Below are 57,671 nucleotides of genomic sequence, written 5' to 3'. Positions count from 1 at the left end.
GGCCCGCTGCGGGTGCCGCTGGCCCGGCTCGCGGCCGTCGAACCGGTGCACGCCATGACCGTGCACCGCAGCCAGGGGTCGCAGTTCGAGACCGTCACGGTCCTCGCCGCGCCCGAGCGCTCCCCGCTGGCGACGCGGGAGATGTTCTACACGGCGCTGACCCGGGCCCGGAGCCGTGTGCGGGTCGTCGGGTCGGCGCAGGCCGTGGCGGCCGCGGTGCAGCGGCCGCTGGCCCGGGCGAGCGGGCTGGCCGAGCGGCTCAGGGGATGAGCACCGCGGCCCGCAGCGCCCGCAGCTCCGGCGGCGGCTCGCTGGCCAGGGCCGCCGTGGCGGCGCGCGCGTAGGCGACGGCGTCCTTCGTCAGCCCACCGGGCAGGGCCGCGAGGAAGGCGGGCCACCGGGCCAGGCACGACTCCAGGTCGCCGGGGAGCACGTGCACGGGCACCCCGGGCAGCGCGTCCCGGACCCGGCGGGAGTCCTCGCGGGCGCGGTGACCGGCGCCCTCGCCGTCGTCGCCGTCCAGCACGACGTCGACCGCCGCGCCGTGGGCCCCGGCCAGGGCCGCCGCCAGCGGGAGGAGGTGCTTGCCGCCCACGGCGAGCACGGGCAGCCGTCCGCCCAGGAGGACGTCCAGCACCGCGGCGTCCGTCGCCCCCTCGACGAGGACGACGTGCCGGTGGCGCGCCACCTGCAGCACGAAGCCCGCCGGCAGCGCGGTTCGCGCCAGCCGGCGGGCTCGGTTCGTGCTGGTCCCGAGGGTGGCGGCGACGCGCGCCACCACCTCCTCGGAGACCACGGGGAGGGTCAGCCGACCTTCGGCTTCTCCTCCGCCTTCGGGTAGATGTCCGTGTTCTGCGCCGGCGTGATGAGCGCGTCCTCCGGACGGGTCTGGTTCAGCGCGACGGCCTGCGGGGGCAGGACGGCGTGCAGGGCCCAGTCGGTGAGCACGCGGATGCGGTTGCTCATCGCCGGGAGGGCGTACAGGTGGTACCCGCGGGCGACGATCTTGGCCGGCAGACCGGTCATCTCGATGCCGAGCGGCTTGGCGACGGCGGTGCCGCCCCCGAGGTCGGCCACGAGGCCGAGGTCCTTGTGGACGTAGTCGGCGGCCTGACCGATCCCGAAGGCCGCGGCGATGTTCTTGCCGACCGCGGTGCCCTGGCGCTGCGCGTGCTGCGCGGTGGGCGGGGTGATCGGCTGGGGGCCGTCGGCCGGCTTCGGCTTGGCCAGGTCCGGCACGGCGGCGGCGTCCCCGGCGGCCCACACGTCGTCGGCGCCGGCGACCTTCATCTTGGCGTCCACGACGAGGCGACCGCGGTCCAGCGGCAGGCCCAGGGTGCCCATGAGCGGGTTCGCCATGATCCCCGCGCCCCAGATGAGGGTGCGCGAGGGGATCGGGGTGCCGTCGGTGAGGTTGATGACGTTGCCCTCGACGCTGGCCACGGAGACCCCGAGGCGCACGTCGATGCCGCGGCCCTTGAGCGCGGACAGCGCGTACTGGCCCAGGCGCGGCCCGAGCTCGGGCAGGACGGCCGGGGCCACGTCGATGAGCAGCCACTTGACGTCGCGCACGTCGATCGAGGACCAGCGGTCGGCCACGCGGGACAGCCAGCGGTGGGTCTGGGCCACGATCTCGGTGCCGGTGTAGCCGGCGCCGACCGCCACGACGGTCATGCGCTCGGCGCGCTCGGCGTCGAAGCGCGGGTCGTCGGGGAGGCTGTCGGCCGCGTCGAGCTGGGACAGCAGGTGGTCGCGGACGAAGGCGGCCTCGGTGATCGTCTTGACGCCGCGGGCGTTCTCGGAGACCCCGGGGATCGGGAAGCGGCGGGTGACCGCGCCGGGGGCGAGGAGCAGCTTGTCGTAGGACAGGACCTGGGTCTCGTCGCTGACGACGCCGCGCTCGGTCTTGGAGATCGTGAGGGTCTTCGCCTCGGGGTCGACCGAGGTGGTGTGGCCCACGACGAGCTTGTGGCGCGGCAGCGTCTGCCGCAGCGACACCGCGACGTGGCGCGGCTCGATGACGGACGCGGTGACGTCCGGCAGCAGGGGGCTGTAGGTGAGGTGGTCAGTCGGGCTGACGATCACCAGCTCTGCCGCGGAGGCCGGGAGGAGCTTCTCGAGCTTCTTGCCGGCGTACAGGCCGGTGAAGCCACCTCCGACGATGACGACTCGCTGTCGATCGACCATGTGTGGCACCTCTTGTCTGTGGCTCGCCGGGACGGGGCTCCCGCTTCTCCACGATTCTGTCACTCGTGGGCGGGACCGTTCACGCGCCCCCGTCGGCCGCGGCCTCCAGCTCGGCCACCACGAGGCGGCCCATGCCGAGCATCGCGCTCAGGGCCCGTTGCGCCCGTTCGGGATCGGGGTCGGACAGCAGTTCCGGCAGGCGGGTGGGGACGATCTGCCACGACACGCCCCAGCGGTCCTTCAGCCAGCCGCACCGACCCTCCGAGCCCCCGTCCGCGACGAGCCCGTCCCAGTACCGGTCGACCTCGGCCTGGTCGGCGCAGGAGACCTGCACGGAGAACGCCTCGGTCTGGGGGAAGTGCGGACCGCCGTTGATGATCGTCCAGTCGCGGCCGTCGAGGACGAAGGAGACCGTCATGGGCGCCCCGTCGGGCCCGCCCGGGGAGGTCGAGACGATGCGCGAGTCGGGGAACAGCGAGACGTAGAGCTCGGCGGCCGCCAGCCCCTCGCGGTCGAACCACAGGCACGGGACGGTGGTGCTCACGGGTGGACCCCTTCGCCGACGGCGCGGGCGCGCTCCACGGCCGCCCGTGCCGGGCACTCTCGCAGGTGGTCGTCGACCACGCCACAGGCCTGCAGGGCCGCGTACGCCGTCGTCGGACCGACGAACCGGAAGCCGTGCGCCTTGAGCGCCTTCGCGAGCGCCACCGACTCCGGGGTCGTCGCGGGCACGTCGCCGGGCCCCTCCGGCGCCGGCGGGGCCGGGTCGGGCGCCGCGGACCAGAAGAGCTCGGTGAGGCTGCCGCCCGCAGCCTGCAGGGCCAGCAGCGCGCGGGCGTTGGCGATCGTCGCCTCGACCTTGGCGCGGTTGCGGATGATCCCGGGGTCGGCCATGAGCCGTTCCACGTCCGCCGCGCCGTAGCCCGCCACGACGGCGGGGTCGAACCCGTCGAAGGCCGCCCGGAACGTCTCGCGGCGGCGCAGGACCGTGATCCAGCTCAGCCCGGACTGGAAGGCCTCGAGGCTGATCCGTTCGAAGAGCCCGCGGTCGTCGCGGACCGGGTGGCCCCACTCGGTGTCGTGGTAGGCCTCGTAGAGCGGGTCACCGGTGCCGAAGCAGCGGAAGACCTCGGGGCCGGGCGGGGACGGCGGGGTCGGCGGGGGCACGACGGCACTGTGGCACCGACCCCCGACACGCGGTCGGGACCGTCCACAGGTCGGTACTGTCCGCGGGTGAGCGAGCACCCTCCGACGATCCTCGTCCTCAACGGCCCCAACCTCGGCCGCCTGGGCAAGCGGCAGCCCGAGGTCTACGGCTCCACCACCCTGGCCGACGTCGAGGCGCGCTTGCAGCGCCTGGCGGCCGAGCTGGGCGTGCGGGTGGAGCTGCGCCAGACCGACGCCGAGCACGAGATGATCGGCTGGGTCCACGGGGCCGCCGACGCGCGGCAGCCGGTCGTCCTGAACCCCGGTGGGTGGACCCACACCTCCGTCGCCCTGCGCGACGCGTGCGTCGAGCTGAGCGCCGGGCTCGTCGAGCTGCACGTCTCCAACGTCCACGCGCGCGAGGACTTCCGCCGGCACTCGTTCATCACGCCCGTCGCCACGGGCGTCGTGGCCGGTCTGGGCGTGGCGGGCTACGAACTCGCCGTGCGCTTCCTCGCCGGCCGCACCGGCGGTGTCGGCACCGACGCGTAGGCTCGCGCCGAGCACCGCAGGTCGAGGGTTGGGAGTTCTGGTGGTCGAGCACATGAAGTGGTGGGGTTGGGGCCAGGAGGGCGTCGCCTTCCACCACGAGGACAAGCCGAACCTGGCGCCGTTCGTCAAGCGCGTCTCGGGCATCGACTTCGACGCCGCGCCCGCACGGGTGCCGGAGCTGTCCGAGCTCACCGTGCCCCCGTCGCAGGCCCCGGAGGAGCTGCGCCGGGCCTTCGTCGAGGCGGTCGGCGCGGAGCACGTCCACGACGACGACCTCGACCGCGTGGTGCACGCCTACGGCAAGTCGATGCGAGACCTCGTCCGCATCCGGCGCGGCGACTTCGGCCGCCTGCCCGACCTCGTCGTCTACCCCGGCACGGAAGCGGAGACGGAGGCCGCCCTGCGCGCCGCCCTCGACGCCGACGCCGTCCTCATCCCCTTCGGCGGCGGTTCCAACATCGTGGGGTCCCTCGAGGCCCCCCGCGACGAGACCCGCCCCGTCGTCTCCCTCGACATGGGCCGGATGCGGCTGCTCCTGTCCCTGGACGAGACGTCGCAGACGGCGCGCATCCAGGCCGGTGCCCTCGGCCCGGACCTGGAGGAGCAGCTCAACGCCCGCGGCTGGACGATCGGGCACTTCCCCGACAGCTTCAAGCACTCCACCCTCGGCGGCTGGATCGCGACCCGGTCCTCGGGCATGCAGTCCGACCGGTTCGGCGACATCGCCGACATCACCCGGGCGGTGCGCGTCGTGACGCCGCACGGCATCGTGGCCACCGCCGAAGTGCCCGTGCAGTCCGCCGGGCCCAGCGTGCGCGAGATGGTCCTCGGCAGCGAGGGCCGGCTGGGGATCATCACCGAGGCGACCGTGCAGGTGCACCGCCAGGCCGAGGAGCGCGTCATCCAGGCGTACTTCTTCCCGGACTACGCCAGCGGTCTGAAGGCCATGCACGACATCGCGGCCTCCGACGCCTCCCCGAGCATCACGCGCGTCTCGGACGCGAACGAGACCCAGTTCACCCTGGCGACCTCGAAGAAGGGCAGCACCCTCGGGCAGGTGCTCAACAAGGGTGTTCAGCTGTACGCCAGCAAGCGCAAGGGCATCGACCTGTCGCAGATGTGCCTGTCGTTCATCGGGTTCGAGGGGTCGGCCCTGCACGTGCGGCGCAACAAGGCGCTCGTGGGCGAGATCGTCAAGAAGCACGGTGGCTTCGGGGTCGGCGCCGGTCCGGGCAAGCTGTACGACCAGAAGAAGTTCGACACCCCCTACATCCGCGACTTCATCCTCGACCGCGGCGCCTACGGCGACGTGTCCGAGACCTCCTCGTCGTGGGCGACGCTGAAGTCGGTGCACGACAACGTGGTGGCGGCCGCGAACAAGGCCTTCGCCGAGGTCGGCATCAAGGGTTTCGTGTTCTGCCACCTCTCGCACAGCTACCACTCCGGTGCGTGCCAGTACTTCACCTTCGCCTTCCAGCCGCCGACCGACCGTGACGGCCTCGAGGCGTACGACATCGTCAAGGGCGCCATCCAGCAGGCGTTCCTCGACAACGGCGGGACGCTCTCGCACCACCACGCCGTGGGGCGCGAGCACAAGCGCTGGGTCGAGGAGGACCTGTCGCCCGCGGGTGCCAAGATCGTCGGCTCCCTCTTCGCCGGCGTCGACCCGGGCCGCAACCTCAACCCGGGTGCCGTCGTCGACTGACGCGGCAGGGGCAGGGGGCGCCGTGCCCGGACCGTTCGACCGCGAGGACCGTTCGCTGCGTGCGCAGCGGGTCCTCGCGGTCCTGCGCGACCTGTGGGGGGACGAACGTCCCCCGGGGCAGGACCCGGAGCTCGCGTGGATCGTCGACGCCCTGGCCGTCGACGACGCCCACGGCCGCGAGGACGGGTTCGTCGTCCACAGCGACGGTCTCGCGCTGACCTCCCTGGCCGACTGGCTGGGGGCGCCGCTGTCCGCCGACGAGCAGACGGGCGCGTGGCAGCTGGACACCGCGACCGGTCGCGTTGTCGTCGACGAGCTGGGCAGCGCGGTCCTCGGGGTGGGACGGCAGTCGGTCGGCGTCGAACGCCTCATGCTCGACGTCCACCCGGCCGACCGGGCGCAGGTGCAGCGGGCCTTCGACCGCGCGGTGGCGGACGGGACACCGTTCCGGGTGACCTACCGCGGCCGCTCACCGCTGGGGGAGTGGCTGTGGCGCACCAGCACCGGCCGCAGGCTCACCTCGGGCCCGGCGGGGGCCGTGCTCGTCGGCTTCACCACCGTGCACCCCCCGGCACCCTGACCGCGGACCCGCGCCCTCACGCCACGAGCAGGTCCGCCCACACCGTCTTGCCGTCCCCGCGCGGGGCGACCCACCACCGCTGCGCGAGCAGCTGGACGATGTGCATCCCGCGCCCGCCGGTGGCGTCGTCGTCGCTCGTGCGGGGCTGCGGGTGCTGCGTCGAGCCGTCCTCCACCCCCACGCACAGCAGGCGGTCGGCGATCTCGTGCCGCAGCGTCACGGCCGTGGGGGCACCGGTGTGCAGCAGGGCGTTCGTCACGAGCTCGCTCACGACGAGCTCGGCCTCGTCGGCGGTGGCGCTCAGCTGCCACGCGTCCAGCGTCGAGCGCAGCCAGTCGCGGGCGGCCCCCACGGCGCGGGTGTCGGTCGGCAGCAGCAGTCGGTTCTCCCGCGTCCCTGGGGCCGGGCCGTCGTAGTCGACGAGGAGGAGCGCGGCGTCGTCGCGACCGCCGCCGCGCACGGGGGCCAGGAGGCGGTCGGCGAGCGCCCCGGCCTCCAGCGCGGCCCCGTCGGACAGGGCCCGCAGCAGCGCCTCCTCGCCCGTCGACGTGGCGGTGTGCGTGCCCGAGCCGCCGTCCCCTGGCCACTCCACGACGCCGTCGGTGTGCAGCAGCACCCGGCTGGGCCCGTCCAGCCGGTGCCGGCTCTCGGGGTAGATCGCCTCGGCCTGCACGCCGAGCGGGGGACCGGGGTCGACGTCCAGGCTGCGCACCGTCCCGGGGGCGAACAGGACGGGGGCCGGGTGCCCGGCGCTGGCCACCGTCACGTCCCCGGTCCGCTCGTCGAGGGACAGCAGGCAGCAGGTGGCGAACAGGTCCCCTTCGAAGGACTGCATGAGCCGGTTGGTGCGTTCCAGGACGGCCGACGGCTCGTGCCCCTCGCTGACGTAGGCCCGCACGGCCGTCCGCACCCGCCCCATGAGCGCGGCGGCCGCGGAGTTGTGCCCCTGGACGTCCCCCATGACGAGCACGAAGGCGCCGTCGGTGCGGATGGCGTCGTAGAAGTCGCCGCCGACCTCGGCGCCGTCGGTGCCTGGCAGGTAGCGGGAGGTGACGCGGACGCGGTCGCCGGCGGGGAGCCGGTGCGGCAGCAGGGCGTCCTGCAGGGCCCGTGCGGTCTCGGCGGCGGCCCGTGTCCGGCGCAGCTCCTCGGCGTGCTGGGTCACGAGGCGGGCGCGGCGCTCGCGGTCGAAGAGGGACACCACGAGGGTCGCGAGCTCGACGAGGTCGGCCGTCTGGGTCGCGGTGAGCTGCCGTGGCTGCTCCTCGTCGAACACGCACAGCGTGCCGAGGGCCTGCTGGTCGGGGGTGAGCAGCGGGGCGGCGGCGTAGCTGCGGACGTGTCCCAGGGTCCCGTCGACCCACGGGTGCGCCGCCCAGCGGACGTCGCGGCGGGCGTCGGCGGCGTGCACCAGCCCGCCCATCCCGAGCGAGTAGTAGCACATCGACTCCCCGCGGTCGCTCACCCCGGGGGCGAACCCCTCGGCCGCGAGCTGGCGCTGGTGGCGGTCGTCGACGATGTTGACGACGGCGTTCGGCAACCCCGTGAGCCGGGTCGCGAGCCGGACGACGGCCTGCAGTTCGGCGGGTGGGGCGGCGGCGACGTCGACGTACTCGCGGAGCGCGGCCAGACGCGCGGTCTCGTCGCCGAGGACGTCGTGGGTCTCCGCGGGGTCCGAGGCGGGGACGGCTGCGTTCACAGCTCTACGTTACGCCTCGACTACGCTGGGTGTTCGACTTCTAGAAGTGTCAGCGCTCCGGCGTAGGGTGCCGACGCTTCGCGCCGGAGGGCATCCGGTTCCACACCGAGCTCACGACACGACGGGGGACGACGTCCAGGACGGCCGAGACGGCCTTCCAGCGCCGCGTCGGCACGCTCACCGGCCGCCCGGCGAACAGGTCGTCCAGGGAGGCGTCGACGACGTCGTCGATGTCGAGCCAGATGCGGCTCGACAGGGCGGACGTCCCACCGGACCCCATGCCCGACCGGGCGTGGAACTCCGTGCGGACGTACCCCGGCTCGACGACCGTGGCGCTCACACCGGTGCCGCGCAGCTCCCCGGCCATCGACTCGGTGAGGACGATGACGTAGGCCTTGGCGGCCGAGTAGTGCCCGCCCCCGGGGACGAGGCCCGCGACGGAGCCGACGTTGAGGACGCGACCCCTCCCGCGGGGCAGCATCGCCCCCGTCGCGGCCCGGGACAGGACCATGACGGCCCGGCACAGGACGTCGAACATGCGCTCGTGGTCGGCCGGGTCCCCGTCGACGAAGCGCTGCCGCAGCCCGAAGCCCGCGTTGTTGACGAGCACGTCGACGGGGTGCTCGGTGCTGCCCACCCGGGCCGCGACCCGGTCGAGGGCGGCGCGGTCGGACAGGTCGGCGGGCAGGACCTCGACCTCGACCCCGAAGTCGGCGCGCAGCGTCGCCGCCGTCCGCTCCAGCCGCTCCACATCGCGCGCCACGACGACGAGGTCGTGCCCGCGCCGGGCCAGCGACCGCGCGTAGGCGGCCCCCAGACCGGCGGTGGCCCCCGTGACGAGGGCGGTGGGACGGGGGGACGGGCTGCTGCTCACGGGGGGCGAGCCTAGTGAACGGCCACGGGCTCGCGGTGCCGGGCGGCCCAGGAACGCTGCGCCAGCAGGCACACGGCGGCGGCGACGACGACAGCCGTCGCGGCGACGCCGAGCGCCGTGCGGGCCCCCGCGACGTCCAGCAGGACCCCGGCGACGGCGTTCCCGACGGCGGCGCCGGCCGTGATGGCCGTCGACAGCCACGCCTGCGCCTCCCCGAGCCGGTGCCCCGGGGCGAGCAGGTCGACGAGCCCCTGCGCGGCGATGAGGTTGGGGGAGATGAACAGCCCCGTGAAGAACAGGACGACGAGCAGCACCACGAGCGGGATCCCCTCGCCCGCGGCGAAGGCCACCGTGAACAGCAGACTGCCGAACAGCGTCAGCGTCACGAGCAGCCGGCGGCGGTCGGGGCTGCGCCAGTCCCGGCTGCCGTACAGCAGGCCGCCGATCGCCGACCCGCCCGCGATGGGGGCGAACAGGACGCCCAGCCGGTCGGCCGAACCGAGCAGGTGCTCGGCCAGGCCGGCCATCGAGACGTCGAGGATGCCGAACCCGATGCTCATGACCGCCATCACGGCCAGCAGCAGCACGAACCCGGGACTGTGCAGCAGGGCCGCCCCCACCCCGTGCCCCCCGGCGCCGACCGGCTGCGGCCGGACGCGACGGGCCCCGGGGGAGCGGACGTACACGAGGGTGCCGCCCACGAGCAGGACGACGGTGACGACGAGCGGCAACGGCGCGATCCCGAGCAGGAGCAGCACGCTCAGCAGCAGCGGCCCCCCGACGAAGATCGTCTCCACGGCCGCGGCGTCCAGCGCGTAGCCGCGGCGCCGGGCCCGCTCCTCGGTGACCACGACGCGCCAGGTCGAGCGCATCGCCGGGCTCAGCGGGGGGAACGCGGCCCCGGCCAGCAGCGCCAGGACGGGCAGGACCACGGCGGGCACGGCCGTCCAGACGGTCGCCGCGGTGAGCAGCAGGAGCAGCAGGCCGGACACGCTCGCGGCGGGGACGAGGACCCGCGGCTGGCCGTGCCGGTCCATCGCCCGGCCCCACAGGGGCGAGCCGACGGCCAGACCGACGGCGAACAGCCCGGTGACGATCCCGGCGAGCGTGTAGTTGTCGCGGGCCGCCCGCACGAGCAGGACGAGCCCCAGCGGGGCGGTCGCGATCGGGATGCGCGCCACCACCGACGCGACGAACGGACGAGCCACCACCGGATCGCGCAGCAGCGCGACGTACCCCGACATCCCGGACTTCCCCACAACTCCTCGTGCAGCGGCCGCGACGTCGCGGCCCTCGGGTCGGTGCGACCCCGTGCGGGACGAGCTTGTCAGACGGGCCAGATGCGCGCGCAGCCGCCACCGGCACCACGTGCCGATTCCAGGGCCGCGTCGGCCTGGCGGTGGGCCTCGGCCGCCGTCACCGCGCGGACGGGGGCCAGGCTGGCCCCGATGCTCACCGACATCGTCGGGTGGTCGTCGACGGCCAGTTCGACCGCCATCAGCAGCGCGTCGGCCACCCGCTCCACGACCCCCTCGCTGCCTGCACGGGGCAGCCCCGTGAGCAGGACCGCGAAGAGGTCCGGGCCCAGCGGGATCCAGCGGTCCACCGACCGCACGGCGCGGCGCATCCGGCGCACGACGGCCTCGCGGCCCCCGCGCCGGCAGGTCCCGTCGACGCCCACGAGCAGCAGCCCGGTCCCGGTCCCCGTCACGCGGTCGGCCTCCAGGGCGTCCGCCACGACGTCGGTGAGCGTGGTGTGGCGGGGGGCCGGTGCGGGCGCCTCGCGGCCCGGTGCCCGCTCGGTGACCAGGACGTCGGCGACGAGGCCGGCGACCACGGCGGGGTCGTGGCTGACGAGCAGGTCCCGGTCGGCGGGGGTGCGCCCGGGCCGGACGAGGACGACGCACGCCGCGTCCGGGCCCAGGACGGCCAGGCCGTGGCCGTCGAGCTCGGCGTGCCCGCGGACGGCGACGCGCCCGAGGTCGGCGGCCGCGCGGCGGGCGGCCGTCCCACCGAGCGAGACCAGGACCACGGGCTCCTGCCGGCGCCGCGTGCGCAAGCGCAGGTGCAGGAGGACCTCCTCGGCGACCTCGGCGGGGACGGGGCGGGTGCGGACCGACGTCCAGGACGTCGGCGGCCCGGGGGCGGGCGGGGGGAGGGCGGGTCCGGGGTCGGCGGGGGTGTCGAGGTCCTGCGGGCGCACCGTGTGCGCCACACCCCAGCCCTGGACGAGGTCGGCCCCCAGGGTCAGTGCGGTCCGGTGGTCGTCGGCGTCCTCGACGGACTCCGCCAGCACCAGCGCCCCCGTGCGCGCCGCGTGCGCGCCGACGGCCCCCGCGAGCGCGGCGACCTCCTCGGCGGGACGCCGGGCCAGCAGCCGCAGGTCGAGCTTGACGACCTCGGGCCGCACGACGGGCAGCAGGGCGGCCACGTCGACGTCGGCCCCCACGTCGTCGAGCGCCACCTTCAGTCCGAGGGCCCGGACGCGCTGCAGCAGGCGCAGCGTCGCCCCCGGGGCGCGCAGCAGGGTCCGGGCTGAGACGTCGACCACGACGTCCCACTCCGCCGGCAGGTCCAGCGGGTCGGCGAAGCCGTCGAGGGAGGTGTTGAGGAAGACCGTGCGCCGGACGCCGGCGGTCCCGAGCGCCGCGACGTGGGCGGCGAGGGCGGCCCGGTCCAGCTCGCCCGTCCGCCCGGCGGCGGCCGCGGCGCGGAAGAGCAGGGCGGGAGTGGCCAGGGCGCTGTCGGCGGGTCCGCGCAGGAGCGCCTCGACCGCCGCCGGGCGGCCCGTGCGGACGTCGTGGACCGGCTGGACGACCGTGCGCAGCAGACCGGGGCGCAGGACCTCCTCGAGGGGGTCCGCGCGCAGGTCCGGCCGGGAGTCCAGCGTCGTCATGGTCGCGTCATCGGCACGTCGGGCGCCGCCCTTGAGCCGTTCGGGTGACCTGTCACCGACAGTCACCACCCGCCGCGTCCGGAGCCGACGAAATCGTTCGACATCGTCGAACTCACGGCGTTGACGCCGTCCGGAGGCCTGCCTACCTTCACGACCACGGCAAGGAAGCAGAACGACAGCCGCACCACTCGACTCAACGTGGAGTTCACATGTCCCACAGCAGTTCCTCCGGGGCGGCGCCCGCCCGCGCCGTGCCCCGCACCCCCACCCTCACCGGCGAGATGCTCGCCGAGTTCGCCGGCACCGCGATCCTCATCCTCTTCGGCGTCGGCGTCGTCGCGCAGGTCGTGGCGGGCAAGAACGGCGGCGACGACTCGATCCACTGGGCCTGGGGCCTGGGGGTCACCTTCGGCATCTACGTCGCCGGCCGCACCACCGGCGCCCACCTGAACCCCGCCGTCACCGTGGCGCTCGCGGTCTTCCAGGGCTTCTCCTGGAAGAAGGTGCTGCCCTACGTCGTCGCCCAGTTCGCGGGCGCCTTCGTCGCGGCCCTGCTGATCCGCTGGGTGTACGCCGACGCGATCGACGCGCTGGACCCCGGCCACACGTACACGAGCCAGGGGATCTTCTCGACGCTGCCCGGGGCGAACGTCAGCATCGGCACGGCCTTCCTCGACCAGGTCGTGGGCACCGCGATCCTCGTGTTCCTCATCTTCGCCATCAGTCAGACCAAGGCCATGCCGCCGGGGGCGAACCTGGCCCCGTTCATCGTCGGCCTCGTCGTCGTCGGCATCGGCATGGCGTGGGGTTCCAACGCCGGCTACGCCATCAACCCGGCCCGCGACTTCGGCCCGCGCCTGGCCTCGTTCGTCACCGGGTACTCCACGGCGATGCGCGAACCGGGCGGCGCCTTCTACTTCTGGGTGCCGATCGTGGCGCCGATGCTCGGCGGTCTCGTCGGCGGCGGCCTCTACAAGGTCCTCGTCGAGCGGCACCTGCCGGACGAGGCCGCGGCCGAACCCGAGGGTCGCGTCCGCACCGACGACTGATCCACCCCTCCCCACCGTCAGACCCGTAGCACTCGACGCAGAGCCACTCGACGCAGAGAACGGAACACGACATGGCAGACACCGGCAGCGGCCCCCAGTACGTCGGAGCGGTCGACCAGGGCACCACCTCCAGCCGTTTCATGGTCTTCGACCACAGCGGCAACGAGATCGCCAAGTACCAGCTCGAGCACACCCAGATCATGCCCAAGCCCGGCTGGGTCGAGCACGACCCGATCGAGATCTGGGAGCGCACCAGCTCGGTCATCCAGTCCGGTCTGCGCCAGGCCAACCTGACGTGCAAGGACCTCGCCGCCCTGGGCATCACCAACCAGCGCGAGACCGCCGTCGTGTGGAACAAGAACACCGGTCGCCCGTACTACAACGCGATCGTCTGGCAGGACACCCGCACCGACCGGATCGCCTCGGCCCTGGACCGCGACGAACGCGGCCAGAAGATCCGACAGAAGACCGGTCTGCCCCCCGCCACCTACTTCTCCGGCGGCAAGATCCAGTGGATCCTGGAGAACGTCGACGGGGTGCGCGAGGCCGCGGAGAAGGGTGACGCCGTCTTCGGCAACACCGACTCCTGGCTGATCTGGAACCTCACCGGCGGCCCCCGCGGCGGTGCCCACGTCACCGACGTCACCAACGCCAGCCGCACGATGCTGATGGACCTCGAGACCCTCGACTGGGACGACGAGCTGCTCGCGATCTTCGGCATCCCCCGCCAGATGCTGCCGACGATCAAGCCGTCCTCCTACACCGAGGGCTACGGCGAGACCCTGGAGACCGGCCCCCTGGGCGGCAAGGTCAAGCTGACCGGCATCCTCGGCGACCAGCAGGCCGCCATGGTCGGGCAGGTCTGCTTCGACCCCGGCATGGCCAAGAACACCTACGGCACCGGCAACTTCATGCTGCTGAACACCGGTGAGGAGCTCGTGCGCTCCAAGGCCGGGCTGCTGACCACGGTCTGCTACCAGTTCAACGACGAGAAGCCGGTCTACGCCCTCGAGGGCTCGATCGCCGTCACCGGCTCGGCCATCCAGTGGCTGCGCGACCAGCTCGGCATCATCTCCGGCGCCGGGGAGTCGGAGTCGCTGGCCCGCCAGGTGGAGGACTCCGGCGGCTGCTACTTCGTGCCGGCCTTCTCCGGGTTGTTCGCGCCGTACTGGCGCTCCGACGCCCGCGGCGCCATCGTCGGGCTCTCGCGCTACAACACCAACGCGCACATCGCCCGGGCCGCGCTCGAGGCGATCTGCTACCAGAGCCGCGACGTCACCGAGGCCATGACCGCCGACTCCGGCGTCGAGGTCGAGGTGCTCAAGGTCGACGGCGGCATCACCGCCAACCAGCTCTGCATGCAGCTCCAGGCCGACATCCTCGGCGTCCCCGTCTCCAAGCCCGTCGTGGCCGAGACGACGGCGCTGGGCGCGGCCTACGCCGCCGGCCTGGCCGTCGGGTTCTGGAAGAACCTCGACGAGCTGCGCGAGAACTGGAACGAGGGCGCCCGCTGGGAGCCCACCTGGGACGAGCAGCAGCGCACCGACGGCTACGGCGGGTGGAAGAAAGCCGTCGAGCGGACGTTGAACTGGGTGGACGTCGACTGACGACACCCCCCAGGACGGCGCCGGGCGCGCGTCAGGCGCGCCCGGCGCCCACCATGGAGCAGAACCAGTCGAACCGGTACGGAAGAAGCTGAGGAGCAGGACGTGGAGATCAAGGCACTGTCACCGCAGGCACGGACGGACGCGCTGCGCGAGATGGCAGAAGGTGAGCTCGACGTCCTCGTCATCGGTGGCGGGGTCGTCGGGACGGGGGCCGCGCTGGACGCGGTGACGCGCGGTCTGCGGACCGCGATGGTCGAGGCCCGGGACTGGGCGTCGGGCACGTCGAGCCGGTCGAGCAAGCTCATCCACGGTGGCCTGCGCTACCTGGAGATGCTCGACTTCGCCCTCGTGCACGAGGCGCTGTCCGAACGCGGGCTGCTGCGCAACAAGCTCGCCCCGCACCTCGTCAAGCCCGTGCCGTTCCTGTACCCGCTGTCCAAGCGGTTCGCCGAGCGGCCCTACGTCGGGTCCGGCATCGCGCTGTACGACGGCATGGCCATCTCGAGCGGCAACAACAAGGGTTTCCCGCTGCACCGGCACCTCACCCGGCGCGGTGTCGCGAAGGAGGCCCCCGGCATCCGCAAGGACGCCATGGTGGGCGCCATCCAGTACTACGACGGCCAGGTCGACGACGCCCGGCACACCCTGACGATCGCCCGCACCGCGGCGACCTACGGCGCGCTCGTGGCCAACCGCACGCGCGTCAAGGAGTTCGTCCGCGAGGGCGAGCGCGTCGTCGGGGCGGTCCTCGTGGACCTGGAGTCCGGTGAGGAGATCCGCGTCCGCACCAAGCAGGTCATCAACGCGACCGGGGTCTGGACCGACGAGACCCAGGAACTCGTCAACGCCCGCGGGCAGTTCAAGGTGCGGGCCTCCAAGGGCATCCACCTCGTCGTGCCGCGGGACCGGATCCAGTCCAAGACCGGCCTGATCCTGCGCACCGAGAAGTCCGTCCTGTTCATCATCCCGTGGGGCCGGCACTGGATCATCGGGACGACGGACACCGACTGGACGATGGACAAGGCGCACCCCGCCGCGACCAGCGCGGACATCGACTACGTCCTCCAGCACGCCAACGCCGTCCTGAAGTCCCCGCTGACGCGCGAGGACGTCCAGGGCGTCTACGCGGGGCTGCGGCCGCTGCTGTCGGGGGAGTCGGAGTCGACCTCCAAGCTCTCCCGCGAACACGTCGTCGGGCACCCCGTGCCGGGTCTGGTCGTCGTCGCGGGTGGGAAGTACACGACGTACCGCGTCATGGCCAAGGACGCCGTCGACGTGGCCGTCGAGGGTCTGGACGGCAAGGTGCCCGCCTCGACCACCGAGGACGTCCCGATGGTCGGCGCCGAGGGGTACCACGCGATGTGGAACCAGCGGCACGGTCTCGCCGCGCGCGCCGGGATCCACGTCGACCACGTGGAGCACCTGCTCAACCGGTACGGCTCGGCCATCGACGAGGTGCTCGCGCTCATCGCGCAGGACCCGACGCTGGGCGAGGTGCTGCCGCACGCCGACGACTACCTGAAGGCCGAGGTCGTCTACGCCGTGACGCACGAGGGGGCCCGCCACCTCGACGACGTGCTCGCCCGTCGCACGCGCATCTCCATCGAGACCTACGACCGCGGGACGGAGTCGGCCGAACTGGCCGCCGACCTCATGGCCGGACCGCTCGGGTGGGACGACGAGGAGCGCGCAACGGAGGTGAAGACCTACCTCCAGCGGGTCGCCGCCGAGCGCGCCTCCCAGGAGCAGCCGGACGACGCGTCCGCGGACGCGGTGCGGCTGCAGGCCCCGGAGATCGTGCCCGTCTGAGGTTCCTCGCCGGATCTGTCGGAACTCACCCGTTCGGCCCAGTCGTGGGTCTACGGTGAGCCTCGCGCGACGGGGGGTCGCGCGGGGGACGACAGGTCCGGGGGGATCACGTGAGCTTTTCGAAGGCTGTCCGCGTTCTGGCGGCAGGTGTGGTCGTGGTGGGTTCGGTGGCCGGGGCGGGAGCCGTCAGCGCGGTTGCGCCGGCCCCCGACCTCGTGGTGACGTCGGTGGCTCTGCCGCCGGGAACGGTTGCGGGCCAGCAGGTCCGCTTCGCGGTGACGATCCAGAACCGGGGGAGCGCACCCACTCCCTCGGGGACGATCAGCGGGATCGGGTTCCAGGTGGACGGCCGGCTCGTCACGTGGTCGGACCAGTTCACGGACTCCCTGGCGCCGGGGAACGTCGTCACCCTCGGTGCGGTCGGGGGTCCCGGCGGCTCGGCGACGTGGACGGCGACGGCGGGAACGCACCGTCTGCGCGCGTTCGTCGACGACGCCGCGCGCATCCGGGAGTCGAACGAGGGCAACAACACGCTCGACACCACCTTCACGGTGGCGCCCGCCATCGCCCACCGGGTGCAGGGCGACACGGTCGTGTCGTCCTTCGCGGCCGTTCCCGGTCCCTCGATCACCGCCACCTCGGTGACGGGCAACGCCTTCGCGGGGTGCGTGACGGCCGACGGGGTCCTCGTGGACGGTTCGGAGCGGTTCGTGCAGACCCGTTCGGTGGGCAACGACACGTGGGCCTTCGGGTCGAAGTTCTCCGACGGCATGGGCCGGGTCGCCCCGGGTGCGACGCAGGTCCGGACCCACGTCAGCTTCACCCAGCTCCTCTACGGCTTCCAGTTCGGCCCGCCGGTGACGTGCGCGGCCGGCCAGACCCCGACGTTCACGCGCTTCCAGGCCACGTCCGTCCGCACCACCCGCTGGCTCGGGGACGTGGGCGACGGGGGCCCGCGGGTCGCGTCGGTCAGCACGCCCGTGGACGTCGACTTCGACGTCCAACCCTGAGCCGGGCGGCTCCACCCGCGCACCACCCACCCGCTGGTTAGGGTGCGCGGGTGAAGCCGTTCCTGCTGCTGGCCACCCGCGAGGACGACGCGGTGGCCGCGTCCGAGGTCGCCGCCTTCGCCCGGGAGGGCGGGCTGGGACCCGGTGGGCTGGAGGCGTTCCGGCTCGAGCGCGACCCGCTGCCCGACCTCGACCTCGACGACTGGTCCGGGATCGTCCTGGCGGGCAGCCCGTACTGCACGTCCGACCCGCAGGACGCCAAGTCCGCCGCCCAGCTGCGGGTGGAGGAGGAGCTGCACACCCTGCTCGACGAGGTCGTCGCCCGCGACGTCCCCTTCCTCGGCGCCTGCTACGGCATCGGGACGCTCGGGGTGCACCAGGGCGGGACGGTCGACCGCGAGCACGCCGAACCCGTCGGCACCGTCCCGGTCGAACTCACGGCCGACGGTCGGCGGGACCCGGTGTTCGGCGCCCTGCCGACCGTGTTCGACGCCTACGTCGGGCACAAGGAGGCGTTGCACGCGACCCCGCCCGGTGCGGTGCTGCTCGCGACGTCCGGCCCCTGCCCGGTGCAGGCGTTCCGGGTGGGCCGCAACGTCTACGCGACGCAGTTCCACCCCGAGCTGGACGCGGAGGGTTTCGTCGAGCGGTGCGGGGTGTACCGCGACGAGGGCTACTTCGCCCCCGAGGAGTTCGACGCCCTCGCCGCCCGGTTGCGGACGACGACGGCGCCGTTCGCCCCGCAGGTGTGGCGACGGTTCGTGACCCGTTACGCGCGGCCCTGACGGGGCGGTTCCCGGCGCGGTGGTTCCCGGCGCAGGGCGACGAAGAAGGGCCGCAGCACGTCGGCCGTCCCCGCCGCCCCGGGACCCAGGACGAGGTCGTCGAGGTCGTCGGCCACGGTCCGCCCTGGCACCCGGTCCCGCAGCCCGAGGTCCGGCAGGTCCCCGGCGAGGCGGTGGAACCGCGCCACGTGGACCGTGAGGTCCTCGACGGGGTCGGACGGTCCCGACGCCGCGTCGGTGATGCGGCGCACCAGGTCCGACAGCTCGACCCCGCGCAGGGTCAGCGTCGTGGCGGGGGCGGCGTCGAGCTCCTCGGCGAGCGCGTAGACGACGGCCGCCGCGTGCTTGCAGGGTTCGCCGTCGTCGGGGCAGCTGCAGTCGTAGGTGACCTCGGCGTCGGCCGGCAGCAGGTCGACGCCGATGCCGGCGAGCAGGTCGACCAGCCCCGGCGGGACGTCGCCCTCGAACAGCGGCGCGATGAGCAGCGGGTTCTCCACGACGGTCGCGACGACCGCGTCGACCTCGGCGGGCGTCCAGCGCCGCACCGTCAGCTCGACGAGGTACGGGCGGGGGCGCGACCCCTGGACCCGGGCGCCGACGGCTCCGGGGCGGGGGCGCAGTTCCACGACCTGACCGGCCCGGGCGTAGGTGCGCCCGCGCTGCAACCGGCCGCGGTCCCCACCGCGCTCCACGGCGTCGACGAACCGCTGGGACCACCAGTTCTGCGCGATCCGCCCGCGCTGGGAACGCAGCCGGGCCCCGCCACCGGGCCGCCGCCTGCCGTACTGGGAGAAGTCCATCAGTCGCCCACCGCGTCGTCACCGAGGCGCAGGAGTTCGCGCAGCGCGTCGGTGTCGAGGTCGGTGATCCAGCCCTCACCGCTGCCGACCACCCGGTCGGCGAGGTCGCGCTTGCGGCTGATGACGGCGTCCACGCGCTCCTCCACGGTCCCGACGCTGACGAGCTTGCGGACCTGCACCTGCCGGTGCTGCCCGATGCGGAACGCCCGGTCGGTCGCCTGGTCCTCGACGGCGGGGTTCCACCAGCGGTCGACGTGCACGACGTGGTTGGCGGCCACCAGGTTCAGCCCCGTCCCCCCGGCCTTGAGCGAGAGCAGCATGACGCCCGGACCGTCGGCCCGGCCGAACTCCTCGACCATCGCGTCGCGCCCCCGCCGGCTCACCCCGCCGTGCAGGAACGGCACGGGTTCACCCGTCAGACCCGCCAGGTGCGGGCCGAGCAGGTGGCCGAACTCCGCGAACTGCGTGAAGCACAGGACCTTCTCGCCCTCGGCGCGGGCTGCGGTGACGATGTCGTCGAGCAGTTGCAGCTTGCCCGAGCGGTGCCGGCCCCGGTGCAGCACGGGGGAGGAGTCCCCGAGGTAGTGCGCGGGGTGGTTGCAGATCTGCTTCAGGCGTGTGAGGGCGGCCAGGACCAGCCCGCGTCGCGACAACCCGCCCGGGTCGGAGTCCTTGTCCTGCAACCGTTCGGTGAGGTCGTCGACGGCCCGCCGGTACAACGCCGCCTGTTCGGGGGTGAGGTTGGCCCGCACCGTCATCTCGATCTTCTCGGGCAGGTCGCCGGCCACGGCCGGGTCCGTCTTGACCCGGCGCAGGACGAACGGCCGGGTGACGAGCGCGAGGCGCTGCGCCGGTTCGGCGTGGCCGAGCTTCTCGATGGGCACGGCGAACCGGTCGCGGAACGTCGCGGCGCTGCCGAGGAGCCCGGGGTTGGTGGCGTCCAGGACGGCGCGCAGGTCCTCGAGGCGGTTCTCCACCGGGGTTCCGGTGAGCGCGACGCGGTGCCGCGAGCCGACGGCCCGGACGGCGCGGGCCTGCCGGGTGTTGGCGTTCTTGACGTACTGGGCCTCGTCGAGGGCGAGGCGGTGCCAGTCCGCGGCGGCGAGGTCGGCGACGTCGCGCACGAGGAGCCCGTACGTCGTGACGACCAGGTCGCGCTCGGCGGCGAGCGCGGTGAACTCCGCCCCGCGGGGGCGGGCGGGGCCGTGGTGGACGTGCACGCGCAGGTCCGGGGTGAACCTCGCCGCCTCGGCGGCCCAGTTCCCCACGACGGACATCGGGCAGACGAGCAGCGTCGGCCCCGGGCCCTCGCCCCCGGCCCGTTCGTGCGCGAGCAGCGCGAGCAGCTGCAGCGTCTTGCCCAGCCCCATGTCGTCGGCCAGGACGGCGCCGAGCCCCAGCTGCGACATCGTCGCCAGCCAGGTCAGGCCGCGCCGCTGGTAGGGCCGCAGGACCGCCTGCAGCCCCGGCGGGTCGGGGAGTTCGGGCAGCCGCTCGGCGGCGTTCCCGGACAGCACGTCGCCGAGCACACCCCGCGCGTCCACCGACGTCACGGGGCCGGGCAGGTCCCGGCCCGTGCCGACGGCGGCCAGGACGTCGAGGAGCGTGGCGCGGCCGGTGCCGCGGGTGCGCAGGAACCGGGCGCTGCGGGCGAGGGCCTCGGCGTCGACCTGGACCCACTCCCCGCGGAACCGCACGAGGGACGCCTTCGAGGCGGCGAGCGCGAGCAGTTCGGCCTCGGTGACGGGGGAGTCGCCGAGCGCCGCCTGCCACCGGAAGTCGAGCAGGTCGTCCTTGCGCACCTGCGGGTCGGTGATGACCCCGGGCTGGGTGGCGGCCGCCGAGAGCGAGAACGTCAGCGCCTTGCGGGTCCAGTGCCGCGGCAGTTGCACGGCGATCCCGGCGGCGTCCAGGCGCGGGGCACCGTGCTCGACGAGGTCGAGGAGCTCGGCGATCGACAGTTCCACGCCGTCCTGCGCGGCCGCGTCGGTCCGGCCGCCCAGCAGGCGCTTCAGCGGCGGGTGCGCGGCCCCGGCCCGCGCGGCACCCGTCAGCAGGACGAGCAGCGGGTCCTCCCCACCGCCTCCCGGACCGGCCGTGCGCGACTCGGTCCGGGCCTCCTCCAGCGTCAGGACGAGGCTGGGGTCGTCGAGGGGCCGCAGCCGCACCTGCAGCCGCCAGGTCTGGTCGGGGGCGTCCGCGTCCTCGGTCTCCCCGCTCCCGTCGAGGTGCCCGTCCGCCAGGGCCTGCGGGACGTCCTCCCACGGGTCGGGTTCGACGACGCGCAGCAGGACGTCGTACCCGGCCTCCTCGCCGCTGCGCTGCCACTCCCGCACGCGGCGGGACAGGGCCGGCCAGCCCTCGCCGCGCAGGGTCCGGCCCGTGCGCAGGGCGTCCACCCACGCGCGGGGCCCGGCGCCCTCGGGCAGGTCGTGGGGGACGACCCCGGCGGTCCGGGCGGCGACGAGGACGTCGACGACGACCGCGCAGACGTCGTCGAGGAGGTCGAGCGCCGCGGGCGGTCCCTGGCGGGGCCCGCCGGGAGACCGTTCGGCGCGCAGCACGGGCGGGCACGCCTCGGCCACCGCCGCGCGCCACCGGCCGAGCGCGCGGTCGGGGGCGGGGACCCAGCGGGCCGTGAACCCCCCGTCACCGGTGGGGTGCAGGTCGGGCAGGACGTGCCCGGCGTCGACGGCCCGGCGGGCGGCGGCGGCCACGTGCACGAGCCAGCGCAGACCGTCGGACAGTGCGACCGCGCGCTCGTCGCGGGGTTCGCGGGCCAGTTCGGCGAAGAGCGCGACGGCCCGCTCCCCGCCGAGCTCGGCGACGTCGAGGTCGACGGGCAGCAGCCGCAGGTCGGCCCGGGGCCGGCCCGTCGAGGCGGCCGGTCGGCCGGACGGGGTGCACGGCAGCAGGAGGGAGAGGGTGCCCGTGGTGGGGGCGGCCAGCGCGCGGGCCAGGTCCGTCGACGTCCGGGCTCCGGAGGCGAGCTCGGCCAGGTCGCCGGGCCGGGCGGGACCCGGACGGCGGCGGGGGGCCTCCACCCACAGGGCCAGCCGGTGCTGCCGGGTCCAGAGACCGTGGACGACGAGCACCCGCGCAGCCTACGTGCTGGCGGTGCGCCCCCGCGGGTCCGCTGTCCGGGCGGCCCGACGGCCGCAGAACCAGCCCGTGGCGGCGGCGGCCGCGAGGAGCAGGACGTCCTCGGCCCGGTCCGGTCCGGCGCCGCGGGGGTCGAGGACGACCGTGTGCAGGGCGGCGACGACGAGCGCCGGGGCGGCCGTCGCCCACCCCGGGAGCCCCAGGGCGCCGACGAGGGTCGTGGCCACGAGGACGAGGACGGTCGCGGCGGGGGAGGCGTGGGCCAGGGTGGTGGCGGTGACGCCGAACGCGAGGGTGCCCAGGGCGAGCGCGGCGCCGCGTCCGGTGCGCGTCACCGGCGCACTCCGGCCCGGCGGACGCGGTCGGCCGCGCCCGTCAGCAGGGCCGCCGCCGCGAACAGCAGCAGTTCCTGCCAGCGTCCGTCGCCGAAGCGCAGGACTCCGTCGTGGCCGGTGACGAAACCCGTGAGCACGGCCCACGCGGCGAACGCCGTGAGCAGGGCGAACGCGGGCCGGGTGTCCAGCGAACCGGCCAGGACCGCACCGAGGAACAGGACGGTGGCGGCCGGCCCGCGCAGCCCGGCCGCGTCGCACACGACGGCGAGGACGACGAGTGCCAGCCCGACGGCGAGCAGCAGGACCGGGGGCGGCAGGCGCAGGTCCGGTCCCAGTGCGGGGGGTCTCGCGGGCGGTCTCGCGGGCTGTCTGGCGGGGGGTGAGGAGGGGACGGTGCTCATGCCTCCCAGCGTCGGCCGGTGCCCCGCGCGGGGGGAGGGGAGGAGGCGTCAAACCCGCGTCAACGAGCGTCAGGAACGCGTCAGGGGACCGTCCCGGGGTCCCGACGCGCGCCGGTGGCTTTGCGGTGCTTGGGTCGGGAACGTGGACCGATCACGTGGCGCAGCTCACACGTCCGACGCGACGCGGGGAGGGGAGCTGACCGGTGCGGTCGTCGTCGTGGCCCTCGTCTCCGCCGTCTCGGGCCTCCTCTACGGCTACGACACCGGGATCATCTCCGGCGCGCTGCTGCAGATCGGCGACGAGTTCAGCATCGGCAACGGCTGGGAGCAGGTCATCGCGGCCTCGATCCTCGCCGGCGCCGTCGTGGGCGCCCTGACGTGCAGCCGCCTCAGCGAACGCCGGGGCCGGCGCGGGACGCTGCTCGTCGTCGCCGTCGTGTTCGTCGTCGGCACGGTCGGCGCCGCCCTGGCCCCGAACCCCGAACTGCTGTCCCTCGCCCGGCTCGTGCTGGGCTTCGCCGTCGGCGGGGCCACGCAGACCGCCCCCACGTACGTCGCGGAACTGTCGCCCACGGCGTACCGGGGACGGCTCGTGCTCTGCTTCCAGATCGCGATCGGCGCCGGCATCCTGATCGCGACGGTCGTGGGCGCCAGCGAGGCCGTCGACTGGCGGGTCTCGATCGGCGCGGCCGCCGTGCCGGCCGCGGTGATGCTCGTCCTCATGCTGCGGTTGCCCGAGAGCCCGCGCTGGCTCCTCGGGGCCGACCGGCAGGACGACGCGCGCACCTCGCTGGAGCGGGTGCGGCCCGACTCCGCGGACGTGGACGCGGAACTTCGCGAGATCGGCGAGCTGGTCCGCGAGGAGGGCGCGTCGCGCACGCGCGGCTGGCGGGGGTGGAGGGAGGGCTGGGTCCGGCCCGCGGTGGTCGTCGGCTGCGGGCTGGCGGTCTTCACGCAGCTGTCCGGGATCGAGATGATCGTCTACTACTCCCCGACGATCCTCACCGACAACGACTTCCCGCAGTCCACGGCGTTGCGGGTCTCGGTGGCACTGGGGGCGACGTACCTCGTGGCCCAGCTCGTGGGGTTGGCCGTCATCGACCGGGTCGGACGCCGTCGCCTGACGCTCGTCACCCTGCCCGGTGCCGTGCTGGCCATGGTCGTCCTCGGGACGTTCTTCGTCACCGGCCACAGCGGCAAGGCGCAGGTGCCGTGGATCATCGCCACCCTCGTGGCGTTCATGGCCTTCACGGCCGGCGGCATCCAGCTCATGGGCTGGCTCACCGGGTCCGAGGTCTACCCGCTGGCCGTCCGCTCGGCCGGTGCCGCGGCGCAGTCCGCAGCGCTGTGGGGCACCAACCTGCTCATCACGCTGACCCTGCTGAGCGTCATCGACACCATCGGGACGGGGCAGACGTTCTGGCTCTACGCCCTCTTCAACGTCCTGGCGTTCGTGTTCCTGTACCGGCGCATGCCGGAGCTGACGGGGCGGAGCCTGGAAGAGATCGAGGGCCGGCTGCACGAGGGGCGCTTCCGGCCGGCCGACTTCGCGGCCGACGCGACGGAGGGCGCGGCCACCCGGTGACGTGACCCGGTGACGTGACCGAGGGCCCGCGTCAGGAAGGCGTCAACGAGGACGCCCCGGACCGTCAAGGACGCGTCAGGACCGCGGGAGCGGGCCACCGGCGGTGCTGAGGTGGTCGGGTTCGATCCCGCCACCCCGTCTCACCCTGGAGTCCCCCGTGCTCGACGTCGGGTTCGTCGCCCTGACCCTCGCCCTGGCCGCCGCCGGCGCCCTGCTGGTGCGCGCGCTGGAGCGCCGGTGAGCGCCACGGCGGCGGTGGGCCTCGTGCTCGCCGTCGTGATCGCCGGATACCTGTTGTACGCGCTGCTGCGCCCCGAGAAGTTCTGACGGAGAACCACTGATGACCGACACCACGGCGGGTCTGCTCCAGATCGGCCTGCTCGTCCTCCTCCTCGCCGCGTGCCACGTGCCGCTGGGCGACCACATGGCCCGCACCTTCACCAGCGCGCGCCACCTGCGGATCGAACGCGGGCTCTACCGGGTGCTGCGCGTCGACGGGGACGCCGACACCCGCTGGCCCACCTACGCGTTGTCCGTCCTGGGCTTCTCGGTCGTCTCGATCCTCTTCCTCTACGCGTTCCTGCGGCTGCAGCAGTTCCTGCCGCTGTCGCTGGGGATGCCCGCCATGGAGCCGACGCAGGCGTGGAACACGGCCGTGTCCTTCGTGACGAACACGAACTGGCAGTCCTACTCCGGTGAGTCGGCGCTGGGCCACCTGGTCCAGATGGCCGGCCTGGCGGTGCAGAACTTCCTGTCGGCCGCCGTCGGCATCGCCGTGGCCGTCGCCCTGGTGCGGGGCCTGGTCTCGCGCGGGTCCGGCACCATCGGGAACTTCTGGGTCGACCTGACCCGCACGACGCTGCGCATCCTGCTGCCGCTGTCCGTGGTCGCCGCGGTCGTCCTGCTGCTGACCGGCGTGGTGCAGAACTTCTCGGGCGCCACGACCTACACGACGCTCGCGGGCGGCTCGCAGACGATCATCGGCGGGCCCATCGCCTCCCAGGAGGCCATCAAGGAGCTCGGGACGAACGGTGGCGGGTTCTTCAACGCGAACTCCGCGCACCCGTTCGAGGGGCCGACCGCGATCGCGAGCCTGTTCGAGGTGTTCCTCCTGCTCGTCATCCCGTTCTCGCTGCCCCGCACGTTCGGCAAGCTCGTCGGGGACCACCGCCAGGGGCTGGCGATCCTGTCCGTCATGGGCTCGGTCTTCGCGATCAGCCTCGCCGTGACGACGTGGGCCGAGACGAACGCGCTGGGGACCGTCCCGCAGGCCGTGGGGGCGTCGATGGAGGGCAAGGAGACGCGGTTCGGCGAGTGGTTGTCCGCCCTCTTCGCGACCGCGACGACGTCGACCTCGACGGGGGCGGTGAACTCCTTCCACGACAGCTACACCGCGGCCGGCGGCGGGATGCTGCTGCTCAACATGATGCTGGGCGAGGTCACCCCCGGCGGCACGGGGTCCGGTCTCTACGGCATGTTGATCCTGGCCGTCATCACGGTGTTCGTCGCCGGCCTCATGGTGGGCCGCACGCCGGAGTACCTCGGCAAGGGCATCCGCCAGCGCGAGATCACCTACGCGGCGCTCTACATCCTGGCGACGCCGTTCGCCCTGCTCGTCGGGGCGGCCATCGCGCTCTCGAGCCCGGACACCCGCTCGGCCATGCTCAACAGCGGGCCGCACGGCCTGTCGGAGGTGCTCTACGCCTTCGCCTCCGCCGCGAACAACAACGGGTCCGCGTTCGCCGGGCTCAGCGTGAACACCCCGTTCTGGAACATCGCGCTCGGTCTGGCGATGGCCATCGGCCGCTTCCTGCCGATGCTGCTCGTGCTGGCCCTGGCCGGCGCCTTCGCCCAGCAGCGGCCGGCGGCCGAGACGGCCGGGACGCTCCCCACCCGGACCCCGACGTTCGCCGGCATGCACTTCGCGGTGGTCGTCGTCGTCACCGCCCTGACGTTCTTCCCCGCCCTGGCCCTCGGCCCGATCGCCGAGGCCCTCACTGGAGCCCAGTCGTGAGCACCGTCACCAGCACCCCCGCCCCCGAGTCCCCGACCACCGGACCGACCGGGCCGCACCGCGTCTCCAGCGGCGCGTTCAGCCCGGCCCAGCTCGTGCAGTCCCTGCCGGACGCGTTCCGCAAGCTCGACCCGCGCCACCTCGTCAAGACGCCCGTCATGTTCGTCGTGGCGGTCGGGGCGGTCCTCACGACGGTCCTGGCGATCACCGACCCGTCGGTGTTCTCGTGGGTCATCGTCGCCTGGCTGTGGATCACCGTGCTGTTCGCCAACCTCGCCGAGGCCGTCGCCGAGGGTCGCGGTCGCGCCCAGGCGGCGTCGCTGCGCAAGGTGAGTTCGGAGACCGTGGCGCGGCGCCTGAAGGACGGCAGCGAGGAGGAGCGGATCGCCTCCAGCCAGCTGCGCGTCGGTGACCTCGTCGTCATCGAGGCGGGCGAGACGGTCCCCGGTGACGGCGACGTCGTCGAGGGGGTCGCCAGCGTCGACGAGTCCGCCATCACGGGGGAGTCGGCACCGGTCATCCGCGAGTCCGGCGGCGACCGCAGCGCCGTCACCGGCGGCACGACCGTCCTGTCCGACCGCATCGTCGTGCGGATCTCCGCCAAACCGGGTGAGAGCTTCGTCGACCGGATGATCGCCCTCGTCGAGGGGTCGGCGCGCCAGCGCACGCCCAACGAGATCGCGCTGAACATCCTGCTCGCCAGCCTGACCCTGGTGTTCCTGCTGGCCGTCGTGACCCTGCAGCCCATGGCCGTCTACTCGGGCCGGCCGCAGAGCACCGTCGTGCTCGTCGCGCTGCTCGTCTGCCTCATCCCCACCACCATCGGCGCGCTGCTGTCGGCCATCGGCATCGCCGGCATGGACCGCCTCGTGCAGCGCAACGTCCTGGCGATGTCGGGCCGGGCCGTCGAGGCCGCCGGCGACGTCGGGACCCTGCTGCTCGACAAGACCGGGACCATCACCCTCGGGAACCGGCAGGCGCACGAACTCGTCGCGGCCCCCGGGGTCACGCTGTCCGTCCTGGCCGACGCCGCGCAGCTGTCCAGCCTCGCCGACGCGACCCCCGAGGGCCGGTCCGTGGTCGTCCTCGTCAAGGAGCAGTTCGGCCTGCGGGCGCGTTCGGAGGGCGAACTGCCCGGCGCGGAGTTCGTGCCGTTCACCGCCCAGACCCGCATGTCGGGGGTGAACCTCGTCACCGACACCGGGACGCGGGAGATCCGCAAGGGCGCCGCGGCCGCCGCGACGCACTGGGTCCGCGAACTCGGCGGGGACGTCCCGGCCGAGGTCGGCCAGGTCGTCGAGGACATCTCCACCGCCGGCGGGACCCCGCTCGTCGTGGCGGAGCACGTCATCAGGAACGGGGGCGGAACCGCCCGCGTCCTGGGCGTGATCCACCTCAAGGACGTCGTCAAGGAGGGCATGCGGGAACGCTTCGAGCAGTTGCGCGCCATGGGGATCCGCACCGTCATGGTGACCGGGGACAACGAGCGCACCGCCCGGGCCATCGCGATCGAGGCCGGCGTGGACGACGTGCTGGCCGAGGCGACGCCGGAGGACAAGCTCGAGCTCATCCGCAAGGAGCAGTCCGGCGGCCGGCTCGTGGCGATGATGGGCGACGGGACGAACGACGCCCCGGCCCTGGCCCAGGCCGACGTCGGGGTGGCCATGAACACCGGGACGACCGCGGCCAAGGAGGCCGGGAACATGGTCGACCTGGACTCCAACCCGACGAAGCTCATCGAGATCGTCGAGATCGGCAAGCAGCTGCTCATCACCCGCGGCGCGCTGACGACGTTCTCCATCGCCAACGACATCGCCAAGTACTTCGCCATCATCCCGGCGATGTTCGTGACGACGTTCCCGCAGCTCGACGTCCTCAACGTCATGCGGCTGGCGACGCCGGAGTCCGCCATCGTCTCCGCGGTCGTGTTCAACGCGCTCGTCATCGTGGCGCTCATCCCGCTGGCCCTGCGCGGGGTGCGGTACCGGCCCTCCAGTGCCGCGTCCCTGCTGCGCCGCAACCTGTTCGTCTACGGCCTCGGCGGGGTGGTGGTGCCGTTCATCGGCATCAAGCTCCTCGACCTGCTCATCTCCCAGATCCCCGGAATCGGCTGAGAAGAATGTCCCTCACCTTCACGAACCTCTTCCGCCAGGCCCGCACCGGCCTCGGGCTGCTGCTCGCGGCCACCGTCGTCCTCGGGTTGCTGTACCCGCTGCTGGTGTTCGGGATCGGCCGGCTCACCCCCGGCCGCGCCGACGGGCAGATCGTCAGCAGCGCCTCCGTCAACGGCGGCAAGCCGGTCGGTTCGGTCCTCATCGGCCAGGCGTTCACCGGGAACCAGTGGTTCTGGCCCCGTCCCTCGGCGGCGGGCAAGGACGGTTACGACCCGACCTCCAGCGGCGCCTCGAACCTCGGTCCGGAGAGTTCGGACCTGCTCAAGGCCGTGCAGGAGCGCCGCGCCACGCTGGCGGCCGCCGACGGGACCGCCCCCGCTGCGGTCGCCCCGGACGCGCTGACGGCCTCCGGTTCGGGGCTCGACCCCGACATCTCCCCGGAGTACGCGCAGCAGCAGGTGGCCCGCGTCGCCACGGCGCGCGGCCTGAGCGAGCAGCAGGTGCAGGCGCTCGTCGCGCAGCACACCGAGGGCCGTCAGCTCGGGTTCGTCGGCGAACCGGTCGTCAACGTCCTGCAGCTGAACCTCGCCCTGCAGCAGCTCGCCTCCTGACCGCTCCGATGGCGCAGACTGACGGGGTGGAGCGCGACGCCCGTCCCAGCAGGCAGGCCCCGGGGAGCGAGTTCGTCCGCCGGGGGCGGCTCAGGGTCTTCCTCGGCGCCGCCCCCGGCGTCGGCAAGACCTTCGCCGCCCTCGACGAGGCGCACCGTCGGGCCGAGCGGGGCACCGACGTCGTCGTGGGGCTCGTGGAGTGCCACCGGCGCGAACGCACCGAGGCCCAGCTCGCGGGCCTGGAGGTCCTGCCGCGCCGGTCGGTCGGCCACCGCGGTCTCGACGTCGCCGAGCTCGACGTCGAGGCCGTGCTGCGCCGCCGTCCCGAGGTGGTGGTCGTCGACGAGCTCGCCCACACCAACGCCCCCGGCGTCGTCGAGGCCGGCGGGAACGCCAAGCGCTGGCAGGACGTCGAGCAGATCCTCGCGGCCGGCATCGACGTCGTGTCCACCGTCAACATCCAGCACCTCGAATCGCTCAACGACGTCGTCGAGCACATCACCGGCATCGAGCAGCGCGAGACGATCCCCGACGCGGTGCTGCGCCGTGCCGACCAGGTCCAGCTCGTCGACATGACGCCGGAGGCCCTGCAGCGCAGGCTCTCGCACGGGAACGTCTACGCCGCCGACCGCGTCGACGCCGCGCTGTCGAACTACTTCCGCACCGGGAACCTCACCGCCCTGCGCGAACTGGCCCTGCTGTGGCTGGCCGACCGCGTCGACGAGGGCCTGGAGCGCTACCGCGCCCAGCAGGGGATCGAGGCCACCTGGCCCGCCCGCGAACGCGTCGTCGTCGCCCTCACAGGCGGCCCCGAGGGCGCCACGCTCGTCCGGCGCGCGGCGCGGCTCGCCGGTCGCGGCGCCGGCGGGGAACTGCACGCCGTCCACGTCGCCCGCGGGGACGGGCTCGTCCGCAGTTCCCCGGCGCGGCTGGCCGAGCAGCGCGACCTCGTCGAGGCCCTCGGCGGCACCTACCACCAGGTGGTGGGGGAGGACGTCGCCACGTCCCTGCTGGAGTTCGCGCGCGGGGTCAACGCCTCGCAGATCGTCGTGGGCGCCAGCCGGCACCGGCCGCTGGCCTCCCTCGTGCGCCGCAGCGTCGGCGACGCCGTCGTCCGCGGGTCCGGGGCGATCGACGTCCTCGTCGTGACCCACGAGGAACAGGCCAAACCCTTCGAGCTGCCCCGGCCGGCCCGGGCGGCGCTGTCGGGGGAGCGGCGCGTCCTCGGCTGGGTCGTGGCCCTGCTCGGTCCGCTCGCGGTCACGGGGGCCCTGCTGCTCATCCCGCGCCAGGACCTCTCGACCGACCTCATGGTGTTCCTCGTCGTCGTCGTGGGCGCCGCGCTGGCCGGCGGGGTGCTGCCCGCGCTCGCCGCCGCGCTGGCGGCCGGGCTCGCCGTGAACTGGTTCTTCACCGAACCGGTGCACCAGTTCACCATCGCGCAGCCGGCCAACGCCGTGGCCCTGGCGGTGTTCCTGCTCGTCGCCCTCGCCGTCTCCTCCCTCGTCGACACCGCCGCCCGCCGCACGCGCGACGCGCAGCGCTCCCGCGCGGAGTCCGAGGCCCTGTCCGTCCTGACCCGCACGGCGCTGCTGGCGACCGACCCCCTCAGCGAGGCCCTGCGGCACACCCGGGAGACCTTCGCGGTGGACTCGGTGACGCTGCTGGAGCGCACCGACCCGCAGTCGCCGTGGACGGTCGCGGGCGCCACCGGGGAACCGGTCTGCACCCAGCCCGGCGACGCGGACGCCGAGGTCGTCGTCGACGACACCACCTGCCTGCTGCTGCGCGGACGGCTGCTCGTCGCCGACGACCGCCGGATCCTGGAGGTGTTCGCGGCCCAGGTCGCCGCCATCCGGCAGCGGCAGCGGTTGCGCGCCGAGGCCGCGCAGGTGCGCCGCCTCGAGGAGGGCGACGCCGTCCGCGGTGCGCTGCTGACGGCCGTCTCGCACGACCTGCGGACCCCGTTGGCGACCCTCAAGGCCTCGCTGGACAGCCTGCGGGCCAGGGACATCGTGCTGCCCGAGGAGGTGCGCGACGAGCTCCTGGAGGAGGTCTCGCACTCCGCGGACCGGCTGCAGGCCCTCATCGACGACCTCCTCGACCTCACCCGCGTGCGCAGCGGGGTCGTCGAACCCCACCTCGTCGTCGTCGACCTCGACGAGGTCGTCGCGGCCGCCGTGCGGGACCTGCCGGGCGTGGAGGTGCGCGTGCCCGCCGACCTGCCGCCGGTCTCCACCGACCCCGGGCTGCTGCAGCGGGTGGTGGCCAACCTCGCGCAGAACGCCGTCCGGCACGGGGCCGGGTCCGGCAGCTCGAAGGTGCAGGTCGACGCCGTCGTCGCGACGGAGGACGGCCACCGCGCCGTCCGCCTGCTCGTCGTCGACCACGGACCGGGGTTGCCGGGTGCCGCCAAGGAGCGCGCCTTCACGCCGTTCCAGCGGCTCGGCGACCGCTCGACGGCCGGTCTCGGTCTCGGGCTGGCCGTGGCGCGCGGGCTGGCCGAGGCCGTCGGCGGCCGGCTCGACGCCGAGGACACCCCCGGGGGCGGGCTGACGATGGTGCTGGAGCTGCCGCTGGCGGGGCACGCGCACGAGCTCGCCCCCGAGCCTGCGGCAGGATCGACGGCGTGAGCCACGCGAAGCACCGGGTCCTCGTCGTCGACGACGAACCGGGTCTGCGGCGGGCGTTGTCGATCAACCTGTCCGCGCGCGGCTGGGACGTCACGGTCGCCGCCGACGGGGCCTCCGCCCTGGAGGCCGCGGCGGCGACCCACCCGGACGTCGTGCTGCTCGACCTGGGGCTGCCCGACCTCGACGGCCTGGAGGTCATCGCCGGCATCCGCGGCTGGAGCCCGGTGCCGATCATCGTGCTGACGGCCCGGACGGCGTCGGCCGACGCGGTCGAGGCCCTCGACGCCGGCGCCGACGACTACGTCACCAAGCCGTTCGCGATGGACGTGCTCCTGGCCCGGCTGCGGGCCGCCGTCCGGCGCGGGGTCGGCGCCGAGGCGTCGGCCCCGGAGGTGCTGGACGCCGGCGGGCTGCACATCGACCTGGCGCGCCGGACCGTGACGCGGGACGGGCAGCCCGTCAAGCTCACGCCGACGGAGTGGCACCTGCTGCAGGTGCTCGTCACCAACGCGGGCCGGCTCGTGAGCCAGACCCAGCTGCTGCAGGAGGTGTGGGGTCCGGCCTACGGGCGGGAGACGAACTACCTGCGGGTGTACGTGGGGCAGCTGCGCCGCAAGCTCGAGGAGGTCCCGTCCTCGCCGAAGCACCTCATCACCGAACCGGGGATGGGGTACCGCTTCGAGCTGTGAGGCCTTCCGGCACCGCGTCCGGACGGGTGGTGCCGTGTCAGGGACGCGTCAAGATCGGCCCGTCGGCTTGCCGGAACGGCGACTCGGTGGGTCGATGAACGTCGTGTCTACGCAGTCCCCCGCCCGACCCCTCCGGGAATCGGCCCGGTCCTGGCTCCTGGAGGGCCTGACCGAACGCGCCGCGCACCAGCCCGGTCCCCACCGCAAGCCCCACCGCGAGCACGCGGGGCACCCGTGGTGGAAGGTCGTGTGCCTCACCGGCGTCGACTACTTCTCCACCCTCGGCTACCAGCCGGCGATCGCCTTCCTGGCCGCCGGCGTCATCTCGCCCATCGCCACGCTGGTCCTCATCCTCGTGACGCTCTTCGGCGCGCTGCCGGTCTACCGGCGCGTGGCCCGCGAGAGCCCGCACGGGGAGGGGTCCATCGCGATGCTGGAGAAGGTGCTGCCGTGGTGGGGCGGCAAGCTCTTCGTGCTCGTGCTGCTCGGCTTCGCCGCGACCGACTTCCTCATCACGATGACGCTGTCGGCCGCCGACGCCACCAAGCACGCGCTGGAGAACCCCTACGTCCCGCAGTTCCTCGAGGGGCACCAGCTGGGGGTGACCCTCTTCCTCCTCGCCCTGCTCGGCGCCGTCTTCCTGCGTGGCTTCTCCGAGGCGATCGGGATCGCGGTCGTCCTCGTCGTGGCCTACCTGGGGCTCAACCTCGTGGTGGTCCTCGACGCGGTCGTGCACGTGGTCGGCCAGCCGGTGTCGGTGCACCGCTGGTGGGAGGCCGTGCTCGCCCAGGGCAGTTCCCCCTTCGCCGTCGTCGGGGCCGCCCTCATCGTGTTCCCGCAGCTCGCGCTCGGGCTGTCCGGGTTCGAGACCGGGGTCCTCGTCATGCCGCAGGTCGAGGGCGGGTCGCGCGGCGAGGGGCTGGTGCGGCGCATCGCGGGCACGCGCCGGCTGCTGACGGTCGCGGCGCTGACGATGAGCGCGTTCCTGCTGGCTTCCAGCTTCGCGACGTCCGTCCTCATCCCCGCCCACGAGTTCCAGCCGGGGGGTTCGGCCAACGGTCGCGCGCTGGCGTACCTGGCCCACGAGTACCTCGGCAACGGGTTCGGCACGGCGTACGACGTCTCCACCATCGCGATCCTGTGGTTCGCCGGAGCCTCCGCCATGGCCGGGCTGTTGAACATCGTCCCGCGCTACCTGCCGCGCTACGGGATGGCGCCGCAGTGGACGCGGTCGGTGCGGCCGCTGGTCATCCTCTTCACCCTCGTCGCGTTCCTCGTGACGTGGCTCTTCGACGCCGACGTCGACGCCCAGGGCGGGGCGTACGCGACCGGTGTCCTCGTGCTCATCACGTCCGCGACCGTGGCGGTGACGCTGTCCGCGCACCGCAACGGGCAGAAGGGGGCGCGGGCGTTCTTCTCGGTCGTGACCGTCGTCTTCCTCTACACGACGGTCGCCAACGTCATCGAACGCCCCGAGGGGGTGAAGATCGCGGCCTGCTTCATCGCCGCGATCATCGTGGTCTCGCTCGTCTCCCGGGCCCTGCGCGCGTTCGAGCTGCGCGCCGACGGGGTCGAGTTCGACGAGACCGCGCAGCGCTTCCTCGACGAGGCCGTCGCCCGCGGCGCCCTCAACATCATCGCCAACGAACCCGACGCCCGGGACGCCGAGGAGTACGCCGAGAAGTGGTACGACGAGCGGCGCGACCAGCACATCCCCTCCGACGAACCCGCGGTGTTCCTCGAGGTGACCGTCGCGGACGCCTCCGAGTTCGAGACCCGGCTCAGCGTGTGCGGGGAGGAGCGCTTCGGCCACCAGGTCCTGACGGTGCGCAGCGCGGCCGTCGCGAACTCCGTCGCCGCCGTCGCGCTCGCCGTGCGCGACCGCACCGGGGTGCTGCCCGACGTGTGGTTCGAGTGGTCCGAGGGCAACCCGCTCGCGAACATCGTGCGGTTCCTCTTCCTCGGCGTCGGAGAGGTCGCCCCCGTGACCCGCGAGGTCGTCCGCCGGGCCGTCCCCGACCCGGCGCAGCGACCCCGCGTCCACGCGGGCTGAGGGTCAGCGCCCGACGTCGCGGCGGCCGAGGTCCTCGACCGTCTCCCGGCGCACCAGGACCCGCGCCTCACCGCGCCGCAGGGCGACCGCGGGCGGGCGGGGACCGCGGTGCACGTCGAGGCCGTCGACGGCGGGTGGCCGCCCGGTCGGGGCGGACGGGCAACAGGTGGTCCAGGCTCATGCCGCCACCTGTTCCCGCACCAGCGGGGAGGACGGGGTGAGGCTGAGCCGCGGGTCGACCGTCAGTGCCGTCGTCCCGCGCGCCTCGAGGAGCAGCCGCAGCGCGCCGACGCCGAGTTCCACGCAGGCGCAGTCGGCGCCGAGCACCTCGTGCAGCAGCTCCCGCGTCGTGAAACCCACTCCCGTGCGGACACCGCCCGGGTCGAGGAAGGTCCGCAGGACCACCGCCGGGCCGTGGCGGCGGACGGGCACGAACAACCGGGCTGGTGAACTGGCGGCGGTGGTGGTGGACACGACGGCGACGCTAGGCGGCGCCCGCCCACCCCGGAACGGGTCTTGACGCGCACCTGACGTGCGCCGCCACGAGCCTGATGCCGTGTTGACGCGCCGGGACCGTCCTCAGGCGGTGAGGACGTCCTGCTCGGCCACCGCCCACCACATCTCGTGCAGCTCGTGGTACCGGCTGCCGGGTTCGGTCCTGCCGTCCCAGGGCTTGTCGATGATGTAGTGGATGTTCTTGACCTGGTCGGCGTCCCACAGCGCGGGGTGCTGGTGCGGCAGCGTCTTCAGTGCGTTGTAGACGTAGGGCAGCGGCCGCCACCGGCCCTCGAAGAACTCGTTGAGGAAGTCCTGCTCGGCGAACTGGTACCGCGTGAGGTCGGTGAGCCCGTTCAGCGCGGCGATCATCGCGTCGAAGACCGCACGGTCGGGTTCCACGACGAGGAAACCGCCGTTGAAGTAGTTGTCGACGAGGTCCGGTTCCTCGGTGTGCTCGATCCCGCGGCAGTGGCTGTAGAAGCAGTTCTCGGGCTTCCAGGACTCGGGGTAGCTGGCGATGCGGTTGGGGTTGCAACGGCACGCGTGGCACGCGGCGACCCCGCCGGCGGGCAGTTCGAGGGAGAACAACTCGTCCATGCCCGCCACGACGAGCATGTCCGCGTCGAGGACGACCAGGCGCTCGAACTCCACCAGTGCCCAGGAACCGAGCTTGCTCCACACCTCGGCGAACCGGGCGTTGGCGTAGCGCGCCTCGAGCCGGCTGTCCGGGCGCAACGTCGGGACCTCCCGGACCAGGCACCCCGCGTCGAGCAGGGTCTGACGGTCGTCGGCTCCGATGTCCGGGGTCACCATGACCACGAGCGGGTGGGACGTGCCGGAGCGGCGCAACGAGGCGTTGAGCACTTGCACGCCCACCAGGTAGTTCGGCTGCGTCAGCAGGGTCGCCCACGCCTTCATCGGTGCACTCCTCGGTCGGGCCGGTCGGTCCGGCTGATCTGTGGTTCGGGCTGGTCCGTCGTCCGGGCCGGGTCGACCCGGGCTGGTCCCCGCGGGTCGACCGTGGTCAGTCGAACAGGCCGTCGGTGAACGTGTTGGCGAACCGGTGCCCGGGGTCGAGCTGGTCGCGCACCCGGCGGAAGTCGTCCCACCGCGGGTACAGCGCCCGCCAGTCGTACAGGGGGGCCTCGAAGTACTTGCCCCAGTGGGGGCGACCGCCGTGGGCGGCGAGCACCTCCTCGGCCGCGCGCAGGAAGTCCATCCCGCCCTCGGACAGGGTTCCGTCGTCGGCGTAGTAGACGACGAGGCCGAAGTACACGGTCTCCTGCCCCTGCGAGGGGCTGAGCCACGCGTTCGACGGACCGGTGCAACGCAGGATGACCGGGTAGTGCATGTGCGGGCGGGTCCTGGCGTGCCACTCCTTGAGGGACGCGACGACCTCACCGGCCCGCTCCAGCGGGACACCGATCTCCACGTTGATCTGGGGGGTCGCGATGCCGCGGCAGAACACCTGGTAGACGTCGCCCGTCACGTCGGTGAAGTCCCGGAACCGCTTGACCGTCCGGTACGGCTTGCTGTCGCCGTCCGCCAGTCGCGTGTCGCCGCGCATGTTCACGAGGGCCGCGTCGACCGTCCGGTTCATGGCGGCGCTGGCGGTCCCGTGCTCCAGCAGGCGTCCACCACCGCGTTCCCAGGCGAGCCGGTCCGCCTCGTCCGCCTCCCGCGCCGACCAGACGTGCACGAGGTCCTCGTCCGGGAACCACCACGCCTTGCTGAGTTCGTGGTCGCGGTTCCACGCGGGCAGCGCGGTCTCGAGGTCGTGGGCGCTGACGGCGTCCTTGACGCACGTGTACACGCGGGAGGGCACCGTGCGCAGGGTGACCGCGCTGACGGCTCCCAGGACGCCGAGGCCGAGCTGCACGGCGGGGAACCAGGGGTGGTGACGGTCGACGTCGACGACGGAACCGTCGGCCAGCACCATCCGCACGGTCAGCGCCGCGTCCCCGAGGGAGGACTGGCGCAGCCCCTGCCCGTGGGTCCCGGTCGCCAGCGCGCCCGCGAGGGTTTGGGAGGCGATGACCCCGGGGGAGGAGGGCAGCATGCGACCCATCGCCGTCAGCACGTCGTAGACGTCCTGCAGCAGGGTTCCCCCGGCGAACGTGACGCTGTCCTCGGTCGTGCCCAGCAGGCCGCGCAGGCCGGTGGTGTCGACCAGCCGGTCACCCGCGGAGGCGAGTTCCAGCATCCGCCCCGCGGACATCCGCGCACCGGTCAGGCGCAGCCGGCCGGGACTGGAGGAGACGGCTTCCTGCAGCTGGGTTTCGGTCGTCGGTCGCAGGAGCGAGGACGCCGGGGCGATCGTGGAGTTCCTGGCCCAGTTCCAGACGTCCGGACCGTCCTCGGTCGAGGTGCTGCGCGGGGGGTAGGGAGCGACGGGGATGCTCATCGACGTCTCCTGGGGGTTCGGGTTCCGACAGGCGGGACGTCGTCCGCAGGAGGGACGTCGTCCGGAGGAGGGGAACTCGTCCCGTTCCCTCGTCCTGTTGTCTCGGGGGAACCTAACCTGCCCGGCGGCGGACGTCGCCTCGAGGTGCCGAACGTGACGCGCGTCTCACCCCGGCGCTGCGGGTGGTGGTCGCGGTGCGTCCGTCGTCCCACTGGGATAGGAACAGCGGGTGGACAACCCTGACAGCCGGCCCGGTGTGCGCGCCGTGCTCTTCGACCGCGACGGCACGCTCGTGCACGACGTCCCGTACAACGGCGACCCCGAGCAGGTCCACCTCGTCGACGGGGCCGTGGCCGCGCTCGAGCGGGTGCGGGCGGCAGGGGTGCTCACCGGCGTCGTGACCAACCAGTCCGGCGTCGGTCGAGGCCTCATCACCGCCGAGCAGGCCGATGCCGTCACGGCCGAGGTCGTGCGCCGTCTCGGGGGCGTCGACGTGGTGCGCACCTGCCCGCACGCCCCCGGTGACGGCTGCGGGTGCCGCAAACCCGCCCCCGGTCTCGTCCTGGCCGCCGCCGCGGCGCTGGGGCTGTGTCCCGGCGACGTCGCGGTCGTCGGCGACTCCAGCACCGACGCGGGGGCGGCCCGCGCGGCGGGCGCGCGGTCGGTGCTCGTCCCCGGCCCCCGGACCCCCGGCGCGGAGCCGGACGGTGCGGACCACGCGCACGCCCCCGACCTCGCCGCCGCGCTGGACCTCCTGCTCGCGCCGCGGGCCGCCCGGTGAGCGGCCCGCGGATCCTGGCCGTCCGGCTGGACAGCGACGGCGACGTGCTGATGACGGGCCCGGCGATCGCCGCCCTGCGCCACGGTCCCGACGGTGTGCGTGCCTCCCGCCTCGACGTCCTCGCCGCGCCCCCCGGTGCCGCGGCCGCCCGTCTCCTGCCCGAGGTCGACGACGTGGTCGTGGCCGACGTCCCGTGGTCGGGCTACCACCCGCCCGCGCCGGACCCCGAGGCGCTGCGGGCGCTGGTGGACCTGCTTCGGCAGGGGCGCTACGACGAGGTGGTGGTGTTCACCTCCTACCACCAGAGCCCCCTGCCGATGGCCCTCCTGGCCCGCCTCGCCGAGGTGCCGCGCGTCGTCGCGGCCTGCGACGACTACCCGGGGAGCCTGCTGGACGTGCGGCACAAGCGTCCCGGGAACCCGGACGGGACGGGCGGTGAGCACGAGGTCGTCGCCAACCTGGGACTGGTGCTCGCCACCGGCCGGGCCGTTCCCGAGGACCCGCGGATGGCCCTGCGCCACCCCCTGCCGGACCTGCCGACGGACCTGCTCGACGAGCTCGGACCGGACCTGGGCGAGGGACGCTGCGTCGTCGTCCACCCCGGCGCCTCCGTCCCGGCGCGGGCCCCCCTGCCGGACGTGGCCGCGGCCGCCGTCGCGGCCCTGGACGCGGCGGGCTGGCGCGTCGTCGTCACCGGGGGCCCCGGTGAGGTGGAGCTGGCCGCGCGGGTGCGTGGGGTCGCGCGCCGTGTCGTCGACGCCTCGGGACGCACCACGTTCGGGCAGCTCGCGACCCTGCTCGAGGCGTCCGCCGTCGCGGTGGTCGGCAACACCGGCCCCGCCCACCTCGCCGCGGCTGTGGGGACGCCCGTCGCCAGCTGGTTCTCCGCGGTCATGCCCGTCGAGCGGTGGGCCCCCTTCGGGGTGCCGGTCGTGGTGCTGGGAGACCTGACCGCGCCGTGCCGCCTCACCCGGGCCCAGGTCTGCCCGACCCCGGGTCACCCGTGCCTGGACGTCTCGCCGCAGCGGGTGGTCGACGCCGTCGCGGCGCTGGCCGCGGGGGAGGTCCCGGTGCCCCCGCCGGCCGCCCCGATCGACCCGCGGTCCGCGGTGCCCGCCGGCGCGGAGCAGGCGCTGTGAGGGACGTCGTCGTCAGGGACGTCCCCGTGAGGGCAGCGACGGGACGACCGCGTGGTCCCCGCCAGATCCGCCACCAGCAGGAGGAGCAGTCGTGACCGACCCCATGCAGGACCGCCCCGCGCAGCAGTGGCTGACCGGGCACGCACCGGAGGTCGCGGCCGCGGTGGCCCGGCTCACGGCGCAGGCACCGGTGCTCGACGGCTGGGCGCGACGCCTCGCCGAGGTCCTCGCCCGCGGCGGCCGCCTGCTGGCCGCCGGCAACGGCGGCAGCGCCGCCGAGGCCCAGCACCTCACCGCCGAGCTGGTGGGACGCTTCGAGGGCGAGCGCCGGCCGTTGTCGGCGATCGCGCTGCACGCCGACAGCTCCACGACCACCGCCATCGGCAACGACTACGGCGGCGAGGAGGTCTTCGCCCGCCAGGTCGAGGCACACGGCCGCCCCGGGGACGTCCTGGTCCTGCTGTCGACCTCCGGCCGCAGCCCCAACGTCGTGCGGGCCGCCGAGCGCGGCCGCCGGGCCGGCCTGCACGTGCTGTCCCTGACCGGCCCGTCGCCCAGCCCCCTGTCGCGGGCCAGCGACGAGACCGTGTTCGTCGGGGTGGAGGGCTCCTCCACCTCCGCCGTGCAGGAAGGGCACCTCGTCGCGGTGCACGCCCTGTGCGCCGCGGTCGACGCACACCTGCGCGGGGAGGTCCGCGGGGAGGTCCGCGGGGAGGTCGTCGCCACCGGGGTCCGCGGTGCGGAACCGGCGCCGGCACCGCTCACCACGCCGGTCGTGGCGCGCGCGCCCCGTGCGACGGGGGAGCGGCACGTCGTCGTCGTCGGCGACAGCGTCCTGGACCGCGACCTCCTCGGGCGCAGCGAGCGCATCGCCCCGGACGCCCCGGTCCCCGTCGTGGACCTCACCGAACGGCAGGAGAGCCCGGGAGGCGCGGGGCTGACCGCCCTGCTCGTGGCCGCCGGCGGCGCCGGGACGGGCGGCACCCGCACCACGCTGGTGACCCCGCTGGCCGCCGACGAGGCCGGCCGCCGGTTGCGCGAGGGCCTGGAGGGCGCGGCCGACCCGGTTGCGGTCGTCGGGTTGGGCCACCAGGGCGCCACCCGCACCAAGACCCGGGTCCGGGTGGCGGGGCAGTCGCTGGTGCGCCTGGACGAGGGGGGTCCGGCGACGCCGCAGGACGTGGACGGTGCCGCCCTGGCCGCCGTCCTCGCCACCGCCGACGTCGTGCTCGTGAGCGACTACGGCGCCGGGACCACGCACGACCCGGTCGTGCGGGCGGCCCTGACCGAGGCGGCCCGCCGGGTGCCGGTCGTGTGGGACCCGCACCCGCGCGGGGGGCAGCCGGTCCCCGGCTGCACCCTGGTCTCCCCGAACCTGTCCGAGGCCCGGGCGGGCGCCGGAGCGTCGGGCCCGTCGACACCCGACGGGCTGGCCGAGCACCTCGCCACCCGCTGGGGTGCCCAGGGGGTCGTGGTGACGACCGGGGCGCAGGGCGCGTGGCTGGCGGCGCCGGGCTCGGAGGCGCTGTTCGTCCCGGCGCCCGTGGTGGCCGTCGGTGACCCCTGTGGCGCCGGCGACCGGTTCGCGGCCTCCGCCGCGCTCGCCCTGGCGGCCGGGCGGGTCCCGTCCGAGGCCGTGGTGAGCGCGGTGGGTGACGCGTCGGCGTGGGTCGCCGGCGGCGGCGCCGCCGGGTGGCGCGCGCTGCGGCACCCGTCGCAGGAGCAGGGCGTGCCGACGGTCGCGCACGACGCCGACGACCCGGTGGCCCGGGTCCGCGCCGCCGGCGGGACCGTCGTGGCCACCGGTGGTTGCTTCGACGTGCTGCACGCCGGTCACGTGGCGTGCCTGGAGGCGGCCCGCCGGCTCGGTGACGCCCTCGTGGTGCTCGTGAACTCCGACGCCTCGGTCCGCCGGTTGAAGGGCCCCGGTCGGCCCGTCAACGACCACGGCGACCGGGCGCGGGTCCTCGCGGCCCTCGACTGCGTGGACGCCGTGGTCGTCTTCGACGAGGACGACCCCCGCGCCGCCCTGGACGCGCTGCGGCCCGACGTGTGGGCCAAGGGCGGTGACTACGGCGGCGCCGAACTCCTGGAGGCCCCGCTCGTGCGCAGCTGGGGCGGACGTGTCGTGCTGCTGCCGTACCTGGCGGGTCGCTCGACCACCCTCACCCTGGCCCGGGGCGCGGCGCTGGCGGAGGAGGTCCGGTGACGACGACGCGCGTGGTCCTCGACGTGGCGACGGGCCTGCTGGCCGGCTGGGTCGGGGTGCAGGCCAAGGCGAAGGCCGAGTCCACCCTGCAGGTCTGGGGGGAGCGGCTGCTGCCGCCGCGCCCCGGCCAGAAGGACCTGCCGGGGGCCGACCCCGCGGGGCACGGCGACCGCATGCCCCCCTCGGAGCTGTACCGGCGCCTGGTCGACCTGCGGGGCGGGGACGGGGACGCGTTGCAGGGGGACGAACTGGAGGCCGGGGCCGTGTGGTTCCACCGGGCTCTGGCGTACGGGTACCCCGTCGTCTACTCGCTGGCCTCGCGACCCGTGCCCCTCGTGCGCGCCGGTGGGGGAACCCTCGGCGGTGCCGCGCTCTTCGCCGCCTTCCACGGCACGCTGCTGCCGGCGACGGGGGTGCAGGCGCGCGTGTCGGACCTGCCGAAGGCGTGGTGGGTCTGGGAGGGCGGGTCGCACCTGGTCTTCGGGATCGCCGTGGACGTGGTCGTGGGGACGGTGCGGCGCCTGACCGGCGACGCGATCCCCTGAGGCCGTCGCTCCACCCGGCGCCGGTGACACCCGGAACTCACCCGCCCGAGGGGGAGATCGCCGAACCCGCCGCGCGGGTTCCTCGCCGCCCGTAACGTTGTCGGGACCGTCGCACGGCGGTCCGGTCGAGCGGCAGTGGGGGAAATCGTGGTGTCGGGTCGGGTGCGTCGCACCGTCACGGGAGCGGTGGTCGCGGCGCTGCTGGCCTCGGGAGCACCGGAGGCCGCCGCCGCAAGGGACTGCTTGGCCGGCCCCGTCGCCGACCGCTACGCCGCGGTCGGGGGCCCGGCGGGACGGCTGGGACAGCCGACGTCGTGCCTGCGGCAGACCCCGGACCTCTCCGGCGTCTACGCGACCTTCGAGCGCGGCTCGATCTACTCCACCGAGGACACCGGGGCGTGGGACGTCTCGGGAGCCTTCGGTGCTTTGTGGAGCTCGACCGGCTGGGAGACGGGATTCCTCGGCTACCCGGCCTCGGGCGAGGAACCGGCGCGCGCCGGCGGGGTGTTCCAGGAGTTCGAGGGCGGCACCACGTTCTGGACTCCGGCGACCGGGGCGCAGGCGGTCTCGGGGGACGTCGAGGGCTTCTACGCCGGCCAGGGCTGGGAGTGGGGGTTCCTCGGGTACCCGACGAGCCCGGAGCGGTCCCTGGCCCGTGGCGACGGCGCGTACCAGTTCTTCCAGGGCGGGTCGGTCTACACCTCCGCCGCCTCGGGGACGCACAGCGTCTCGGGGGCGTTCCGGGGGCTGTACGACACCGTCCGGTGGGAGCAGGGCTTCCTGGGGTACCCGACCTCGCAGGAGTCGCGGATCCGCGACGGCGGCGCCTACCAGAAGTACCAGGGCGGCATCATGTACTGGTCGCCGGCGACCGGCGCCCACTCGGTGTCGGGGCCGATCCGCGAACTGTACGGCTCGTCGGGCTACGAGAACGGGTACCTCGGGTACCCGACCTCCCAGGAGTTCCCCACCCTGACCGGGAGCTACCAGCGCTTCCAGGGCGGGGTCGCCTACCAGTCGCCGTCCACCGGGCCCAACGCCGTCGCCGTGCCCTTCCTCGGGTTGTACGCCGCGCTGGGCTACGAGAACGGCATGCTGAGGTTCCCGCGGTCCGCCGCGGTGACCGACGAGGACGGGACCCGCTCGCAGTCCTTCGAGGGGGGCACCCTGGTGTGGTCCCCGTCCACCGGCGCCCACAGCCTGTGGGGCACCTTCCGGGCGAGGTACCTGCAGGACCGCGCCGGCGCGCGGGTGCTGGGCCTGCCGACGACCCAGGAGGTGCGCATCCGCGACGGAGGCACCTACCAAGCGTTCCAGCGGGGCACCGTCTACCTGACGTGGACCGGGCAGTACCACGCAGTCGTGGGCGCGATCCTCGCCAAGTACGGCCAGACGGGCTACGAGAACGGGTTCCTCGGGTACCCGACGAGCGACGAGTTCGACATCCCGGGCGGGCGGCGGACGAACTTCGAGCACGGCTACATCGAGTGGTCCGCCGCGACCGGGGCCCGGGTGAACGCCCCCATCGGCTGACCGGGGTCCGGCGAGACGTGGGGTCAGTGCCGGATCCACCCGAACGTCCGCCGGACGGCTTCCTGCCAGTCCTCCCACCCGCGGTCGCGCACCTCGGGGTCCATCGACGGCGTCCACTGCCCGGCCCGGTGCCAGCGGCGGCGCAACGCCTCGCGGTCGGGCCAGAAACCCACCGCCAGGCCGGCGGAGTAGGCCGCGCCGAGGGACACGGTCTCGCTCACCATGGGCCGCACGACGGGGGCGTCGAGGACGTCGGCGACGGTCTGCATGAGCAGGTTGTTCGACGTCATGCCGCCGTCGACGCGCAGCGAGTTCAGCCGCAACCCCGAGTCGGCGTCCATCGCGTCGACGACCTCGCGGGTCTGCCACGCCGTGGACTCCAGTGCGGCACGGGCGATGTGCCCCTTCGTGACGTACCCCGTCAGCCCGATGAGCAGACCGCGGGCCTCCGCGCGCCAGTGCGGGGCGAACAACCCCGAGAACGCGGGCACGAAGTAGCACCCGCCGTTGTCGGGCACCGTCCGGGCCAGCGTCTCCACCTCCGGTGCGGTGGAGATGAGTCCGAGGTTGTCGCGCAACCACTGCACGAGGGCGCCGGTCACGGCGATCGAACCCTCCAGGGCGTAGACGGGGGGTTCCCCCGCGACCTGGTGGGCCACCGTCGTCAGCAGCCCGTGCGAGGACCGGGTGATCTCCGACCCCGTGTTCATGAGCAGGAAGCTGCCGGTGCCGTACGTGCACTTCGCGTCGCCGGGGGAGAAGCAGGTCTGCCCGAACAGCGCGGCCTGCTGGTCGCCGAGGGCGGCGCCGATGACGGCCCCCGGGACGACGGAACGGGCCCGGCCGTAGACCTGGGAACTCGGGACGATCTCCGGCAGCGACCGGCGCGGGACCCCGAACACCTCCAGCATCTGCGGGGAGTAGTCCAGCGACGCGAGGTCCATGAGCATGGTGCGGCTCGCGTTCGTCACGTCCGTCACGTGGCGGCCGCCGTCGGGACCGCCCGTGAGGTTCCAGACGAGCCAGGAGTCGATCGTGCCGAACAGGACCTCACCCGCTCCGGCGCGCCGCCGCAACCCCGGGTCGGCCTGCAGCATCCAGGCGATGCGGGGTCCGGAGAAGTACGTCGTGAGCGGCAACCCGCACACGTCGGTGAACCGGTCGGCCCCGCCGGCCTCGGCCGACAGCTCCTCGACGAGGTCGGCGGTGCGGGTGTCCTGCCACACGACGGCCGGTCCGACGGGGTCGCCGGTGCGGCGGTCCCACGCCACGACGGTCTCCCGCTGGTTGGTGATGCCGATGGCGACGACGTCGGCGGGGCTCGCCTCCACCTGCGCCATGGCCTGCGGGACGAGCCGGGCCACGTTGCGCCAGATCTCGGCGGCGTCGTGCTCGACCCAGCCGGGGCGGGGGTAGTGCTGGCGGTGCTCGCGCTGGGCGACCGCCACGAGGCGGCCGGCGTGGTCGAAGAGGATGCACCGCGTCGACGTGGTGCCCTGGTCGATCGCGACGACGTAGCCCTGGTGCTCGGGTCGGTGGTCGCTCACGGCGTCATCCTGCCCGACGGTCCGTCGGGTGCCGCCTTTCAGCGGTCGCGCGCGCCGAGCCCGCGCGAGATCGAGCGCGCGGCCTGCCGCACCGCCGGGACGAGCCCGGCCCGGGGCCGTCCCCGGGCGTCGACGATGCGGTCGGCCTCGCCGTCCACGCCGATGGCCCCGACGACGATCCCGCCGAGGTCGCGCACCGGCGCGGCGATGCCCGCGACCCCCGGGAGCGCCTCCTCGACCTCCAGGGCCCAGCCCTGCTCGCGGACGGCGGCCAGCGTGCGGCGCAGGACGGCCGGGTCGGTGACGGTGCGCCCCGTCATCGCCACGAGGCGGCGGCGGTCCGGGCGCACGGGAGCGGAGGCGAGCAGGACCTTGCCGAGCGCGCAGGCGTGCGCGGGCATCGAGGTGCCGGTGCGCAGCTCCTGCATGCTGTCGTCGGGCCGGAACACGTGGTGCACGACGAGCGCGCGGCCCTCCGAGAGCGTCGCCAGCAGGACGGACTCCCCGGTCCGGCTGGCCAGGGAGTCCGCCCAGTTCACCGCCCGGGCACGCAGGTCGTTGGCGTCGATGCGCGGGCGGCCGAGGTCGGACAGGTCCGGGGCGGCCCGGTAGTCGCCGTCCTCGCCCTGGACCACGAGCCCGACGTCGACGAGAGTCCGGACGATCCCGTGCGCGGTCGTCTTGGCCAGGCCGAGGGCGTTGCCGATGTCGACGATCCCGAGCCCCTGCCCCGCCCCGGCGAGCAGGCGCAGCACGGCGACGGCACGCTCGATGGACTGGATGGGGCCGGGCACGGGGACATCCTCGCCCAGCCGGGGCGGGTCGCCCCCGGGTCGGTCCCCGTCAGCTCTGCGGCTGGTCCTCGGCCTCGCCGTCGGCGGGGACGACGATCTCGATCGCGCCGGTGCGCACGTCGTAGACACCGCCCGCGACGGGCATCTCCGCGGGCAGGAACGGCCAGGACCGGATGCGCTGCACGTCGTTGACGAGCGTCGCGCGCTGGTCGGGGATCGTGCGGAACTCGATGCTGCGCGAGTCGACGCCGTGGGCCAGGACCTTGGCGTGCACGTCGGGGTCGGTGTTCTTCGTCATGCCGCAGTCGGTGTGCGCCAGCAGGAGCACGCGCTCGACGCCGAGCAGGTAGTGGGCCAGGACGAGCGTGCGCAGGGTGTCGTCGGTGACGCGGGCGCCGGCGTTGCGCAGGATCTTCGCGTCCCCCTTGGCCAGGCCCAGCATCTCCAGGGGGGAGATGCGCGAGTCCATGCAGGTGATGACGGCGAGCCCGACCCCGGCGACCCCGGGGCGTCCGTCGTCGACGAAGGTCTTGGCGTACTCGGCGTTGGCGGTCAGGACGTCGGCGAAGGGATCCACGGCGCCGTTCTTACCACTCCACCGCCGGGACGTCCTGCGAGGTGGCGGGCAGCCTGATCCGGCACCGCGCCCCGTCCGCGAACGTCACGGACACCTCGCTGCCGGTGACGAGGACCTCGGGTGCGGGGCCGGGGTCGGCGGCCGACAGCGTCGCCGCCACGACGGCGGGGGACCGCGTGGCGACCCCCCGCAGCCGGGGCACGAGCGCCCAGTCGCCGAAGGCGGTGCCGGCCGGTGCGCGCACGACGTCGGCGACGTCGAACCCGGCGACGGCCGCGAACCGCGTCCGCAGCCCGGGGGCGTCCACCTGCACGGCGGTCCCCGCCACCTCGGTGTCGAGCTCCCACGGCCCCGCCGCGGCCAGGGCCCAGCCCGTCGCGGTGACGGCGGTCCCGGCGGGGGCGGCCTCGAAGGAGAAGACCCGCACCTCCCACGCACCGCGGGCCACGACGACGCACAGCACCTGCGCCTGCGGCAGCGGTGTGCCCGCGAACGCGGGGCGGTGCCGGCTCGCGGCCCAGCCGGGTCCGGTCCCGACGGGGTCGAACCCCGCCCGGACGCCGTCCCGCGCTCCCGGCAGGTGCACGACGACGGTGTTGTCCGCGACGTTCGCGGCCGACGTCGGGCCCGTGCGCGTCGAGTACGCCAACCGGGCGTACAGCGGGTCGACGGCGGTCGGCTGCCCGGGACGGGAGTGGTCGGAGCCGTGGTTGTGCACCCGGACGAGGCCGTCGGGGGTGTTCTGGACGAGCCACCCCGGCGGCCCGACGGGGGTCGTGCGGGCCGGGCCGAGCGCGGGGACAGGTTCCTCCGTCGCCGTCCACAGCGGGTGGTCGGCCGGGGCGAGGAGGGCGACGAACGCCTTGGACAGCCAGTACGGCGACCCCGGTCCGGAGTACGGCTGGAGGCTGCCCGCGTGCGGTCCGTACCAGCCGCGGACGAACACCCCGTCGCGGGTCGCGCCGCGGTCGAGGAAGTGCCGCACGGCCCCGGACAGCAGGGACCGGCTCACCCCGGGCGACCACGGCGTCGCCCCCGTCACGGCGCCGGCGGCGACCGAGCTCGCGGCGGCGAACCGGTAGGTGAGGGAACGCCCCTGGTGCAGCGGGGCGCCGTTCCCGTCGAACGTGCGCGCGAAGACCTCGAGGAACTCCCGCAGCCGCTCGGCCACGCGGTTCGCCAGCCCGATGTCGTCGGGTGTCGTGCCGGACCGCAGGTGCGCGTGCAGCACCGGGTACAGGTGCATGGCCCAGCCGACGTAGTGGTCGAACATCCGGCCGTCGCCGTCGGAGTACCAGCCCTCGCCGCGGTACCAGCCCTCGAGTAGTTCCAGGCCGCGGTCGACGACGCGTTCCGTCTCGGTGTCACCGCGGCCGGCGCCGGTGAGGAACGAGGCCACGGCCAGGGGGAACAGGTACCAGTTGTTCGGGGCGGGTTCGTGCCGCAGGCTCCCGCGCAACCACGCCTCGACCTGGTCCTGCTCGGCCCGGGACAGCCCGTCCCACAACCACTCCCGCGTCAGGTCGAGCGCGAGGGCGACCGAGGCCGACTCGACCATGGGTTGTCCTCCGTCGCCGACGGACCGGACCGGGGGCCAGGACTCGGCGTCGTCGGCGCCGGGGGTGCGGGTCCCGGCGAGCAGCCCCCGCCGGTAGTGCACGAGGTGGCCGTGCGGGTCGTCGCCACCGGTTCCGGCGACGCGGAACGCGGCCGTCAGGAACGTGCGGGCGAAACCCTCCAGCCCGTCCGACACCCACCCCGCGCGGGCGGGTTCCCCGGGCAGGTCCAGACGCCCGAACCCCGGGCTCGCCCAGGGTCGGACGGCCAGCAGCAGGTCGTCGGCGGCGGCCAGCCAGTGCGCGCGCGTCCACCCGGTGACGGGGGACAGCACCCGGTCCTCGGGAACGTCCGGCAGCAACGGCACGTGCAGTCCTCTCGGTCAGGCGGTGCGGGACAGGGCGGGGTGGGCGACCGGGTGGCGCAGCGGGAGGCCGGCGACGAACCGTTCCACCTCGGCGGCGGCCGCGGAGGCCAGCCGGCGCAGTTCGTTGCCCTGCGAGCCCGCGACGTGCGGGGTGAGCAGGACGTTCGGCAGGTCCCACAGGGGCGAGGTCGCCGGCAGGGGTTCGGGGTCGGTGACGTCGAGGACCGCGTTCAGCCGGCCGCTGCGGAGTTCGGCCTCCAGCGCGACGCCGTCGACGACGGCACCGCGTGCGGTGTTCACGACCGTGGCGCCGTCGGGGAGGGCGGCCAGCACCCGCGCGTCGACGAGACCGCGCGTCTCGGGCAGCAGTGGGGTGTGGACGCTGAACACGTCGCTGCGCGCGGCCAGTTCCAGCAGGCCCACGGGTTCGGCACCGAGGGCGCGCAGTTCCGCGTCGGGGACGTAGGGGTCGTGGACGAGCAGGTCCAGGTCGAAGGGACGCAGCAGTTCCAGGACGCGGCGGCCGACGAGGGAGGCGGACAGGACGCCCACCGTGGCGCCGTAGTTCCCGCGCCCCTCCGGCAGGGACGCCGGGCGGGTCCGGCGGGCGTGGTACCCGCGGGCGGCGCCGAGCACGTCCTTGCCGGCCAGCAGGACCACGGCGAGGGTGAACTCGGCGACCGGGACGGCGTTCTGCGCGGCGGCCGACGACACGAGGATCCCGCGTTCCCAGACGGCGGGGGTGACGTGCGCACGGACGGACCCCGCGGCGTGGACGACGGCCCGCAACCGCGGCGCGGAACTCACGACAGCGGGGTCGAGGACGGGGCACCCCCAGCCGGTGACGAGGACGTCGACGTCGGCGAGGGTGGCGAGGGCGGCGGGGCTGGTGAACTCCGTCAGGAGGCCCGGGGCGAGGTCCACGCTCCGGCGCAACCGTTCGAGGAACGGTCCGTCCACGACGCGGTCGTAGGTGGGCGGGCTCATCGCCAGCGCGGCGCGCATCATGCGCCGGACTGTTCCCGCGCGGAGTGGTGAGCGTCAAGATCGATCGATCGCGCGTGAGCGATCGATCGTCCGCACGCTGTGGCGTTCGACGAGGTGCGGGGCGATCTCGAGGTGCCGGGTCGGGGCGTCGGGCGCCGCCATCCGCCACGCCAGCAGGTCCACGGCGGCCCGGCCCACCTCCCGCTTCGGCGGGGCGACGGCCGTCAGCCGCACGTCGCCGAGCCCGGCCACGACGTCGTCGTAGGCGACGACGGACACGTCGTCGGGCACCCGCAGCCCCGCCCCCGCCAGCCGCGGCACCAGCGAGAGCGCATCGGCGTCGGAGTGCACGAGCAGCGCCGTCGCCCGCAGGCGGCGGACCGCCTCCGCGGGGTCGGGGGCCTGCGCCGAGTGAGTCGCGTCCGCCCCGTCCGAGCTCAGCAGCGGTTCGGACAGGACGGGCAGCCCCAGGGAGCGCGCGGCGTCGCGGAAGCACCCGCGCACCGTCCGCGCCGAGGGGGAGTCGTCGCGGCAGAACGCCACGATCCGGCGGTGTCCGTGCGCGCGCAGGTGCGACAGCGCCAGGTGGACGCCCGTCGCGTGGTCGCTGCGGACCGCGTCCCGCGCTGCGAGCGCCGACCCGCGGGGGGCGAACCGCTCGACGACGACGAGCGGGACCTCCGGGGGGCAGACCGCCGCGATCGGGTCCGACGCCACCTCCTCGACCGAGCGCCAGCGCGGCGCGTAGAGGATCCCCGCCAGGTCCGGCGCCCCCAGGGCCCGTCGCACGGCCGCCGCCGCCGCGCCCTGGTCGCGGGCCACCTCCAGCACGTACCGGCCGCCGTGCGCCGCGACCGCCGCGTCCGCGCCGCGCAGGATGACCCCGAGGTAGCCGTTGGGCTCCCCGACCGCCACGACCCGCCCCAGCGCCGCCGCGTCGGGCGGGGCGGCGCTGACGACCCCGTGCCGGCGGTGCAGCCGTCCCGCGGCCGCGAGCGCCTCCACGTCCCGGCGGACGGTGACGGCGGCGGCGCCCAGCTCCTCGGCGAGGTCGGCGACACGGGCCGTCCCGCGCGCTGCGACGAGGGCGGCGATGCGCTCGCGCCGGGCGACCCGGCCGTCCGCGGGGGCTGCCGTCGCGTCCGTCACCGCGGCAACGCTAGCCTCCCGGGGTGTCGATCCTCGTCGTCCGCCACGGACAGACCGCGTGGAGCCTGTCCGGTCAGCACACGGGGAGCACGGACGTCCCCCTCACCGAGGTCGGGGAGGACCAGGCCCGCCACCTCGCACCCGTCTTCGTCGGCCGCGACGTCGCGGCCGTCCTCGTCAGCCCCCGGCAACGCGCGCGCCGCACGGCCGAGCTGGCCGGCCTCGCGAGCGCCCCGGGCGGGTTGCAGGTCGACCCCGACCTCGTCGAGTGGGACTACGGCGCCTACGAGGGCCGCACGACGGAGGAGATCTCCGCCGAGCTGGGCCGCCCGTTCTCCGTCTGGCACGACGGCGTCGAGCCCGGGGACACCCCGGGCGAGACCGTCCACCAGGTCGCCGTCCGCGCCCGCAGCGTGCTGCGCCGGGCCGAGGGGCTGGCCGGACCGGAGGGCCGGGACGTCGTCCTCGTCGCCCACGGGCACTTCCTGCGGGTCCTGCTCGCCACCTGGCTGGGCCTGTCGCCCACGGCGGGGGCCCTCTTCGCCCTCGAGGCCGGGACGTGGGGCGCGTTGGGGCACGAGCACGGACGCCCCGTGCTCGACCGGTGGAGCGTTCCGCCGGCCGGGTGAGCCCGTTCGGCTGAGCGGCTCAAGTCCGCGGCCGACGTGCCGATGGGCGGGCGTGAGTCCCGCCTCCGCCGCCGCCTGGGTCGTCGCCGTCCTGGTCTCGGTGGTGTCCGCGGTCGCACTCACCGTCCTCGTCCGCCAGCGCGACCGGGTGCGCGTGGAGCTGGCCCGGACGGACCCGCTCACGGGGCTGGGCAACCGCCGCGCGCTGCACGAGACCGCGGAACCCCTGCTCGACCGGGACGGCCGGCTGGGTCTGCTCCTGCTGGACCTCGACGGGTTCAAGGACGTCAACGACACCCTCGGCCACGCCGCCGGGGACGAGGTCCTCGTCCAGGTCGCCACCGTGCTGGCCGCCACGCTCGGCGACCGCGGGACCATCACCCGCCTCGGCGGCGACGAGTTCGCCGTCCTCGTGCCCGACCCGCAGGACGGTGACCGCGGGGTCGCCGAACTCGAGGTTCTTTCCAAGCGGCTGCTCGCGGCGCTCGCGGTGGGGGACCTGCACGCCGGTGTCGTGCCCATCGACCTGCAGGGCAGCATCGGGATCGCCGTCTCCGGCCCGGACGGGCGCTCGCTGGGGGAACTGCTGCAGCGCGCGGACATCGCGATGTACGCGGCCAAGCGTGCCCGTGTCGGGGTGCTGCGCTACGACGCGGCCAGCGACCCGCACTCGACGGGGGCGCTGGAACTCCTGGGGCAGCTGCGAGCGGCGATGGACGCCGACCAGCTCGCCCTGCACTACCAGCCCAAGGTGTCCGGCGACGGGGGACGCCTGCTGGGGTTCGAGGCCCTCGTCCGCTGGAACCACCCCGTCCGCGGGCTGCTCCTGCCCGCCGACTTCCTGCCGTTCGTCGAACGGACCCACCTCATCCACGCCCTCACCCGGTGGGTCCTCATCACCGCGCTGCGGCAGGCCGCGACGTGGCGGGCGCAGGGTCTGCAGACGTCCATGGCGGTGAACATCTCCGCCGTCAGCCTGGACTCCGGTCTGCTGGGCATCGTCGAGGAGGCGCTCGCCCTCACCCGGTGGAACCCCGCCGACCTGGTCCTGGAGATCACCGAGACGGCGATCATCCACGACCCCGTCGGGGCGCGCGCCGTCGTGGAGCGGCTCCGCGAGCGCGGGGTGCGGGTCGCCGTCGACGACTTCGGCGCCGGGTCCACGAGCCTGGTCCACCTGCGCGGCCTCGCGGTGCACGAGCTGAAGATCGACCGGCAGTTCGTCAGCGAGCTCGTCGCCCACCCCGAGGACGACGTCATCGTCTCCTCCGTCATCGCCCTGGCCCACAAGCTCGGCCTGGCCGTCGTCGCCGAGGGGGTGGAGACCGGCGCCGCCGCGGACCGGTTGTGCGCGCTCGGGTGCGACGAGCTGCAGGGCTTCTACTTCGCCCGTCCCCTGCCGGCGGACCAGGCCATGGCCTGGGCCCGCGCGGAGGGGATGGCCGGCGCCGCCGTCGAACTGCGCTGACCGACGGCGAGGTCGCGTCAGTCCAGGACGGCGAGGGCGTCGATCTCGACGAGCATCTCCTCGCGCGGCAGCCCCGTCATGACGGTCGTGCGGGCCGGCAGCACCCCCGAGGGGCAGTTCCGCGCGACGAACTCCCCGTAGGCCTCGTTCATCGCGGCGAAGTCGTCCCGGGTCGTCAGGTACACGCGGAGCATGACGACGTCCTCCAGGCTCGCCCCGCCGGCGCGCAGGACGGCCTCGACGTTGCGCAGGGTCCGCAGCGTCTGGGCGCGCACGTCACCGGGGTGCAGGTACTCACCCGTCGCGGGGTCCACGGGGCCCTGGCCGGAGACCTGCAGCAGCGGGCCCTTGCGGACGCCCTGGGAGAACGTGTGCGCCGGCGCGGGGGCGTCGCTGGTGCTGACGGCGGTCTTGGGGTGGCTCACGGGAGTTCTCCTCCGGGGGGTGGGGACGTGGGACGGAACCCGCAGTCGCGGGCGATGTCCGCGGTGGCGGACAGCAACGGGGGCACGAGGTCGAGGACCGCCTCGTGCGGGAGCAGGACGTCGGGGACGGACAGCGAGACGGCGGCGAGCACCTCGCCGTGCGGTCCCGTGACGGGGGCCGCGACGCAGTTCACGAACGTCTCGTTCTCGGCGTGGTCCTGCGCCCACCCGCGGTCGGCGACGTCCTGGAGTTCGGCCAGCAGCCGGTCGGGGTCGACGAGGGTGCGTCCGGTGCGGCGCACCAGGTCCAGCGTCGCGACGGCCTCCGCGCGGTCGGCGGGGGACAGTCCTGCGAGCAGCACCTTGCCGACCGCCGTGCAGTGCAGGACGGCCTCGCTGCCGACGCGCGAGGCCATCCGGACGGGCGCGTCCCGCGGTTCCAGCTTGTCGACGTAGGTGGCGCGGTAGCGGCCGCCGTGGCCGTCGAGGACGGCGACGTGGACGGTCTGGCCGACGCGGTCGCGCAGGTCCCGCAGGCGGGGGGCCGCCGCGCGCAGGACGTCGACGTGCTCGAGGGCGACGTCCGCGAGCCGGTAGAGCTGGGGGCCGAGGACGTACCGGTGGTCCGGGGCGCGGTGGACGAACCCCGCGCCCTCGAGGTCGCGCAGCAGGCGCAGCACCGTGCTCTTGTGGGACCCCGTGGCCTCGGCCAGCGCGCCGAGGGTCCCGGTGCCGGCGGCGAGGAGGTCGAGCAGGTGCAGGGCGCGGACGAGGCTCTGGCTCACGGACGGGACGGGCCGTCGGCGGGGGTTCCGGGCAGGGCCGGGACGTCCAGCGGGCGGTCGGCCCGGACGACGAGAGCCGCTGCGGCGCACCGGTGGCCGAACGCCACCGCCGCGTCGACCGGCAGGTCGCGCTGCCGGGCGGCGAGGTACCCCGCGGCGAACGCGTCGCCGGCGCCGACGGGTTCGACGACGTCGACGGTCAGGGCGGGGACGTGCCGGTCGGGGGCGCCGGGTTCCAGGACGAGCACCCCGTGCTCCTCCTGCTTCAGCAGGATCCGCCGCGCCCGCGGGAACAGCCCGCGCAGCCGGGCGGGGTCGTCGGTGCCGAACACGGCGCGGGCCTCGTCGGCACCGAGCAGCAGTTCGTCGGCCGCGGCGGCCAGCGCACGCAGCGGGGCGTCGTCGCGGTCGCGCCACAGGACGGGACGGTGGTTCAGGTCCACCGAGAGCGTCGTCCCGCTCGCGTGGACGCGTTCGGTGAGCGTGGCGCAGAACTGCGCGGCGGACGCCGACAGGCCCGCGGTGATGCCGCTGACGTGCACGACCGACGCGCGGGCCAGGACGGCCGTCACGGCGGGGTCGTCGAGGTCGGCGGTGGAGAGCGCCGCGGCGGCGGACTCGCTGCGGTAGTAGTGCATGCGGGAGCGTCGTGACCCGTCCGCGGCCGTCCCGGGGGCCTTGACGTAGAGCCCGGTGGGCCGGACCGGGTCGGTGGCGACGGCGCTGACGTCGATGCCGGCCGTCGTGGCGAGGTCACGGACGTGGTCGGCGAACCCGTCGTCCCCGAGTCGGGAGACCCAGGCCACGTCGACGCCGAGCCGGCCGAGGGTGAGCGCCACGTTGAGTTCGGCCCCGCCGACGGTGCGCGTGAAGGTCTCGGCGTCGGCGAGGGGGACGTCCTCGGTGGGGGTCAGGACCACGAGGGCCTCACCGACGCAGACGACCGTTCCGCGCAGGGCGGGGACCTTTGACCCGGGCACGGCCCGATGCTAGAACGGCCGCACGATCATGCGCAACGGCCGTTGCGCTCTGTGCAACGCCTGCTGGAGGGCTCGTGGCCTACGACGCGCACCACCTCGGACCCCTCGACCCGCGGTTCAAGGCCGTCCCCGTGACGGCCTGGGGTGAGGACGCCGCCGAGTTCGCCGCGCGCCGCCCACCGCTGCACGAGCTGCCGACACCGCTGCTCACGCTCGACGCCGGGGCGCTCGCGGGGAACGTGGCGACCCTGGCGCGGTGGACCGCCGAGGTCGGCGTCGACCTCGCCCCGCACGGCAAGACGACGATGGCGCCGTCCCTGTGGCGCGAGCAGCTCGCCGCCGGGGCGATCGGCCTCACCGTGGCGACGCCCTGGCAGTTGTCGGTCGCCCTGCGCGAGGGCGTGGACTGGGTGCAGGCCGCGTACCCCGTGCTGGATCCCGCCGTCCTGCGCTGGCTGTCCGCGCCGCGGTCCGGTCGCGTCCTCGTCTGGGCCGACGGGGTCGACGTCGTCGAGCGGATGGCCCCGCACGTGCGGGACGCCGTGCACCCCCTCGACGTGCTCGTGGAGCTCGGCGGGGCGGGGGGCCGGACCGGGGCCCGCTCCCTGGACGCCGCCGTGGCCGTCGCCCGCGCCGTGCGCGCCACGCCCGGCCTGCGGCTGGCCGGGGTCGCCGGGTACGAGGGGGCCTTCGCCCACGACGCGTCCGCGGCGAGCCTGCAGACCGTCCACGACTGGGTCGCCGATCTCGCCGCCCTGCACCGGCGGCTGGCCGACGACGGGGTCTACCCCGACGACGTCCCCGGCGGCGTGGTCGTGTCGGCCGGGGGCAGCGCCTACTACGACGTCGTCGTGGCCGGGCTCGCCGGTCTGCACGACCCGGCCGGCGGCGTGCGCGTCGTCCTGCGCTCGGGGGCCTACATCGGCCACGACGACGGGTTCTACCGCGAGGTCACCCCCGTCCACCGGTTGCGGTCCGGCCCCGCGGCGTCCGGAACCCTCCGGTCGGCGCTGCACGGTTGGGCGCGTGTCGTCTCCCGCCCCGAACCCGGACTGGCGCTCGCCGACGCCGGGAAACGGGACCTGCCGTTCGACGAGGGACTGCCCGTCGTGCAGGCGGTGCGTCGCGGCGGGGACGGGGACACCGAGGAACTCACCGGGTGCACCGTCAGCGCCCTCAACGACCAGCACGCGTTCGTGCGCTTCCCCGCCGACGTCGACCTCCGCGTCGGGGACGTGCTGCGGCTCGGGATCTCCCACCCCTGCACGGCGTTCGACAAGTGGGGACTGCTCCCCGTCCTCGACGACGCCCTCGCCCCGCAGCCAGTCCTCGTGGACTGGGTGCGGACGGTGTTCGGGTGAACCTGCTGGTCCGAGGGGCCACGCTCGTCGACGGCACCGGAGCGCTCGGCCGTCGCGGGGACGCCCTCGTCGTCGACGGCCGGATCGCCGAACTCGGTGACGTCGGGACGACGGCGGGGGCGCGCGTCCTGGAGGCGGACGGGCTCGTGCTCGCCCCGGGGTTCATCGACCTGCACGCCCACTCCGACCTCGCGGTGCTGACCGACCCCGAGCACCTGGCCAAGACCACCCAGGGCGTCACGACGGAGGTCCTCGGGCAGGACGGGTTGAGCTACGCCCCCGTCGACGACGCGGCCCTGGCCGTGCTGCGGGAGCAGCTCGCCGGCTGGAACGGGGTTCCCGACCTCGACTGGGACTGGCGGACCGTCGGGGAGTACCTGGACCGCGTCGACCGCGGCACCGCCGTCAACGTCGCCTACCTCGTCCCCCAGGGGACCGTGCGGTTGCTCGTGGTCGGCGCCGACGACCGGCCCGCGAGCCCGGCCGAACTCGACCGCATGCGCGGACTCGTCGCGGCCGGGATGGCGGACGGGGCCTTCGGGATGTCCAGCGGTCTCACCTACGTGCCCGGGATGTTCGCCGACACCGCCGAACTCGTCGCCCTGTGCGAGGTCGTCGCGCGGGCGGGGGGTTTCTACGCTCCGCACCAGCGCTCCTACGGTCGTGGCGCCCTGGCGGCGTACGCCGAGGTCGTCGACGTCGCGCGCCGGTCGGGCGTCGCCCTGCACCTGACGCACGCCACGATGAACTTCGCCGTCAACGCCGGCCGGGCGGGGGAGTTCCTCGCCCTCGTCGACGCGGCGTCGGCGGAGGGGATCGACGTCACTCTCGACACCTACCCGTACCTGCCGGGTTCGACCACCCTGGCCGCGGTCCTGCCGAGCTGGGCGTCGGCGGGGGGACCGGCCGCCGCGCTCGACCGGTTGGTGGACCCGGAGGCGTTGCGGCGCATCCGGTACGCACTGGAGGTCGAGGGCTCCGACGGGTGCCACGGCGTCGTCGCCGACTGGTCGACGCTGCAGGTGTCCGGCGTCCGAAACCCCGAACTGTCCGGTCTCGTCGGGTCGACGATGTCGGAGGTCGCCGCGCAGCGCGGCGCCGACCCGTTCGACGTCTTCGTCGACGTGCTGCGCCGGGACCGGTTGGGCACGACGATCCTGCAGCACGTCGGGCACGAGGAGAACGTGCGCGCCATCATGCGCCACCCGCAGCACGCCGGCGGCAGCGACGGACTGCTCGTCGGCGCGCGACCGCACCCAAGGGCGTGGGGGACCTTCCCCCACTACCTCGGGCACTACGTGCGGGAGGAGGGCGTCCTCGGTCTCGAGGAGTGCGTCGCCCACCTCACGTCCCGGCCCGCCCGCCGACTGGGGTTGACCGACCGCGGTGTCCTGCGCCCCGGGACGGTCGCGGACCTCGTCCTCTTCGACCCCGCCACCGTCGCCGCCGGGGCGACCTTCGAGGAACCTCGCCGGCCGGCCGTCGGGATCCCGCACGTGGTCCTCGGTGGAGTTCCCGTCGTCGAGGACGGGGTGCGCACCGACGCCGTTCCCGGCCGGTCCCTGCGGCACGGGCGCGGCTGAGCGCGACGTCCGGGCAGGCGGACGTCACCCGGCGCGGGTCCAGTGCCCTCCCGTCGCGGGAGCGGTCTCGGGGGTGTCGGTGGAGCGGCGAGCGATCCTGCGCCGCTCTGCGGTGCG

Annotated in this window: 51 protein-coding genes (1 of these 51 running past the window's edge); 27 read left to right on the top strand and 24 right to left on the bottom strand. The window is 74.4% G+C overall.

All coding sequences use genetic code 11. From position 1 onward, the window contains the following. Nucleotides 1-270, top strand: the 3' end of a protein-coding gene (gene recD / locus AB0637_RS11270; protein WP_366172241.1) for an exodeoxyribonuclease V subunit alpha. It extends 1,587 nt beyond the left edge of the window; the window shows 270 of its 1,857 coding nt (coding positions 1,588-1,857); its start codon lies beyond the left edge, outside the window; the stop codon is at nucleotides 268-270. Here recD and AB0637_RS11265 read toward each other — a convergent pair. The 4 genes from AB0637_RS11265 to AB0637_RS11250 form a co-directional block, all read right to left on the bottom strand. Beyond that, the gene (locus AB0637_RS11265) at nucleotides 260-796 is read right to left on the bottom strand and encodes a hypothetical protein (protein ID WP_366172240.1); all 537 of its coding nucleotides are present in this window, start codon (nucleotides 794-796) and stop codon (nucleotides 260-262) included. The genes recD and AB0637_RS11265 overlap by 11 nt on opposite strands. Nucleotides 797-804: 8 nt before the next feature. Beyond that, on the bottom strand, nucleotides 805-2,187 hold the full coding sequence (locus tag AB0637_RS11260; RefSeq protein ID WP_366172239.1) for an NAD(P)/FAD-dependent oxidoreductase: 1,383 nt from the start codon (nucleotides 2,185-2,187) through the stop codon (nucleotides 805-807). A gap of 79 nt (nucleotides 2,188-2,266) precedes the next feature. Further along, nucleotides 2,267-2,731, bottom strand: a complete 465-nt coding sequence (locus AB0637_RS11255; RefSeq protein WP_366172238.1) for a VOC family protein — start codon at nucleotides 2,729-2,731, stop codon at nucleotides 2,267-2,269. Further along, nucleotides 2,728-3,354 (bottom strand): DNA-3-methyladenine glycosylase I, encoded by a 627-nt coding sequence (locus AB0637_RS11250; protein WP_366172237.1) that lies wholly within the window; start codon nucleotides 3,352-3,354, stop codon nucleotides 2,728-2,730. The genes AB0637_RS11255 and AB0637_RS11250 overlap by 4 nt, the downstream gene beginning before the upstream one ends. A gap of 66 nt (nucleotides 3,355-3,420) precedes the next feature. On the opposite strand from AB0637_RS11250, the gene aroQ reads away from it, so the two are divergent. The 3 genes from aroQ to AB0637_RS11235 are packed head-to-tail and all read left to right on the top strand — an operon-like array spanning nucleotide 3,421 to nucleotide 6,170. Further along, nucleotides 3,421-3,885, top strand: coding sequence for a type II 3-dehydroquinate dehydratase (gene aroQ, locus AB0637_RS11245; protein ID WP_366172236.1), 465 nt, complete (start codon nucleotides 3,421-3,423; stop codon nucleotides 3,883-3,885). A gap of 40 nt (nucleotides 3,886-3,925) precedes the next feature. Next, complete coding sequence (locus tag AB0637_RS11240; protein WP_366172235.1) at nucleotides 3,926-5,590, top strand: FAD-binding oxidoreductase; 1,665 nt, start codon at nucleotides 3,926-3,928, stop codon at nucleotides 5,588-5,590. 22 nt (nucleotides 5,591-5,612) lie between these two features. Beyond that, nucleotides 5,613-6,170 carry a PAS domain-containing protein gene (locus tag AB0637_RS11235; RefSeq protein ID WP_366172234.1) on the top strand — a complete coding sequence of 186 codons (558 nt, stop codon included), beginning with the start codon at nucleotides 5,613-5,615 and terminating at the stop codon, nucleotides 6,168-6,170. Nucleotides 6,171-6,186: 16 nt separating this feature from the next. On the opposite strand, the gene AB0637_RS11230 is transcribed toward AB0637_RS11235, so the two are convergent. The 4 genes from AB0637_RS11230 to AB0637_RS11215 form a co-directional block, all read right to left on the bottom strand. After that, nucleotides 6,187-7,869 (bottom strand): SpoIIE family protein phosphatase, encoded by a 1,683-nt coding sequence (locus AB0637_RS11230; RefSeq protein ID WP_366172233.1) that lies wholly within the window; start codon nucleotides 7,867-7,869, stop codon nucleotides 6,187-6,189. 49 nt (nucleotides 7,870-7,918) lie between these two features. After that, nucleotides 7,919-8,743, bottom strand: coding sequence for an SDR family oxidoreductase (locus AB0637_RS11225; protein WP_366172232.1), 825 nt, complete (start codon nucleotides 8,741-8,743; stop codon nucleotides 7,919-7,921). Between the two features lie 11 nt (nucleotides 8,744-8,754). Further along, nucleotides 8,755-9,987, bottom strand: a complete 1,233-nt coding sequence (locus AB0637_RS11220) for an MFS transporter (RefSeq protein ID WP_366172231.1) — start codon at nucleotides 9,985-9,987, stop codon at nucleotides 8,755-8,757. Nucleotides 9,988-10,070: 83 nt separating this feature from the next. Continuing rightward, a complete protein-coding gene (locus AB0637_RS11215; RefSeq protein ID WP_366172229.1) occupies nucleotides 10,071-11,639 on the bottom strand; it encodes an EAL domain-containing protein in 1,569 nt (522 codons plus the stop codon). A 209-nt stretch (nucleotides 11,640-11,848) separates the two neighbouring features. On the opposite strand from AB0637_RS11215, the gene AB0637_RS11210 reads away from it, so the two are divergent. From AB0637_RS11210 to AB0637_RS11190, 5 genes are all read left to right on the top strand, one after another. Beyond that, nucleotides 11,849-12,688, top strand: coding sequence for an MIP/aquaporin family protein (locus tag AB0637_RS11210; protein WP_366172228.1), 840 nt, complete (start codon nucleotides 11,849-11,851; stop codon nucleotides 12,686-12,688). A 71-nt stretch (nucleotides 12,689-12,759) separates the two neighbouring features. Continuing rightward, complete coding sequence (gene glpK, locus AB0637_RS11205) at nucleotides 12,760-14,295, top strand: glycerol kinase GlpK (protein ID WP_366172226.1); 1,536 nt, start codon at nucleotides 12,760-12,762, stop codon at nucleotides 14,293-14,295. 153 nt (nucleotides 14,296-14,448) lie between these two features. Further along, nucleotides 14,449-16,104: a glycerol-3-phosphate dehydrogenase/oxidase gene (locus AB0637_RS11200; protein WP_366172325.1), complete on the top strand. Its 1,656-nt coding sequence runs from the start codon at nucleotides 14,449-14,451 to the stop codon at nucleotides 16,102-16,104. A 155-nt stretch (nucleotides 16,105-16,259) separates the two neighbouring features. Further along, entirely contained in the window at nucleotides 16,260-17,114 is an 855-nt protein-coding gene (locus AB0637_RS11195) for a CARDB domain-containing protein (RefSeq protein WP_366172225.1), read from the top strand. A gap of 50 nt (nucleotides 17,115-17,164) precedes the next feature. After that, nucleotides 17,165-17,899 (top strand): glutamine amidotransferase, encoded by a 735-nt coding sequence (locus AB0637_RS11190; protein ID WP_366172224.1) that lies wholly within the window; start codon nucleotides 17,165-17,167, stop codon nucleotides 17,897-17,899. Here AB0637_RS11190 and AB0637_RS11185 read toward each other — a convergent pair. Genes AB0637_RS11185 through AB0637_RS11170 form a run of 4 tightly spaced genes read right to left on the bottom strand, consistent with a single transcriptional unit; the run spans nucleotide 17,884 to nucleotide 22,537 of the window. Continuing rightward, entirely contained in the window at nucleotides 17,884-18,699 is an 816-nt protein-coding gene (locus AB0637_RS11185) for an SWIM zinc finger family protein (protein ID WP_366172223.1), read from the bottom strand. The genes AB0637_RS11190 and AB0637_RS11185 overlap by 16 nt on opposite strands. Beyond that, a complete protein-coding gene (locus tag AB0637_RS11180; protein WP_366172222.1) occupies nucleotides 18,699-21,794 on the bottom strand; it encodes a DEAD/DEAH box helicase in 3,096 nt (1,031 codons plus the stop codon). The genes AB0637_RS11185 and AB0637_RS11180 overlap by 1 nt, the downstream gene beginning before the upstream one ends. A 9-nt stretch (nucleotides 21,795-21,803) precedes the next feature. Beyond that, nucleotides 21,804-22,136, bottom strand: coding sequence for a hypothetical protein (locus AB0637_RS11175; protein ID WP_366172221.1), 333 nt, complete (start codon nucleotides 22,134-22,136; stop codon nucleotides 21,804-21,806). Continuing rightward, the gene (locus AB0637_RS11170) at nucleotides 22,133-22,537 is read right to left on the bottom strand and encodes a hypothetical protein (protein WP_366172220.1); all 405 of its coding nucleotides are present in this window, start codon (nucleotides 22,535-22,537) and stop codon (nucleotides 22,133-22,135) included. The genes AB0637_RS11175 and AB0637_RS11170 overlap by 4 nt, the downstream gene beginning before the upstream one ends. A gap of 196 nt (nucleotides 22,538-22,733) precedes the next feature. Here AB0637_RS11170 and AB0637_RS11165 point away from each other — a divergent pair, with 196 nt between their 5' ends. From AB0637_RS11165 to AB0637_RS11125, 9 genes are all read left to right on the top strand, one after another. Continuing rightward, complete coding sequence (locus AB0637_RS11165) at nucleotides 22,734-24,122, top strand: sugar porter family MFS transporter (protein WP_366172324.1); 1,389 nt, start codon at nucleotides 22,734-22,736, stop codon at nucleotides 24,120-24,122. Between the two features lie 103 nt (nucleotides 24,123-24,225). Then, the gene (locus tag AB0637_RS11160; RefSeq protein WP_366172219.1) at nucleotides 24,226-24,363 is read left to right on the top strand and encodes a hypothetical protein; all 138 of its coding nucleotides are present in this window, start codon (nucleotides 24,226-24,228) and stop codon (nucleotides 24,361-24,363) included. Continuing rightward, nucleotides 24,360-24,449, top strand: a complete 90-nt coding sequence (gene kdpF, locus AB0637_RS11155; protein ID WP_366172218.1) for a K(+)-transporting ATPase subunit F — start codon at nucleotides 24,360-24,362, stop codon at nucleotides 24,447-24,449. The genes AB0637_RS11160 and kdpF overlap by 4 nt, the downstream gene beginning before the upstream one ends. A gap of 13 nt (nucleotides 24,450-24,462) precedes the next feature. After that, the gene (gene kdpA / locus AB0637_RS11150; RefSeq protein ID WP_366172217.1) at nucleotides 24,463-26,136 is read left to right on the top strand and encodes a potassium-transporting ATPase subunit KdpA; all 1,674 of its coding nucleotides are present in this window, start codon (nucleotides 24,463-24,465) and stop codon (nucleotides 26,134-26,136) included. Next, entirely contained in the window at nucleotides 26,133-28,250 is a 2,118-nt protein-coding gene (gene kdpB / locus AB0637_RS11145) for a potassium-transporting ATPase subunit KdpB (RefSeq protein WP_366172216.1), read from the top strand. The genes kdpA and kdpB overlap by 4 nt, the downstream gene beginning before the upstream one ends. 5 nt (nucleotides 28,251-28,255) lie before the next feature. Next, nucleotides 28,256-28,861, top strand: coding sequence for a potassium-transporting ATPase subunit KdpC (gene kdpC, locus AB0637_RS11140; protein WP_366172215.1), 606 nt, complete (start codon nucleotides 28,256-28,258; stop codon nucleotides 28,859-28,861). Nucleotides 28,862-28,887: 26 nt separating this feature from the next. After that, entirely contained in the window at nucleotides 28,888-31,494 is a 2,607-nt protein-coding gene (locus tag AB0637_RS11135; protein WP_366172214.1) for a DUF4118 domain-containing protein, read from the top strand. Continuing rightward, nucleotides 31,491-32,183, top strand: coding sequence for a response regulator transcription factor (locus AB0637_RS11130; protein ID WP_366172213.1), 693 nt, complete (start codon nucleotides 31,491-31,493; stop codon nucleotides 32,181-32,183). Before AB0637_RS11135 ends, AB0637_RS11130 begins: the two co-directional genes overlap by 4 nt. Before the next feature lie 94 nt (nucleotides 32,184-32,277). Further along, nucleotides 32,278-34,236 (top strand): amino acid transporter, encoded by a 1,959-nt coding sequence (locus AB0637_RS11125; protein WP_366172211.1) that lies wholly within the window; start codon nucleotides 32,278-32,280, stop codon nucleotides 34,234-34,236. 177 nt (nucleotides 34,237-34,413) lie between these two features. Here the strand turns inward: AB0637_RS11125 and AB0637_RS11120 are convergent, their stop codons facing one another. From AB0637_RS11120 to AB0637_RS11110, 3 genes are all read right to left on the bottom strand, one after another. Continuing rightward, nucleotides 34,414-34,710, bottom strand: coding sequence for an SAV_915 family protein (locus AB0637_RS11120; protein ID WP_366172210.1), 297 nt, complete (start codon nucleotides 34,708-34,710; stop codon nucleotides 34,414-34,416). 105 nt (nucleotides 34,711-34,815) lie between these two features. Next, nucleotides 34,816-35,652: a glycosyltransferase family 8 protein gene (locus AB0637_RS11115; protein ID WP_366172209.1), complete on the bottom strand. Its 837-nt coding sequence runs from the start codon at nucleotides 35,650-35,652 to the stop codon at nucleotides 34,816-34,818. A gap of 106 nt (nucleotides 35,653-35,758) precedes the next feature. Then, the gene (locus tag AB0637_RS11110; RefSeq protein WP_366172208.1) at nucleotides 35,759-37,138 is read right to left on the bottom strand and encodes a D-arabinono-1,4-lactone oxidase; all 1,380 of its coding nucleotides are present in this window, start codon (nucleotides 37,136-37,138) and stop codon (nucleotides 35,759-35,761) included. Nucleotides 37,139-37,367: 229 nt separating this feature from the next. Here AB0637_RS11110 and AB0637_RS11105 point away from each other — a divergent pair, with 229 nt between their 5' ends. The 5 genes from AB0637_RS11105 (at nucleotide 37,368) to AB0637_RS11085 (ending at nucleotide 43,345) form a co-directional block, all read left to right on the top strand. Continuing rightward, nucleotides 37,368-37,919: an HAD-IIIA family hydrolase gene (locus AB0637_RS11105; protein WP_366172207.1), complete on the top strand. Its 552-nt coding sequence runs from the start codon at nucleotides 37,368-37,370 to the stop codon at nucleotides 37,917-37,919. Next, nucleotides 37,916-39,058 (top strand): glycosyltransferase family 9 protein, encoded by a 1,143-nt coding sequence (locus AB0637_RS11100; RefSeq protein ID WP_366172206.1) that lies wholly within the window; start codon nucleotides 37,916-37,918, stop codon nucleotides 39,056-39,058. Before AB0637_RS11105 ends, AB0637_RS11100 begins: the two co-directional genes overlap by 4 nt. A 91-nt stretch (nucleotides 39,059-39,149) precedes the next feature. Further along, a complete protein-coding gene (locus AB0637_RS11095; protein WP_366172205.1) occupies nucleotides 39,150-41,267 on the top strand; it encodes a PfkB family carbohydrate kinase in 2,118 nt (705 codons plus the stop codon). Then, the gene (locus tag AB0637_RS11090; protein WP_366172204.1) at nucleotides 41,264-41,812 is read left to right on the top strand and encodes a DUF1440 domain-containing protein; all 549 of its coding nucleotides are present in this window, start codon (nucleotides 41,264-41,266) and stop codon (nucleotides 41,810-41,812) included. Before AB0637_RS11095 ends, AB0637_RS11090 begins: the two co-directional genes overlap by 4 nt. A 162-nt stretch (nucleotides 41,813-41,974) precedes the next feature. After that, nucleotides 41,975-43,345, top strand: coding sequence for a hypothetical protein (locus AB0637_RS11085; protein WP_366172203.1), 1,371 nt, complete (start codon nucleotides 41,975-41,977; stop codon nucleotides 43,343-43,345). 23 nt (nucleotides 43,346-43,368) lie between these two features. Here the strand turns inward: AB0637_RS11085 and glpK (AB0637_RS11080) are convergent, their stop codons facing one another. Genes glpK (AB0637_RS11080) through AB0637_RS11055 form a run of 6 tightly spaced genes read right to left on the bottom strand, consistent with a single transcriptional unit; the run spans nucleotide 43,369 to nucleotide 50,323 of the window. Continuing rightward, a complete protein-coding gene (gene glpK / locus AB0637_RS11080; RefSeq protein WP_366172201.1) occupies nucleotides 43,369-44,892 on the bottom strand; it encodes a glycerol kinase GlpK in 1,524 nt (507 codons plus the stop codon). Nucleotides 44,893-44,930: 38 nt separating this feature from the next. After that, entirely contained in the window at nucleotides 44,931-45,686 is a 756-nt protein-coding gene (locus AB0637_RS11075; protein WP_366172200.1) for an IclR family transcriptional regulator, read from the bottom strand. A gap of 49 nt (nucleotides 45,687-45,735) precedes the next feature. Continuing rightward, the gene (locus tag AB0637_RS11070; protein WP_366172199.1) at nucleotides 45,736-46,263 is read right to left on the bottom strand and encodes a carbonic anhydrase; all 528 of its coding nucleotides are present in this window, start codon (nucleotides 46,261-46,263) and stop codon (nucleotides 45,736-45,738) included. A 10-nt stretch (nucleotides 46,264-46,273) separates the two neighbouring features. Continuing rightward, nucleotides 46,274-48,187 (bottom strand): DUF2264 domain-containing protein, encoded by a 1,914-nt coding sequence (locus AB0637_RS11065; protein WP_366172197.1) that lies wholly within the window; start codon nucleotides 48,185-48,187, stop codon nucleotides 46,274-46,276. A gap of 15 nt (nucleotides 48,188-48,202) precedes the next feature. After that, nucleotides 48,203-49,195: a hydroxyacid dehydrogenase gene (locus AB0637_RS11060; protein ID WP_366172195.1), complete on the bottom strand. Its 993-nt coding sequence runs from the start codon at nucleotides 49,193-49,195 to the stop codon at nucleotides 48,203-48,205. 33 nt (nucleotides 49,196-49,228) lie between these two features. Further along, nucleotides 49,229-50,323 carry a substrate-binding domain-containing protein gene (locus tag AB0637_RS11055; RefSeq protein WP_366172193.1) on the bottom strand — a complete coding sequence of 365 codons (1,095 nt, stop codon included), beginning with the start codon at nucleotides 50,321-50,323 and terminating at the stop codon, nucleotides 49,229-49,231. Nucleotides 50,324-50,346: 23 nt separating this feature from the next. Here AB0637_RS11055 and AB0637_RS11050 point away from each other — a divergent pair, with 23 nt between their 5' ends. Next, nucleotides 50,347-50,952 carry a histidine phosphatase family protein gene (locus tag AB0637_RS11050; RefSeq protein ID WP_366172191.1) on the top strand — a complete coding sequence of 202 codons (606 nt, stop codon included), beginning with the start codon at nucleotides 50,347-50,349 and terminating at the stop codon, nucleotides 50,950-50,952. 52 nt (nucleotides 50,953-51,004) lie between these two features. After that, entirely contained in the window at nucleotides 51,005-52,420 is a 1,416-nt protein-coding gene (locus AB0637_RS11045; protein ID WP_366172189.1) for a bifunctional diguanylate cyclase/phosphodiesterase, read from the top strand. Between the two features lie 17 nt (nucleotides 52,421-52,437). On the opposite strand, the gene AB0637_RS11040 is transcribed toward AB0637_RS11045, so the two are convergent. Genes AB0637_RS11040 through AB0637_RS11030 form a run of 3 tightly spaced genes read right to left on the bottom strand, consistent with a single transcriptional unit; the run spans nucleotide 52,438 to nucleotide 54,610 of the window. Beyond that, complete coding sequence (locus tag AB0637_RS11040) at nucleotides 52,438-52,845, bottom strand: RidA family protein (RefSeq protein ID WP_366172187.1); 408 nt, start codon at nucleotides 52,843-52,845, stop codon at nucleotides 52,438-52,440. Further along, nucleotides 52,842-53,630: an IclR family transcriptional regulator gene (locus tag AB0637_RS11035; RefSeq protein ID WP_366172185.1), complete on the bottom strand. Its 789-nt coding sequence runs from the start codon at nucleotides 53,628-53,630 to the stop codon at nucleotides 52,842-52,844. Before AB0637_RS11035 ends, AB0637_RS11040 begins: the two co-directional genes overlap by 4 nt. Continuing rightward, nucleotides 53,627-54,610, bottom strand: coding sequence for a sugar kinase (locus tag AB0637_RS11030; protein WP_366172183.1), 984 nt, complete (start codon nucleotides 54,608-54,610; stop codon nucleotides 53,627-53,629). Before AB0637_RS11030 ends, AB0637_RS11035 begins: the two co-directional genes overlap by 4 nt. Before the next feature lie 74 nt (nucleotides 54,611-54,684). Here AB0637_RS11030 and AB0637_RS11025 point away from each other — a divergent pair, with 74 nt between their 5' ends. Both AB0637_RS11025 and AB0637_RS11020 read left to right on the top strand, forming a co-directional pair. Next, nucleotides 54,685-55,971 carry an amino acid deaminase gene (locus AB0637_RS11025; protein ID WP_366172181.1) on the top strand — a complete coding sequence of 429 codons (1,287 nt, stop codon included), beginning with the start codon at nucleotides 54,685-54,687 and terminating at the stop codon, nucleotides 55,969-55,971. After that, the gene (locus AB0637_RS11020; protein ID WP_366172179.1) at nucleotides 55,968-57,554 is read left to right on the top strand and encodes a D-aminoacylase; all 1,587 of its coding nucleotides are present in this window, start codon (nucleotides 55,968-55,970) and stop codon (nucleotides 57,552-57,554) included. Before AB0637_RS11025 ends, AB0637_RS11020 begins: the two co-directional genes overlap by 4 nt. The last annotated feature ends 117 nt before the right edge of the window (nucleotides 57,555-57,671 follow it).

The sequence above is a fragment of the Kineococcus sp. NPDC059986 genome (genome assembly GCF_040702905.1).
Taxonomy (GTDB): domain Bacteria; phylum Actinomycetota; class Actinomycetes; order Actinomycetales; family Kineococcaceae; genus Kineococcus.
Note: the sequence above shows the minus strand (reverse complement) of the source record. Positions and strands in the feature narration are given on the sequence as shown.

Bases quoted from the DNA above. Each gene is read 5' to 3' on its own strand.
- kdpA (WP_366172217.1), top strand. From the start codon at position 24,463: ATGACCGACACCACGGCGGGTCTGCTCCAGATCGGCCTGCTCGTCCTC.
- glpK (WP_366172226.1), top strand. From the start codon at position 12,760: ATGGCAGACACCGGCAGCGGCCCCCAGTACGTCGGAGCGGTCGACCAG.
- AB0637_RS11110 (WP_366172208.1), bottom strand. From the start codon at position 37,138: ATGAGCATCCCCGTCGCTCCCTACCCCCCGCGCAGCACCTCGACCGAG.
- AB0637_RS11220 (WP_366172231.1), bottom strand. From the start codon at position 9,987: ATGTCGGGGTACGTCGCGCTGCTGCGCGATCCGGTGGTGGCTCGTCCG.
- AB0637_RS11215 (WP_366172229.1), bottom strand. From the start codon at position 11,639: ATGACGACGCTGGACTCCCGGCCGGACCTGCGCGCGGACCCCCTCGAG.
- kdpC (WP_366172215.1), top strand. From the start codon at position 28,256: ATGTCCCTCACCTTCACGAACCTCTTCCGCCAGGCCCGCACCGGCCTC.
- AB0637_RS11260 (WP_366172239.1), bottom strand. From the start codon at position 2,187: ATGGTCGATCGACAGCGAGTCGTCATCGTCGGAGGTGGCTTCACCGGC.
- AB0637_RS11115 (WP_366172209.1), bottom strand. From the start codon at position 35,652: ATGAAGGCGTGGGCGACCCTGCTGACGCAGCCGAACTACCTGGTGGGC.
- AB0637_RS11170 (WP_366172220.1), bottom strand. From the start codon at position 22,537: ATGAGCACCGTCCCCTCCTCACCCCCCGCCAGACAGCCCGCGAGACCG.
- AB0637_RS11125 (WP_366172211.1), top strand. From the start codon at position 32,278: ATGAACGTCGTGTCTACGCAGTCCCCCGCCCGACCCCTCCGGGAATCG.
- AB0637_RS11200 (WP_366172325.1), top strand. From the start codon at position 14,449: ATGGCAGAAGGTGAGCTCGACGTCCTCGTCATCGGTGGCGGGGTCGTC.
- AB0637_RS11060 (WP_366172195.1), bottom strand. From the start codon at position 49,195: ATGATGCGCGCCGCGCTGGCGATGAGCCCGCCCACCTACGACCGCGTC.
- AB0637_RS11185 (WP_366172223.1), bottom strand. From the start codon at position 18,699: ATGGACTTCTCCCAGTACGGCAGGCGGCGGCCCGGTGGCGGGGCCCGG.
- AB0637_RS11210 (WP_366172228.1), top strand. From the start codon at position 11,849: ATGTCCCACAGCAGTTCCTCCGGGGCGGCGCCCGCCCGCGCCGTGCCC.